This is a genomic window from Sphingobium sp. UBA5915, from assembly GCF_002431195.1.
GTDB lineage: Bacteria > Pseudomonadota > Alphaproteobacteria > Sphingomonadales > Sphingomonadaceae > Sphingobium > Sphingobium soli.
Genome location: NZ_DJDV01000100.1, coordinates 111,000 through 162,756, shown reverse-complemented (window position 1 = coordinate 162,756; position 51,757 = coordinate 111,000). Strand labels below are relative to the sequence as shown.

Annotated in this window: 50 protein-coding genes and 1 pseudogene (1 of these 51 running past the window's edge); 22 read left to right on the top strand and 29 right to left on the bottom strand. The window is 62.8% G+C overall.

Features of this window, described 5'->3' with window-relative positions:
- The 16 genes from B2V90_RS18845 to B2V90_RS18770 form a co-directional block, all read right to left on the bottom strand.
- Window positions 1–260: hypothetical protein (locus B2V90_RS18845; protein WP_293922778.1), on the bottom strand; the 260-nt coding region annotated here is incomplete at its 3' end.
- A 911-nt stretch (window positions 261–1,171) separates the two neighbouring features.
- Window positions 1,172–3,511, bottom strand: a complete 2,340-nt coding sequence (locus tag B2V90_RS18840) for a heavy metal translocating P-type ATPase (RefSeq protein ID WP_086491589.1) — start codon at window positions 3,509–3,511, stop codon at window positions 1,172–1,174.
- Between the two features lie 13 nt (window positions 3,512–3,524).
- Window positions 3,525–5,021, bottom strand: a complete 1,497-nt coding sequence (locus B2V90_RS18835; RefSeq protein WP_247715002.1) for a multicopper oxidase family protein — start codon at window positions 5,019–5,021, stop codon at window positions 3,525–3,527.
- A 103-nt stretch (window positions 5,022–5,124) separates the two neighbouring features.
- Window positions 5,125–5,511 carry a copper-binding protein gene (locus tag B2V90_RS18830; RefSeq protein WP_228222244.1) on the bottom strand — a complete coding sequence of 129 codons (387 nt, stop codon included), beginning with the start codon at window positions 5,509–5,511 and terminating at the stop codon, window positions 5,125–5,127.
- The gene (locus tag B2V90_RS18825; RefSeq protein WP_086491587.1) at window positions 5,490–8,657 is read right to left on the bottom strand and encodes an efflux RND transporter permease subunit; all 3,168 of its coding nucleotides are present in this window, start codon (window positions 8,655–8,657) and stop codon (window positions 5,490–5,492) included. Before B2V90_RS18825 ends, B2V90_RS18830 begins: the two co-directional genes overlap by 22 nt.
- A complete protein-coding gene (locus B2V90_RS18820) occupies window positions 8,654–10,150 on the bottom strand; it encodes an efflux RND transporter periplasmic adaptor subunit (RefSeq protein WP_293922773.1) in 1,497 nt (498 codons plus the stop codon). Before B2V90_RS18820 ends, B2V90_RS18825 begins: the two co-directional genes overlap by 4 nt.
- An 8-nt stretch (window positions 10,151–10,158) precedes the next feature.
- A complete protein-coding gene (locus tag B2V90_RS18815; RefSeq protein ID WP_228222245.1) occupies window positions 10,159–11,325 on the bottom strand; it encodes a TolC family protein in 1,167 nt (388 codons plus the stop codon).
- 185 nt (window positions 11,326–11,510) lie between these two features.
- Window positions 11,511–11,867 carry a hypothetical protein gene (locus tag B2V90_RS18810; protein WP_144400834.1) on the bottom strand — a complete coding sequence of 119 codons (357 nt, stop codon included), beginning with the start codon at window positions 11,865–11,867 and terminating at the stop codon, window positions 11,511–11,513.
- A 120-nt stretch (window positions 11,868–11,987) separates the two neighbouring features.
- Window positions 11,988–12,692 (bottom strand): NAD(P)-dependent oxidoreductase, encoded by a 705-nt coding sequence (locus B2V90_RS18805; RefSeq protein ID WP_039388617.1) that lies wholly within the window; start codon window positions 12,690–12,692, stop codon window positions 11,988–11,990.
- 108 nt (window positions 12,693–12,800) lie between these two features.
- Complete coding sequence (locus tag B2V90_RS18800; protein ID WP_009823998.1) at window positions 12,801–13,289, bottom strand: DUF6692 family protein; 489 nt, start codon at window positions 13,287–13,289, stop codon at window positions 12,801–12,803.
- Window positions 13,286–13,750: a DUF305 domain-containing protein gene (locus tag B2V90_RS18795; protein ID WP_008603933.1), complete on the bottom strand. Its 465-nt coding sequence runs from the start codon at window positions 13,748–13,750 to the stop codon at window positions 13,286–13,288. The genes B2V90_RS18800 and B2V90_RS18795 overlap by 4 nt, the downstream gene beginning before the upstream one ends.
- 70 nt (window positions 13,751–13,820) lie before the next feature.
- Complete coding sequence (locus B2V90_RS18790; protein ID WP_008603934.1) at window positions 13,821–14,237, bottom strand: potassium channel family protein; 417 nt, start codon at window positions 14,235–14,237, stop codon at window positions 13,821–13,823.
- Complete coding sequence (locus B2V90_RS18785) at window positions 14,234–14,965, bottom strand: glutaredoxin family protein (RefSeq protein WP_293922783.1); 732 nt, start codon at window positions 14,963–14,965, stop codon at window positions 14,234–14,236. The genes B2V90_RS18790 and B2V90_RS18785 overlap by 4 nt, the downstream gene beginning before the upstream one ends.
- A 130-nt stretch (window positions 14,966–15,095) precedes the next feature.
- Entirely contained in the window at window positions 15,096–16,448 is a 1,353-nt protein-coding gene (locus tag B2V90_RS18780; RefSeq protein WP_009823996.1) for an APC family permease, read from the bottom strand.
- Window positions 16,449–16,734: 286 nt separating this feature from the next.
- Complete coding sequence (locus tag B2V90_RS18775) at window positions 16,735–17,199, bottom strand: DUF411 domain-containing protein (RefSeq protein ID WP_008603937.1); 465 nt, start codon at window positions 17,197–17,199, stop codon at window positions 16,735–16,737.
- Window positions 17,196–17,900 (bottom strand): class I SAM-dependent methyltransferase, encoded by a 705-nt coding sequence (locus B2V90_RS18770; protein WP_038283671.1) that lies wholly within the window; start codon window positions 17,898–17,900, stop codon window positions 17,196–17,198. The genes B2V90_RS18775 and B2V90_RS18770 overlap by 4 nt, the downstream gene beginning before the upstream one ends.
- Window positions 17,901–18,033: 133 nt before the next feature.
- On the opposite strand from B2V90_RS18770, the gene B2V90_RS18765 reads away from it, so the two are divergent.
- The 8 genes from B2V90_RS18765 (at window position 18,034) to B2V90_RS18730 (ending at window position 24,713) form a co-directional block, all read left to right on the top strand.
- Window positions 18,034–18,330, top strand: a complete 297-nt coding sequence (locus B2V90_RS18765; RefSeq protein ID WP_009823994.1) for a hypothetical protein — start codon at window positions 18,034–18,036, stop codon at window positions 18,328–18,330.
- Window positions 18,331–18,333: 3 nt separating this feature from the next.
- The gene (locus B2V90_RS18760) at window positions 18,334–18,768 is read left to right on the top strand and encodes a Spy/CpxP family protein refolding chaperone (protein ID WP_009823993.1); all 435 of its coding nucleotides are present in this window, start codon (window positions 18,334–18,336) and stop codon (window positions 18,766–18,768) included.
- 6 nt (window positions 18,769–18,774) lie between these two features.
- The gene (locus tag B2V90_RS18755) at window positions 18,775–19,359 is read left to right on the top strand and encodes an RNA polymerase sigma factor (protein WP_293922757.1); all 585 of its coding nucleotides are present in this window, start codon (window positions 18,775–18,777) and stop codon (window positions 19,357–19,359) included.
- Window positions 19,360–19,390: 31 nt separating this feature from the next.
- Window positions 19,391–21,199, top strand: coding sequence for a copper resistance system multicopper oxidase (locus B2V90_RS18750; protein ID WP_293922755.1), 1,809 nt, complete (start codon window positions 19,391–19,393; stop codon window positions 21,197–21,199).
- Window positions 21,196–22,509, top strand: coding sequence for a copper resistance protein B (locus B2V90_RS18745; protein WP_066761575.1), 1,314 nt, complete (start codon window positions 21,196–21,198; stop codon window positions 22,507–22,509). Before B2V90_RS18750 ends, B2V90_RS18745 begins: the two co-directional genes overlap by 4 nt.
- A 24-nt stretch (window positions 22,510–22,533) precedes the next feature.
- A complete protein-coding gene (locus B2V90_RS18740) occupies window positions 22,534–23,052 on the top strand; it encodes a YybH family protein (RefSeq protein WP_009823989.1) in 519 nt (172 codons plus the stop codon).
- Between the two features lie 27 nt (window positions 23,053–23,079).
- On the top strand, window positions 23,080–23,811 hold the full coding sequence (locus tag B2V90_RS18735; protein WP_009823988.1) for a PepSY domain-containing protein: 732 nt from the start codon (window positions 23,080–23,082) through the stop codon (window positions 23,809–23,811).
- 230 nt (window positions 23,812–24,041) lie between these two features.
- Window positions 24,042–24,713: a DUF2231 domain-containing protein gene (locus B2V90_RS18730; RefSeq protein ID WP_009823986.1), complete on the top strand. Its 672-nt coding sequence runs from the start codon at window positions 24,042–24,044 to the stop codon at window positions 24,711–24,713.
- A 1,359-nt stretch (window positions 24,714–26,072) separates the two neighbouring features.
- Here B2V90_RS18730 and B2V90_RS18725 read toward each other — a convergent pair.
- Both B2V90_RS18725 and B2V90_RS18720 read right to left on the bottom strand, forming a co-directional pair.
- A complete protein-coding gene (locus tag B2V90_RS18725) occupies window positions 26,073–27,020 on the bottom strand; it encodes a TIR domain-containing protein (protein ID WP_009823985.1) in 948 nt (315 codons plus the stop codon).
- Window positions 27,013–27,825: a helix-turn-helix domain-containing protein gene (locus B2V90_RS18720; protein ID WP_009823984.1), complete on the bottom strand. Its 813-nt coding sequence runs from the start codon at window positions 27,823–27,825 to the stop codon at window positions 27,013–27,015. Before B2V90_RS18720 ends, B2V90_RS18725 begins: the two co-directional genes overlap by 8 nt.
- A gap of 79 nt (window positions 27,826–27,904) precedes the next feature.
- Between B2V90_RS18720 and B2V90_RS18715 the strand changes: the two genes are divergently transcribed.
- The gene (locus tag B2V90_RS18715) at window positions 27,905–28,780 is read left to right on the top strand and encodes a hypothetical protein (protein WP_009823983.1); all 876 of its coding nucleotides are present in this window, start codon (window positions 27,905–27,907) and stop codon (window positions 28,778–28,780) included.
- 1,687 nt (window positions 28,781–30,467) lie between these two features.
- Here B2V90_RS18715 and B2V90_RS18710 read toward each other — a convergent pair.
- On the bottom strand, window positions 30,468–31,934 hold the full coding sequence (locus B2V90_RS18710) for a multicopper oxidase family protein (RefSeq protein ID WP_009823982.1): 1,467 nt from the start codon (window positions 31,932–31,934) through the stop codon (window positions 30,468–30,470).
- A 621-nt stretch (window positions 31,935–32,555) separates the two neighbouring features.
- On the bottom strand, window positions 32,556–32,777 hold the full coding sequence (locus B2V90_RS18705; RefSeq protein ID WP_037479748.1) for a hypothetical protein: 222 nt from the start codon (window positions 32,775–32,777) through the stop codon (window positions 32,556–32,558).
- Between the two features lie 398 nt (window positions 32,778–33,175).
- On the opposite strand from B2V90_RS18705, the gene B2V90_RS18700 reads away from it, so the two are divergent.
- From B2V90_RS18700 to B2V90_RS18650, 11 genes and pseudogenes are all read left to right on the top strand, one after another.
- Window positions 33,176–33,592 (top strand): hypothetical protein, encoded by a 417-nt coding sequence (locus B2V90_RS18700; protein ID WP_043150657.1) that lies wholly within the window; start codon window positions 33,176–33,178, stop codon window positions 33,590–33,592.
- A gap of 153 nt (window positions 33,593–33,745) precedes the next feature.
- The gene (locus B2V90_RS18695) at window positions 33,746–34,075 is read left to right on the top strand and encodes a hypothetical protein (RefSeq protein ID WP_043150735.1); all 330 of its coding nucleotides are present in this window, start codon (window positions 33,746–33,748) and stop codon (window positions 34,073–34,075) included.
- 253 nt (window positions 34,076–34,328) lie between these two features.
- A complete protein-coding gene (locus B2V90_RS18690; RefSeq protein WP_086491661.1) occupies window positions 34,329–35,849 on the top strand; it encodes an aldehyde dehydrogenase family protein in 1,521 nt (506 codons plus the stop codon).
- A gap of 26 nt (window positions 35,850–35,875) precedes the next feature.
- A complete protein-coding gene (adhP, locus tag B2V90_RS18685; protein WP_007683342.1) occupies window positions 35,876–36,901 on the top strand; it encodes an alcohol dehydrogenase AdhP in 1,026 nt (341 codons plus the stop codon).
- A gap of 25 nt (window positions 36,902–36,926) precedes the next feature.
- On the top strand, window positions 36,927–38,633 hold the full coding sequence (locus tag B2V90_RS18680; protein ID WP_007683343.1) for a copper resistance system multicopper oxidase: 1,707 nt from the start codon (window positions 36,927–36,929) through the stop codon (window positions 38,631–38,633).
- Window positions 38,630–39,616: a copper resistance protein B gene (locus B2V90_RS18675; protein WP_009823975.1), complete on the top strand. Its 987-nt coding sequence runs from the start codon at window positions 38,630–38,632 to the stop codon at window positions 39,614–39,616. The genes B2V90_RS18680 and B2V90_RS18675 overlap by 4 nt, the downstream gene beginning before the upstream one ends.
- Complete coding sequence (locus B2V90_RS18670; protein WP_086491660.1) at window positions 39,610–40,851, top strand: MFS transporter; 1,242 nt, start codon at window positions 39,610–39,612, stop codon at window positions 40,849–40,851. Before B2V90_RS18675 ends, B2V90_RS18670 begins: the two co-directional genes overlap by 7 nt.
- Before the next feature lie 79 nt (window positions 40,852–40,930).
- On the top strand, window positions 40,931–41,368 hold the full coding sequence (locus B2V90_RS18665; RefSeq protein WP_007683347.1) for a DUF411 domain-containing protein: 438 nt from the start codon (window positions 40,931–40,933) through the stop codon (window positions 41,366–41,368).
- A gap of 384 nt (window positions 41,369–41,752) precedes the next feature.
- On the top strand, window positions 41,753–42,016 hold the full coding sequence (locus B2V90_RS18660) for a type II toxin-antitoxin system RelB/DinJ family antitoxin (protein ID WP_004212689.1): 264 nt from the start codon (window positions 41,753–41,755) through the stop codon (window positions 42,014–42,016).
- The gene (locus tag B2V90_RS18655) at window positions 42,003–42,284 is read left to right on the top strand and encodes a type II toxin-antitoxin system YafQ family toxin (RefSeq protein WP_004212690.1); all 282 of its coding nucleotides are present in this window, start codon (window positions 42,003–42,005) and stop codon (window positions 42,282–42,284) included. Before B2V90_RS18660 ends, B2V90_RS18655 begins: the two co-directional genes overlap by 14 nt.
- Window positions 42,285–42,685: 401 nt before the next feature.
- Window positions 42,686–43,000: pseudogene (locus B2V90_RS18650) on the top strand (CorA family divalent cation transporter); the annotation flags it as partial.
- Window positions 43,001–43,062: 62 nt separating this feature from the next.
- Here the strand turns inward: B2V90_RS18650 and B2V90_RS18645 are convergent.
- The 9 genes from B2V90_RS18645 to B2V90_RS18605 form a co-directional block, all read right to left on the bottom strand.
- Window positions 43,063–43,470: a response regulator gene (locus tag B2V90_RS18645; protein WP_086491659.1), complete on the bottom strand. Its 408-nt coding sequence runs from the start codon at window positions 43,468–43,470 to the stop codon at window positions 43,063–43,065.
- Between the two features lie 81 nt (window positions 43,471–43,551).
- The gene (locus B2V90_RS18640) at window positions 43,552–44,175 is read right to left on the bottom strand and encodes a response regulator transcription factor (protein ID WP_007683357.1); all 624 of its coding nucleotides are present in this window, start codon (window positions 44,173–44,175) and stop codon (window positions 43,552–43,554) included.
- Complete coding sequence (locus B2V90_RS18635; protein WP_007683359.1) at window positions 44,165–45,700, bottom strand: two-component system sensor histidine kinase NtrB; 1,536 nt, start codon at window positions 45,698–45,700, stop codon at window positions 44,165–44,167. The genes B2V90_RS18640 and B2V90_RS18635 overlap by 11 nt, the downstream gene beginning before the upstream one ends.
- A 58-nt stretch (window positions 45,701–45,758) precedes the next feature.
- On the bottom strand, window positions 45,759–46,232 hold the full coding sequence (locus tag B2V90_RS18630; RefSeq protein ID WP_007683361.1) for a DUF305 domain-containing protein: 474 nt from the start codon (window positions 46,230–46,232) through the stop codon (window positions 45,759–45,761).
- Window positions 46,233–46,322: 90 nt separating this feature from the next.
- Window positions 46,323–47,471 (bottom strand): copper resistance protein B, encoded by a 1,149-nt coding sequence (locus B2V90_RS18625; protein WP_007683363.1) that lies wholly within the window; start codon window positions 47,469–47,471, stop codon window positions 46,323–46,325.
- A complete protein-coding gene (locus B2V90_RS18620) occupies window positions 47,471–49,396 on the bottom strand; it encodes a copper resistance system multicopper oxidase (protein WP_007683365.1) in 1,926 nt (641 codons plus the stop codon). The genes B2V90_RS18625 and B2V90_RS18620 overlap by 1 nt, the downstream gene beginning before the upstream one ends.
- Window positions 49,397–49,462: 66 nt before the next feature.
- Window positions 49,463–50,029, bottom strand: a complete 567-nt coding sequence (locus tag B2V90_RS18615; RefSeq protein ID WP_007683367.1) for an RNA polymerase sigma factor — start codon at window positions 50,027–50,029, stop codon at window positions 49,463–49,465.
- The gene (locus tag B2V90_RS18610) at window positions 50,026–50,466 is read right to left on the bottom strand and encodes a periplasmic heavy metal sensor (protein WP_007683368.1); all 441 of its coding nucleotides are present in this window, start codon (window positions 50,464–50,466) and stop codon (window positions 50,026–50,028) included. Before B2V90_RS18610 ends, B2V90_RS18615 begins: the two co-directional genes overlap by 4 nt.
- Complete coding sequence (locus B2V90_RS18605; protein WP_086491658.1) at window positions 50,466–50,738, bottom strand: hypothetical protein; 273 nt, start codon at window positions 50,736–50,738, stop codon at window positions 50,466–50,468. Before B2V90_RS18605 ends, B2V90_RS18610 begins: the two co-directional genes overlap by 1 nt.
- Window positions 50,739–50,871: 133 nt before the next feature.
- Here B2V90_RS18605 and copC point away from each other — a divergent pair, with 133 nt between their 5' ends.
- Both copC and copD read left to right on the top strand, forming a co-directional pair.
- A complete protein-coding gene (gene copC / locus B2V90_RS18600) occupies window positions 50,872–51,249 on the top strand; it encodes a copper homeostasis periplasmic binding protein CopC (RefSeq protein WP_007683372.1) in 378 nt (125 codons plus the stop codon).
- Window positions 51,250–51,253: 4 nt separating this feature from the next.
- Window positions 51,254–51,757, top strand: the 5' portion of a protein-coding gene (gene copD / locus B2V90_RS18595; RefSeq protein WP_007683373.1) for a copper homeostasis membrane protein CopD. Its footprint extends 441 nt past the window's final position; 504 of the gene's 945 nt are visible here — the first part of the coding sequence; it begins with the start codon at window positions 51,254–51,256; its stop codon lies off the right edge, out of view.

The window sequence follows — 51,757 nt, the reverse complement described above, 5'->3', positions numbered from 1 at the left end:
CCGTTTGCACGCCGATTGACACCCCAGGCGAGCGAAAGCGGCACGTTCGAGGCATGGCTGAAGATGCCGCCGCCGACGATGAAATCATCGGGCGCATGGAGCTTGAACAAGAATAGTTCGCCGACTGACACCGCGCCGAAATTGCGATTGCCGCTTGGCTGCCAGAAATTGACCTCGTCGGGCCACTCTTGGCTTAGCAGCTCGAACCAGCTGCGATCGGTGATGGCGACGAAAAGGTTGACCACGAGTGGCAGCTTCACCTCTCATCGGGTCGAGAGCAAGCCCGCTAAGCAGGCGTCGTCACTGCAGCATCTTCATGCATGGGCAGCCCGTCCCGCCGACATAGCTGCCGTTACAGGGCAACACGCAGCGCCCTAATTTCTGCCGTCCATTCGCAGTGCCGACCGGCGCCAGCTTTGCGCCCCATTTCGGCCGTTCCACTCCTTCCATGGGTGATCCACAAGCGGACAGCCATTGAGATCTTGCACAACGCTATGGTGCCCGAGGCATCCGATGACCTTGCATTCACCGATCTTGTCCGACTCGCAGGACCGTAACATCTGTCCCAGCTCGTCTCGTAAAGCCATTAGATCGGAGATTTTGCGCTCCACCTCGGCTAGTTGCTGCTGAACCAGTTGATCAACTTCCTATCGCGCGGGTCCGGTTCCCATTCGCCGCGCGAACCACAAAGTCGCTGAAGGGACCACAATCCACATCAGCATGGGGACTAGGCCAATGTCGGTCCCCGGCAGCAGAGGCATGCTCTCGCTGTACGTCCATCCCCAATCGGCGCCGACCGCCAGGATTTCGACGAAAGCCGTTATTACGAGGCCGGTCGCAAGGTAGACGGCGAAGCGCCAAGCCTCAAAACGGGTCAACCACGGACATTGTCGATTGCCGATCGAGGCGACGAGATAAGCCGCAACCATTATGCCAGCGTCGCCGAACGAGGCTAGGCCACAGCGGCGAGCAGCCTCGGCGGGCGACAGACCAGCTGACTGGTAGAAGGGAAGCTGGAGCATCTCCCAGGCGAAAGCGATGAAAATTCCGAACAGGGCGATCCAGAGCGCTGGATGAGCACCGCGCCATTCGCGCGATTTCTCAGAGATTGGGTTTTGATCCTGCATCGTCTTATCCGTTACTCGCGCCATCTCCGTCCCGCCCTCACCGCTCAGGTATCGAATTTGGGAAGAGCGAGGCCGCGCAGGCGCAGGGCGTTGCCGATCACCGATACCGAAGACAGGCTCATCGCTGCGGCCGCGATCATCGGGTTCAAAAGCAACCCGGTCCATGGATAGAGGACACCTGCAGCGACCGGAATTCCGAGCGCATTATAGGCAAAGGCAAAGAACAGGTTCTGCCTGATGTTGCGCATAGTGGCCCGAGACAGGACGAGCGCCTGAACAACGCCGACGAGGTCGCCGCGCACCAATGTCACGCCCGCGCTTTCGATCGCGACATCGGTACCCGTTCCCATCGCGATGCCGACATGCGAAGCGGCAAGCGCGGGTGCGTCGTTTATGCCGTCGCCGGCCATAGCGACCCGGCGACCCTCGCTCTTCAACTGCTCGATCTTGCGATGTTTGTCCTCGGGCGAGACATTCGCTTCGACTTCGTCGATACCGACCTGGCTTGCTACCGCACGCGCGGTGGCTTCGCTGTCGCCGGTAAGCATCACGATCTTGATGCCGCGCTCATGCAGCGCGGCAATAGCGGTGCGGCTGGTTTCCTTGATCGGATCGGCGACAGCGATAAGGCCTGCCGGTGCCCCGTCCACGGCCACGAACATCACCGTCTGTCCGAGGCTTCGGCCTTCGTCCGCCGTTGACCGCCAGCCTTCTTCGAGCGCCCCTATACGCTCCATCATCTTTTCATTCCCGATCGCGACCCTGCGCTTGTCGACATTTGCCTGGATGCCTTCGCCGGTCACGGACTCGATATCGGAAGCGTCGAGGATGGCAGCGCCCCTGTTTTGAGCCCCTTCCACGATCGCGTGGGCGAGCGGATGCTCGCTTCCTCTCTCAACGGCAGCGACAAGGCTCAGCAACTCCTGCTCGTCGAAATCTGACTGCGGTTTTACGTCGACAAGATCGGGCTTGCCCCGGGTCAGTGTGCCGGTCTTGTCGACAACCAGCGTATCGATCTTTTCCAGCGTTTCGAGCGCTTCGGCGTTCTTGATCAGGATGCCGTGCTGGGCTCCCTTGCCGGTGCCGGTCATGATCGACATTGGCGTCGCCAGTCCGAGCGCGCAGGGACAGGCGATGATCAGAACGGCGACCGCGTTGACGAGCGCGTAGGCAAGGGCCGGTGCCGGTCCCCAGATGGCCCAGACGACAAAACTCACGATAGCGACAAGGACGACGATGGGCACGAACCATCCGGTGACTTGGTCGGCGAGCCGCTGGATCGGTGCCCGGCTGCGCTGCGCCTCCGCCACCATCTGCACGATCTTCGAGAGCATGGTGTCCGCGCCGACCTGCGTCGCGCGCATGGTGAAGCTGCCGGTCTGGTTGACAGTGCCTCCGATCACGGGATCGCCAGCGCTTTTCTTGACGGGAATGGGCTCGCCGCTGATCATGGACTCGTCGATGGCGCTGCTTCCATCCTCGAGCGTGCCATCGACGGGGACCTTGTCGCCCGGACGCACGCGCAGCAGGTCCCCCGACGTCAATTCATCGAGCGGTACTTCGCGCTCATCGCCGCGACCGAAGATCTTCATCGCGGTCGGGGGCGCGAGTTCGAGAAGCGCTCGCAAGGCGCTCGATGTCGATCCGCGCGCCTTGAGCTCGAGCACCTGCCCGAGCAGCACGAGGGTCGTGATAACCGCTGCGGCCTCGTAATAGACGCCGACCCGGCCCGCATGATCGCGGAAAGCCTCGGGGAAGATGTCCGGGGCGAGGGTTGCCACAAGGCTGAACAGATAAGCGATGGCAACGCCGAAGCCGATCAGGGTGAACATGTTGAGGTTCATGGTTCGGACTGATTGCAGCGCGCGGGTGAAGAAGGGCCAGCCGCCCCAAAGCACCACCGGAGTGGCCAGCAGAAGCTGCAGCCACTGCGCGAAAGCGGGTTCGATGACCTGATCGAACGGTCGCGACGGGATCATGTCGCCCATCGCATAGGCGAAGAGCGGCAGGGTGAAGAGCGCGCTCCACCAGAACCTTCGCCGCATGTCGACGAGTTCGGGATCGGGGCCCTCGTTCAAGGTGACCGTTTCGGGTTCGAGGGCCATCCCGCATATCGGGCAGGAGCCCGGCCCCGGCTGCCGGATCTCCGGATGCATCGGACAGGTGTATATCGTACCTTCCGGGACATCCTCGACAGCATCGAGGTGCGCCTTCGAAAGATACATCTCCGGATCCGCGCGGAACTTGTCGAGGCAGCGCGAGGAGCAGAAGTAATGGTCGCCACCCTCGTGTCGATCGATGAAGCGGGCGCCGTCCATCTTCACGCTCATTCCGCAAACGGGGTCGGTCGCCGTACCCTCGATTGCATTGTGCCCATCGCTCATCTGTCGTTCTCCCCTAATTGGCCGTGACCACGAATTGCCCCATCATGCCTGCGTCCTCGTGCTCGAGGATATGACAGTGATACATGTAGGGATTGTCGGGATCGGTATTCTCTTCGAACCGCAACAGCAGCCTGACCTGTTCACGTGGCTTGACGATAACGGTGTCCTTGAAGCCCGCCTCTTCCGCCTGCGGAGGCCGACCGTCCCGGTCGAGCAAGCGGAACTGCACGTTATGAATATGAAAGGGATGGGCCATCATCGATGCGTTGGCGATTTCCCATATTTCCCACTGACCCACCGGTACGCGCTGATTGATGACATCCATGTCCATGGTCTCGCCGTTGATCGCCATGCCCCGACCCATCATGCCCATATCGAGTACGAAACGGCGGCTGCGAACGGCGAGCGAGGGGTCTGGCGCGGCTAGCGCGGCCAGGGTGGGCGGGAGCATCACTGGAGTCGATGATCCGGAGGGACGCATATCGAGGATCGAAAAGGTGCGGCCCTGCCTCTCGCGACCGGTCCGGTTTCCCATCATTCCGCCGTCCATCATACCCCCGCCTTCTCCGGCCATCATGCCCATGGCGTTATCAGGACTGCTGGCATTCAGGCGCAGCGGGCGCCCTTCGGAAAGGTCGACGATCACTTGTGCGCGTTCGCCTGGGGCAAGGGTAAGACTGCGAATCTCGCGGGGTGCGGCAAGCAGGCCGCCATCGCTTGCGATGAGTTGCATCGGACGATCACCTTCGAGCGAGAAGGTGTAGAACCGCGCATTCGATCCATTGAGAAGCCGCAGGCGCAGCGGGCCGGCGGCGCCGTCGAAAACGGCATTGGCCGTTCCGTTCACATAGATGCGCTCACCTATCACCCCCATCATCCGCGAGTGCATGTTGAGCCGGTAAACGAGGCGGCCCGAGCTGTCGATCACGCGATCCTGCACGATGAGCGGTATGTCATCCACACCGTACCGGCTCGGCAGATCGAGGCGATCCTCTTCCTCGTCGCGCACGTAGATCGGGGCAGCAAGTCCGGCATAGACCTGTGGTCCGGCCCGGCGATGCAGATGCGAATGATACCAGTATAACGAAGCGCGCTGGCGTAGTTCGAAGGACGGGCTCCAGCGCTCACCGGGCCGTATGAGCTGGTGCGGCCCGCCATCCGCTGTGGCGGGAAGTTCGAAACCATGCCAGTGGACGGTCGCATCTTCGGCAAGCTTGTTGTCGATGTGAAAGCGAACCTGTTCGCCGCGGCGCATTTCGAGGGTCGGGCCGAGATAGGATGCGTCGATACCGATCGTCGGAGACGGAGTGCCGGGCACGAATTCTTTCTCGCCCGGTGTCAGGGACAGGCGAAAGACACGCTCGCCCCGTTCGATCGTTCCTGCTTGTAGCGGAGGAATAGCAAGGGGACTGCTTGCGCCTGATCGATCGAGCGACATCTTGCCTTGCGTGTCGCAACCCAGCAGCGGCAGCGCCGCGAAACCCGTCGCCGCGAGGCCGGCGCTTTTCATGAAGTCGCGGCGATCCTGAAAGTTGGGCCTGTCGATACCTGGCATATTCACCTGTTTTCGCGTGGGAGGCACCGGCGCAACCGAGCGCCTCCCACCCACCGTCCTATCGCGGCGTTACCGAGGTAACGACGCTGCCTTCGGTTCCAGTACGAAATTCAAAGGCTATCCCCTCACCGACACTGACCTGTTCGAGGATTGGTTCGTCGGCTTCGAAGGCCATGGTCATCGCGGGCCATCCGATACTTTCGACCGGACCATGCTCGATGGTCACGGTGCCCGCCTCGGAATCGATGGCTGTTACCGTTCCCTCCGCGCTGGCGCTCTGCTCGCCGCCGGTCTCTTCCGCCATCGGCATTTCGCCTGACATGGGCATGCTGTCCGAGTTCGCCATGTCGTCAGACATCATGGTCTCTGAGCTGTCGTCTGCAGCGTCGCAGGCTGCAAGCGCCAGCGGTGCCGCGAGCAGGATCATGTAGGTTGGGGTACGCATTCTTCTTCTCCTTGAGAATTGGCCGATTTTTCCGGACGGGGGCGCCGCAACAACAGATAAGCGGCGGGAAGCAGGAACATGGACAGGAGCGGCGCGGTAATCATGCCGCCGACCATCGGCGCGGCGATGCGGCTCATGACTTCCGAGCCCGCGCCGGTGCCGATCAGGATCGGAAAGAGACCGGCAAGGATGACTGCGACGGTCATCGCCTTGGGCCGCACGCGCAGGAGCGCGCCCTCCCGGATGGCCTCGTCCACTTCTTCGGCGCTCAGGTCAGCTTGTCGCCGTTCCAGTGCGGCTTTCAGGTAGATCAGCATCACGACGCCGAATTCGGCGGAGACGCCGGCGAGCGCGATGAAGCCTACCGCAGTCGCCACCGACTGGTTGTAGCCCATCAGATAGAGCAACCAGTATCCGCCCGTCAGCGCAAAGGGCAGCGTGCCCATGATCAGCAAGGCTTCGTCCCAGCGTCGGAAAATGAGATAAAGCAACAGGAAGATGATCGCGAGCGTCGCGGGAACCACGATCTTTAGTCGCTCATAGCCGCGCGTCAGATATTCGAATTGGCCCGCATAGGACAGACTGACGCCGGCAGGCAGATCGACGCCCGCGGCGACGGCCTCCTGAAGATCGGCGACCACCGAAGTAAGATCGCGGCCCCGGACATCGACATAGATGTAGCTGGTCAGACGACCCTGCTCGCTCTTGAGCATCGGCGGACCGTCGCTGACGGCGATACGGGCGACAGTGCCGAGCGTAATCTGTTGGCCGGACGGCGTCAGAACCGGCAGGGCCCTGAGTTCATCGACGCTGTCCCTGATTTCGCGGGGATAGCGCACATTGATCGGATAGCGCGCCAGCCCCTCGACGGTCCGTGCGACATTGGCGCCGCCTATTGCACCAGAGACGATCTGCTGGATGTCGGCAATGTTGAGTCCGTATCGCGCGGCCGCCATCCGGTCGATATCGACATCGACATAGCGACCGCCCGACAGCCGCTCGGCCAGCGCGGAACTCACGCCAGGCACGGTCTTGGCGATACGCTCCACATCGAGTGCAACGCGTTCCAGTTGATCGAGATCGTCGCCTGACACCTTGACCCCGATCGGGCTCTTGATTCCGGTCGCGAGCATGTCGATCCGGTTGCGGATCGGCGGCACCCAGACATTGGCGAGGCCCGGCACCTGGACGACCCGGTCGAGTTCCTCGACCAGCAGATCGGGCGTCATTCCCTCGCGCCATTCTTCGCGGGGCTTGAAGCGGATCGTCGTTTCGAACATCGTCAGGGGAGCCGGATCCGTCGCCGTATCGGCGCGCCCCGCTTTACCGAACACCGTTTCCACTTCCGGGACCGACTTGATCAGGCGATCGGTGCGCTGCAGCAGCGCCGACGCCTCGCCGGGGGAAAGGCCGGGCAATGCACTCGGCATATAAAGCAAATCGCCTTCATCGAGCGGCGGGAGGAACTCGCCGCCAAGCCGGGTGAAGGGGATCGCGGTGGTCAGAAAGATCAGCGCCGCGATCGCCAGCGTTGCCTTGGGGCGCCGCATGACCCAGTCGAGCCCCGGACGATAGATTTTCGTCAGCCAGCGGTTTAGAAAATTGGAATCTTCCGAAGGGATCTTCCCACGGATCAGCCAACCCATCATCACCGGCACCAGCGTTACCGAAAGAATGGCCGCGGCAGCCATCGCATAGGTCTTGGTGAAAGCAAGCGGTGCAAATAACCGCCCTTCCTGCGCCTGCAGGGTAAAGACCGGTAGGAACGACAGCGTAATGATCAGCAGGCTGAAGAACAGCGCCGGTCCCACTTCCTTCGATGCATCGGCGATGATCCGCCAGCGTTCCTTCACCGCGAGCACGGTATCGGGATTCTCGTGTTCCCATCGCTCGAGATGCTTGTGCGCGTTCTCGATCATCACAACGGCGGCATCTACCATCGCACCGATCGCGATGGCTATTCCACCCAGCGACATGATGTTGGCATTGACGCCCTGGAAGCGCATCACGATGAAGGCTGCGAGCACGCCCAAAGGCAGGGTGATAATGGCGACGAGTGCCGAACGCGCGTGCCAGAGGAACAGTGCGCATACGAGCGCCACGACAATAAACTCTTCGATAAGCTTCGTGGTGAGGTTCTCGATCGACGCATCGATGAGCTGGGATCGGTCGTAGGTCGTGACGATCTCGACGCCTTCGGGAAGGCTTGCCTGCAACTCATCGAGTTTGAGTTCCACGGCCTGTATTGCGCTTCGCGCATCCGCCCCCTGGCGCAGGACGATGATGCCGCCGGCAACCTCGCCTTCGCCATTGAGCTCGGCGATGCCTCGGCGCAGTTCGGGGCCGACCTGGATCGTCGCTACGTCGCCCAGCGTGACCGGAACGCCGCCGCTCACCGCGCGCAGCGGGATCGCCCTGAAATCGTCGAGGTCGCCGAGATAGCCCGAGGCACGCACCATATATTCGGCTTCGCCCATCTCGACGATCGAGCCGCCCGCTTCCTGGTTGGCGGCCTGGATTGCGCTCACGATCTCGGCGTGAGTCACGCCGAGCGATGCCATCCGGTAAGGTTCCAGCACGACCTGGTATTGCTTGACCATTCCGCCGACGCTGGCGACCTCGGCAATGCCGGGAATCGTCTTGAGCTCGTAGCGCAGGAACCAGTCCTGCAGGCTGCGCAGTCCGGCAAGGTCGTGCCCGCCGGTCCGGTCGACGAGCGCATATTCGTAGATCCACCCCACACCGGTTGCATCGGGCCCAAGCGTGCTCGTGACGCCATCGGGCAGGCGGTTCTGCACCTGGTTGAGATATTCGAGCACGCGCGAGCGTGCCCAGTAGAGGTCGGTACCGTCCTCGAAGATGATATAGACATAGCTGTCACCGAACATCGAATAGCCACGGACGGTTTTCGCCCCCGGCACCGAGAGCATGGTCGTTGCCAGGGGATAGGTGACCTGTTCCTCGACGATCCGGGGGGCCTGACCCGGATAGTTTGACCGGACCACAACCTGCACATCGGACAGATCGGGCAACGCGTCGACCGGCGTCGTGCGCACCGCCCAGAAACCGGCCAGCGTTACCGCGACGGCGGCGAGAACGATAAACAGGCGGTTGGCGATCGAGGCATCGATTATCCGAGCAATCATTGTCCGGCCCTCGTGATAGACTCGATCCGGGGGCCGGCATCCTGCTGGGTGAAGGTGAAGCGCACCCTGTCTCCCGTCTCGAGCCCGCGCATTTGCGCCGCGCTCTTCGTGCGGAAGGTCATGGTCATCGCGGGCCAATCGAGCCGGGGCACAGGACCATGCCGCAGCGTCACCGAACCATTGGCGATCGACTGGATCGTGCCGGTGGCACCGAAGGTCGCTGGTGCGTCCTCGCCGCCGGTGGAAGCGTCATCTGCCTGATCTATCGGACGGACGTCCAGTCCGGTGAGGCTTGCTTCGGAATCGAGCAGGAACTGACCCGATGTCACGACCTGGTCGCCTGCCGACAGACCGGCCAGCACTTCGGTCCTTCCACCCGCTTCGCGGCCGATCCGGACCTCGGCGGGCATGAAACCGCCCTCGTCCTGCTTCACCATCACGATGGTTCGACGTCCGGTCCTGATAACCGCTTCGGACGGTACCAGCAGCGCGCGGCGTGTGTCCGGGGTCAGCGAGACCTGTGCGAACATGCCCGGCTTGAGGCGCCCGGATGCATTGGGCAGTTGCGCACGAACGGTGATCGTACGGCTTGCATCCTGCGCGCTCGGCAGGATAGCGATGATGGGCCCGGAGAAGCGTTCCTCGGGGAATGCGGTCAGCGTCGCGCTGACAGGTTGCCCGACGCGGACAGTCGCCGCCTGCCTTTCAGGCACCGCGGCTTCGAGCCAGATCGGTGAGAAACCGGTTATCTCGGCGAGCGTCTGTCCGGCCATGACTGTCATTCCCGGACGCACGCCGAGCGATGTGATGGCACCTCCAATCGGCGCGGTAACGGTGATCGTGGACTGCGGACGTCCATTGCGCCCTACCGATGAGATCAGGCCTGGAGGCATGCCCAAAAGGCGCATGCGTTCGCGCATGGCCTGCGCAAGTTCTTCATCACCGCTGTTCAGGACGGCCAGATACTCCTGCTGCGCTCCGCCCCATTCGGGAACCAGGATATCCGCGAGCGGCGCGCCCCGTCCAACGACATCGTCGGGCGCGCGGCCGTAGGTTCTTTGTACATAGCCTCCGGCACGTGGCTGGACGATCGCGACGTCGCGTTCATTGTAGGCCAGAACGCCTGTGACGGTTATTTCCGGCTCGAGGACGCCGTACTCGGCTTCAGTGGTGCGGATGCCGAAATTCTGCACCAGGCCGGGATCTATCCTGACGCCTGCAGTGGCCTCCTCGCCCGCGCACTTGGGCACCAGCTGCATATCCATGAAGGGCGACTTGCCCGGCTCGTCGAAGTGCTGCCCCGGCACCATCGGGTCGTACCAGTAAAGGACCTCCTCGCATTCGGTCGCACTGCCGCCCGCGTCGCTTGCACCACCCTGGCCTTCGCCGAGCTGCGAGAGACCATAGCCGGCGGCAAGACTGATGAGCGCGACCGTGCCTGCCATCATCCAGGATTTCTGGCGCGGCGACAGCCTGTCCCACGGGGCTCCCATTGCGGGTCTCATCGGCCATACTCCCCATAAGTCAGTCGCAGGTTCGCGGCGGCCTCGACGGACGCCTCTTCGCGTTGCAGAATTTCCACCCGCAGCATGGCGAGCGTTTTGATGGCGTCGATGATGTCGAGCAGATCCGCGCGGCCTGCGGCAAAGCTCGCGCGTTCGAGGTCCACGCGGCTTTCGGCAAGAGGGAGCAGTTCGTCCGTCGCGCGCTGCCATTGTCGATAAGCGCTGCGCCATGCGGCGAGATCGGTCTCGAACTGGGCTTCGAGTTCACGGAGCCGGTCTGCTCTGGCCGACTGCGCCGCCGCCGCCTCGGCGTCGGCGGCGGCTACACGCGGGTTTTGGCGCCGGTCGGCGAAAATCGGGAGCGTGATCGAACCCATCACCGAGACGACATCGCCAAAGTCGGGATCGCGCCTTCCATAGCTCACATTGACGCCGAAATCCGGACGCCTTTCCGATCGGGCAAGATCACTTCGCGCTTCCGCTTGACGAACCTGCGCAAGCGCCACGACAAGTTCCGGATTGCTTTGCAAACTTGCCCGCAAACCTTCGGGATCGAGATCGGGCGAAGGCGTGGTTCCGGTCGCGATAGCGTTCGTCAGAGCGGTATAGCGCGACAGCATGGCTTGCGCGGCCTCTCGGTCGGCTTCAATCTTGGTCCGCATATCTTCGACCTCGAGCACGGCACGGCGTATTTCGAGACTTTCGGCGGGTCTGGCCGAACCGGCGGCTACAGAACTGCGCGCGAGTGGCACGAGCCCCCCGATTTCAGCAAGCGCATCGTCGGCCACGGTCAGAGCCCGTTGGGCGTAAGCCAACGAGATCCATGCCTTTCCTGCGCTGACGCACACCCTGTAACGGGTTTGAATCAACTGTGCTGCGGCAAAGTCGATGTCGGCGTCCGCCATTCCAGACCGGGCCCTGCGCTTTGCGAGATTGGGAATCTCCTGTTCGATTCCGACTTGGATCTGCGTGGGAAGCTGGCGACCCAGATCAAACGCGGCCGGCCCGCTTACCGGCAGGTTCTGGATGCCCGCGCGAAGGCGCGGGTCAGGCAGTTCATCGGCAGCGTCGGCGATCTCGCGCCGGGCGTCCAGTCGCAGCTCGCTTGTTCGAACCTGCGGCTGGTCGCTAGCCGCTGCTCGCAAAGCTTCTTCATAGCCCACCGACTGGGCATTACTTGCCGGCGCAATGGCCAGCAGGACCGGAAGCGCGGTCCAGCATACTCGTTTCATGATTGTTCATTCCGCAAAAGGAGCGCGTCAGGCACGCGTTCCGGATCACCGGCCCGCGTCGAGCGCAGGCCGTTCATCCAGAGGCAGGAGCGCGCAGGCTTAAGCCTGCACGCGGGTCATGCCGGAAATTGCGGAGGTGGCGGTTCTGGCCCCAGCCTTGGGGCGGCGAGCGAATTGGAGATCAAACCGCTGAATTGAGCAGCCTGCGCCGGTAAGTCTTCGGAAAGGGTCGCATCAGCGCCGGGAGCGAGCGGCGCAATGCACCCGAGCGCCACCAGACAATCCAGCCGAAGGTTCTTGCAAGGTGCGCTGCCGTCATCTTCCGTGGAAGTCGCGCCCGCCATCGTTTCCATCTCTGCGCAGGCCGGATCGCCTGCGTCGACGACCTGAGGAAGAGCAGAAGCATGCGCGGCCGACTGGACGAATAGCCCGCAGGCGATCAATAACAGTCCTAGGGTACGCAAGGCTCGCATCACACTCACCTAGAGCTTTGCCGCTTTTAAGACAAGGTCATGCAGCCTGCGGAGAGTCTCAAAATTATCGTGACCCCTCCCGATTGTCGCCGTACGTGTCTCGAACATGCCGCCTCCTCCTCAGTCGATTCCCAGTTCGGCTTTCAGCGCTGTCATGCTTTCGAAGCGGTCTTCTTCTGGGCGGGCTATTGCGGGCTTGGCGTTGACCCAGGTGTTCTCGCAGACGAATTCGAGCATCGCTGCCGCAAGATCCGCGTGCCGGCAGCGAAAGCAACCTTCGGCAAGGCGCTCGTCGGAAATGACGGCTTCACCGGTATAGGGTTCGTCCAGGAGCCAGCCCGGTCGCGCAGCCGTCCATTCCAGGCCTTTCGCGCGCTCCAGAAGATCTTCCATTGCGCGCATCTGTGCGAGAATTTTGTGCAAGGCTGGTCTTGCTGTGAGCTCGAACCATGCAGGAACGCTGGGCTGCGCCTCTACGAACGCTGCCGATATCACGACGATCCGGGAAATGCCGGTTGCCGACATCGCTTCCACCAGCCTGCGGGTTCCCTCCGTGTAAAGCGGAGGCGGATCGATCGCCGTCGATGGACTAAACCCTATACCGAGTGCGGAAATAACAGCACGGCAACCTTCGAGCTCGCTGCTGAAGTCGTCATTGAGTACATCGCATTGGAAGTACTCGACGTTATCGACCCGGTCCGATGGTTCGGGCAAGGTGTGCTCGAACGCTCGAACCGCGATGCCCTTGCGAACCGCATGGCGCAGTATTTCCGTACCGGTCTTTCCTCCGGCACCGAAGACCGCAATGGGTGCTGCATCGGTCACAGGCTCAGCTGCCACTGTCGTACCTCATTATGAATCTGGCCGCGCGTGCCGGGCCCGTCGTGATCATGGAGCGGGCGCCGACGCACGCTGGCGCCCGCTCGCTCGTGTTCACGCCTCGCTGTTGCCGCAGGTCGTGTACCCCCAGAACCCGAACTCGTCCTTCATCCGAGGTCCGGCGACGATGAGTTCCTGCATCTGCAGGCCCGCGTCTCCTTCGTCATCGAGAAGGCGCGTGCGGATACGAAGCTCACCATTCGCATACTCACCCGAGGCGCTTGCTGTGACAGGGATCAGCTTGCCGTTGATCTTGATCGCGCCGCCACCGCTGTTGTCGTAGACGAACGACGGAAACGCGACCTCAGTCAGGCGAAACTGACACGTGTTCTCGGCTCCCAGCGTGGCGAGGTCCGCGTCGCTCATGGTCTCGGGCAGCATGAGGCCCGGGCTGAGGTTGGCAAGAGCGCTCGCAGCACTCTCTATCGGCGCCGCAGTTGCCGGGGGATCGAGCTGTGCTTCGCGATCATTGCCGACCGCGGTATTGGTGTTGCAGGCCGCCAGAGGGAGGGCTGCAAGCGTCAGGATTGCGATCTTGTTCATTGCTGCATCTCCTCGGGCAGGCGTTCTTCGGTGCGCGGACCGTTTTCCTCGATGTCCTGGATGAGATATTTCATCTCGGCGATCTCGCGCCGCTGCGCGACGATGATGGCCTGCGCGAGTTCGCGAACCCGCGGATCCTTCAGGCTCGCCCTCTCGCTAGTCATGATCGCGATCGAGTGGTGCGGGATCATCGCGGCCATGTATTCCGTATCGTCCACCGTGGTCTGGCTGCGTACGAGCCATAGCGCGAGCGCGAAGACGACGGCTCCGACACCCAAGATGATGAAGTTCTTGGTCCGGTCCTTGTACATGCCCCACATGAAGAGAAGCATGACCACCATCATCATCGCGCCCATGACGAACATCATCCAGAAGCGCGTCTCGCTCCAGAAAACGTCGTCCATGTCGAAGCTGTTGGCATACATCAGGAAGAACATGATCACGGTCGAGGTCGATACCATTGCCATGAACCGCCAGTAGTTGCCGCCCCCTCCACCTTTTTCGTGTGCATCGTGCCTAGCTTCAGCCATATCAATTCTCCTTTTCGCTCATGGTTTGATAGACATATTGGGCGGTGCAACTGATCATCAGGAACCCGGTAAGGGCGGCGATGCCGGAAATGGCGCGCATGTGCCCGGCGGGCAGAATATCGCCGAGACCGACCGTCGAGATCGTGATCAGCGCGAAGTAGTAATAATCCATCCAGCTGTTGATGACGTCCTTCTCGAGCCCGCCAAGGCCCCAGACGGAAGCGAGATACATTCCGCCCGCGAATATGCCGGCGATGACCAGATGGCTGAGAAGAACGAGGCTGGAGCCTGCAAGCAGCCGGAAATGGCGTGGGTCCTTGCCTGGCGGAGAAACGGCTTTCGCCCCGCGCAGCATCAACATGTGGAAGTAGAGAGAGATCGCGAACAGCGCGAAACCGAGAAGCAGTGCCCAAATCATAGCGAGACCCAACCCAGGGCCTTGGCACCCATCCAAAGACCCATACCGATCATGAACAGGTTCTCGGTCAACGATACGAAGCCGAGCGGCACGTTGCTGCTTCCGCCGACGCAAGCGCATTTCAACTCGCGCTTGTCGATGTAGACCGCCTTGAACACGCTGACCGCGCCGACCGTCCCTATGAACAGCGATACCGGAACCGAGACGATCGGAAGCGCGTGCGCGACCATTAATATTCCAGCCAAACCCTCACCGAACGGATATAGAAATCCATATCGTACCCAGCGTCGCGCCAGCAGATCGTAGTTGAGGAACATGGTCGAGAAGCTGCGCACGTCCTGCAACTTCTGGATCGCGAGCAAGGCCATCGATAGGCTGACAACCCATTCGACCGCTTCCACCGTGAAAATCGTGTCGAAAACGTACCAGCTAATTGCCAGACCCAGGAGGAAAGCGACGCCGAAAATGGCAATGACGGGCTGGTAGCTGGTCTCGTCATCACCGGCTTGCGTTCTTTTCTTGCCGACATGCTCACGGACATCGTCGTAACCTCCGATGCGCTTCCCGCCGATGAAGGTTTGGGGGGTGGTTTCTACCCCATGCTGCTCTTTGAACGCATCGGTCTCCTCGCGCGTTTTCAAATGGTGGTCGTCCACCTCGAAACCTTCGCGTTTGAGCAAATCGACCGTTTTCAATCCATACGGACAAACGTGGTCCGGCATGACCATTCGGTAAACGGTGGCAGTTTTAGTCGTCACGATATGCTCCGTCTTGAATTTCTTTTGATCCGCGAACTTGGCGCCTCGATCCTCGTCGGCTTTTGGTCGCTGCCTTTGCGCTCGTGTTCTACTAACGGGGTCACCGCCTCTCTTCCGCCGGTCTTTCTGAAGCGGAGTCCATCGCTTGCGAACGCCTGGACAAATAGAACCATTCGGCGATGAAAACGGCGGCAATGCCTGCGACCGCATAGGCGACGACCGCAGGGTCGGTTTTGAGCTTGGCGAAGGCAAAAGCTGTCAGGACTACGCTGTCCGCCACGAGTGCCGACCATAGCACCCAGGCACGCGCACCGATCTCTTCCCGCAAACCGCGCAGCACGCCCCAATGCACAAGCATGTCCATTACGAGATAGAAAAATGCTCCGAGCGAAGCGATCCGCGACAGATCGAACAGGACCGCGAGCGTGCCGGCAATCACTACGGTATAGACCAGCATGTGACTGCGGATCGGTCCGCTCATGCCGAAATGGCTATGCGGGATCATCTTCATCTCGGTCAGCATCGTCAGCATTCGCGAAACGGCGAAAACACTGGCGATGACACCCGAGGTCGTGGCTGCGATCGCGATTGCGACTGTGAAATAGAAGCCAAGCTCTCCGAGCGCGGGGCGCGCAGCTGCCGCAAGAGAGTAATCGCGCGCCTCGGCTATTTCTGAAGTGCTGAGGCTGGCGCCGACCGCCACCGCGACGAGAAGGTAGACGACCACGCATACTGCGATCGAAATGATAATGGTTCTGCCGACATTCCGATGCGGATCGATGATTTCGCCGCCGCTGTTGGTGATGGTGGTGAAACCCTTGAAAGCGAGGATCGAGAAAGCGACCGAAGCGAGCAACGCGTCGAGGCCCGAAAGCGCGACCGGCTCTGCGAAGGCACCGCCTGAAAATCCGGTGGCCCAGATCGCCGCAATTGCGAACAGGGCGATGCCGCCGATCTTGATTGCCGACATAATGAGCGAAAACCCGCTGACCGATTTGTTGCCGGCAGCATTCACGAAATAGGCGAAAACGATGAGGGCCAGTGCCGCGACGGAGACCAGAATGCCGCTGCTTTCGAGCCCAAAGGGCCGCAAGGCATAGGTCGCGAAGGTCCGAGCGACCAGGCTTTCGTTGATGACCATCGACAGCGCCATCAGGAGCGATGCCGATGCTGCAACGACGCCCGGTCCGTAAGCCTTCTGAAGGATCATCGCGATGCCGCCAGAGGAGGGCCAGCGGTTCGACATCTTGATGTAGCTGTAGGCGGCAAGCGAGGTAACCAGCGCGCCGACTATGAAAGAAAGCGGAAATAACGGTCCAGCCAGTTCGGCAATCTGGCCGGTCAGTGCGAAGATACCTGCGCCAATCATGACGCCGGTCCCCATCGCGACACCGCCCAGCAACGTTATCGAGCCCGCATTCTCGCTATGTTGATCGTCGCCATCTGTCTGCAAGTCTTTCCCCTGTCTATGTCATCCCGTCCGAGAAGCATCACGACAAGCAGTACGTTGGGCAGAGGTTCACCCCTTAAAAAGATCCAGCATTTCTGACCGAGCTTTTGACTATCGCATTTCTCCTATTTCGTGCGTGCTGCAATCATACAAATTGGAAAGGTCCGGGACTGTGGGGGCAGCCAGCCCGGACCCGGCGAGAAGTTCGACAGGCTTCTGTGTCGCTTCCCGCAATTAGTCCTCATCGCCTGCAACCTTTCATGCCGACGCATGGAGTGGCTTCACCCCCTTACGGAAAGGACGCGAAGACGCTCTGTCCGGTTGGGCCAAAGGCGATGACGTCGTAAGGCTGGATCCGGTTTCCGGCCTCCATGCCGGGCGATCCCAGAGGCATTCCCGGAACCGCGAGGCCGGCAACGCCGGCGGGCCGTTCGCGCAAAAGCTTGGCGACGGCTTCTGCAGGCACGTGACCTTCGATGATGTATCCATCGACCTCCATCGTATGGCATGACCATAACTCTTGGGGTACGCCCCGCGCGGTCTTGATCGCCGCCATGTCGTTGCTGTCGACCGATGCCACCTTCGTGTTCATCCCGTCTTCGACATGGCCTGCCCAGTTGAGACAGCACCCACATCCTGGATCCCGGAACATCGTATAGGTCGCTGCCTGAGCCACGTTCGAACAGGCTGCCAGCACGAGCAAGGCCGCGCCGCTAATCGATCGCCGGAGCAGCGAAGGCTTTTTCAAATTCATTGTGCAATTCCTTTCTTGTATCCGCGCCATAGCGAGATCGTCCCGGTTGCCGTCGGGAACCGTTGGAGCAGGCATGGCTCGGTGAAGATTTCGGCGAACAGTTTTTCGACTTCGCCGTCGGCGCTGGGCTGCGTGTCGCTTATGCCGTCAAGAGACTGGACGGTCGCCCGGAAGAGGCTCCGCATGAGTGGGCTATCCTGCTTCATATAATCGGAGATCAACACGGTTCCGCCTGGCACGAGCAAGCTTTCGATGGTTTCCAGGATTGTCTGCTTCTTGCGCAAGGGGACCTGGTGCAGGACGAGGCTGCTGACGATCTTGTTCGGCTGCCACCCTGCGGGTAGCTTGAGGCTTTCGAGAAAGCCATTGTGCCATTTCACGAGATCGGCTCCCGCGCCAAACTTGCGCCGCGCAAGCGCGAGCGCATCCGGGTCGGGTTCGACACCGATCAGACCCGCTTCCGGACAATCCGTCATCAAGGCCTTGAGAAGAGTGCCGGTTCCGCTGCCAACATCGATCACCCGGTCGCCGGGGACAAGGTGCAGCTCTTCGACAATCCTTTGGCGCCAGAGATGTTCGCGGGTGAACAGACCGATCGCCCGGTCGTAAAGGGGCGTCAGAAAGCTCTTGCCAAGAAGAGGCGTAAATTCGCCGTGATCTTCAGGTGCGGTGATATTGCTCACGAGTTGGTTTCCATTCATCCCGGGTTCGACCCGATTCTGACAGACCCGTCTCGATTACGTATGGTGGTGGACATTCCCTCAAAAAAAGAAGTTTAAGGGATTGTGCAGGCGAGCGCGTATAGGACACGTGCAACCCACAGGAGTTTTTCGGATGCGTGACAATCACTCTCTTGATGCGGTGCTCGGAACCCTTTCCGCCACCGGCACCAGCGAGGTCCCCGCGGACTTCATGGATGGCGTTTGGCAGCGCGCCGGACAGCTTGGCGAAATCGCCGACCGACGCCGCCGGACGGCTCTGTTCGTCGGTCTGTTCGTCGTCGGGCTTGGAGCTGGCGCCGGAACGAGCGGTTGGCCCGGCGGCTATGGCACGTCTTCCGCGTCATTTGGCGAGAGTCTTATCCTCGGCGAACAGCTGTCCCCATCGGCGCTCCTCCATGTGGAGCAATAGGGTTTGAAGACGACGCATATCGTTCTCGCGGTGCTTCTCGCAGCACTTGCAGGATGCCTCGGCGCGATTGCCGCGGACCGCTGGGCCAATCACGAGGCTGGCTCCGGCCTCCACGATTTCGTGCACGACGAACTCACCCTGACGGCCGACCAGGAGCAGCGTCTCGATGCGCTCGAGGCTCGTTTCGCTGTCGAAAGGGCACGGCTCGAAGGATCGGCGCGTGCAGCCAATGCCCGGCTCGCCCAGGCGATGGAAACCGAGCATGAGTACGGTCCCGAGGTCTCGGCCGCGATCGACGAGGTGCATGCACGCATGGGCGATCTGCAGAAAGCAACGGTGCGCCATGTCTTCGACATGCGCGAAATTCTCGAACCCGAGCAGCAACGCCAGTTCGACCGCAAGGTCTCCGACGCCTTGACCCGCGACCCTCGCGACTGAAGCGCCATGTCGGGGGCGGGCGACAATCCGGATGAGGCCCTTGTTTCGCAGGCGAGGGCTGGAAACAAGCGGGCTTTCAGCCAACTCGTCGAGCATGAAACTGGTCGGCTTCTCGCGCTCGGGACACGCATGCTTTCCTCTCCTTCTCAGGCCGAGGACGTTGTTCAGGACAGCCTCGCTTCGGTGTGGCTGACGCGCCATCGGCTTGATCCGGACAAGCCGATCGGACCCTATCTGACAACCGTCGTCCTCAACCGCTGCCGGGACCGTTTGCGCAGGCGCAAGGTCGCGGGCTTTTTCGGACTGTCGGGTGATGACGAACTCCATTCCATCGCCGACGATTTGCCGGGTCCTGAAGCGTTGGCCGTTTCCAGGGAAGAGCTCAATCTCGTTCAGGCCGAGATCGCGCGAATGCCTGTAAGGCTGCGCGAAGCGCTTGTGCTCGTGACCATCGAGGGGCGTAGCCAGGCCGAGGCGGCCGATCTTCTCGGAACGACCGAAAAGGCGATCGAAACCCGCGTATATCGCGCGCGCAACAGGCTGAAGGAGCGCTTCGAAAAACTTTGGGGGGTTGGCTGGGCGCGCGCGTAAGTAACGGTAAACGCCAAGTCAGGAGCCCTTTATGATCGCCGTCAATCGACGCAAGTTTCTCGGAGCCGGAGCAGGAGGAATGGGTCTGCTCGGCCTTGCCGGGGCGATGCCTGCCTGGGCACGGGGCGCGGACATCCTCGCAGGTAACGCCCGCAAGGGGCTGGACGAGATATCCGGCCCCAGTATCGACCTCACCGTTGCCCGATCGGCCTTCGCGACCGGCAACAGGCGCGGCGGCGCGATCGCCGTCAATGGCACGATCCCCGGTCCGCTGTTGCGATTGCAGGAAGGCACGACCGTCCGGCTCAATGTCCATAACCAGCTCGAGGAAGATACCTCGATCCACTGGCACGGTCTGCTCGTGCCGTTTCAGCTCGATGGAGTGCCTGGCGTGAGCTTTCCCGGCGTCAAACCGGGAGAGACCTTCACCGCCGAATTTCCGGTTCGCCAGTCGGGTACCTACTGGTGGCACTCGCATAGCGGCCTGCAGGAACAGGCCGGGCATTACGGCGCGATCGTGGTCGACCCCGCCGGACCCGATCCGGTCCAGGCCGACCGCGAATATATCGTGGTGCTGAGCGAATTCAGCGAAATGTCGCCCCACACGATTTTCGACAAGCTCAAGAAGGGCGAAGGCTACTTCAACTACAACCAGAACACCTGGACCGACGATTACCCGCTTTCGGGCGAGGATCGCCGGATGTGGGCGAAAATGCGCATGATGCCGACGGACATCCTCGACGTGTCGAGCGCGGCTTATACCTATCTTCTGAACGGCCATGGCCCGCTCGACAATCTGGAATACCTCTTCCGCCCGGGCGAACGCGTGCGGCTGCGCTTCATCAATGCCGGCGCCATGACCTTCTTCAATATTCGCATTCCCGGCCTGCCGATGACCATCGTTCAGGCGGACGGGCAGAACGTCGAGCCGGTGGAGGTCGACGAGTTCCAGATCGGTGTGGCCGAGACATACGACGTCGTCGTGACGCCGGGCGCGCAACAAGCCTACACGCTGGTCGCGGAGTCGATGGACCGCTCGGGCATGGGTATTGCCACACTCGCGAGCGCACCCGGCGCTCGCGCCGCCATTCCGCCGCTGCGCGATCCGCCGCTTCTGACCATGGCCGACATGGGCATGAGCGGCATGGACCACGGCTCGTCTGGCGATGCCGGCATGTCGGGCATGGACCACGGAAGTGGCGGCGACATGGCGGGGATGGATCATGGTTCGTCCGGCCAATCCGAGATGGCAGGCATGGCCGGCATGTCGGGGATGCAGATGCGCGACACGTCGCTTCTGCCGCCCGATGTGAAGGTCGGGCCCGGTCTCGACATGGTCTCGATGAACCCGGTCGACCGCATGGGCGATCCCGGCATCGGTCTCGCCGATGTGCCGCATCGTACGCTCGACTATCGCAAGCTGCGCGCTCTGACTCCACACCGCGAGGGCCGCACGCCGTCCCGGCGAATGGAAATTCATCTGACCGGCAATATGGAGCGCTACATGTGGTCGTTCGACGGCAAGAAGTTCTCCGCCGTCTCAGACGAGCCGATCCGTTTCGCCTATAACGAGCGCGTGCGCGTGAAGCTCGTCAACGACACGATGATGGCGCACCCCATTCACTTGCACGGTCATTTCTTCGAGCTGGTCAATGGCGCGCCGGCCGATCGTCAACCGCTCAAGCACACGGTAATCCTGCAGCCGGGTGGCAGCGCGCAGTTCGACCTGACGGCGGACGAGCCGGGCGACTGGGCCTTCCACTGTCACCTTCTCTACCACATGCATGCCGGGATGTTTCAGATCGTCACGGTCGCCAATCCCGACGGGAGCGAAGCATGAAAATTCGTATTGTCAGCCTGCTCGCATCGGTCGCAGCCGGCTCAGTTCTCGCCTCCCCCGCGGCGGCGCAGCATGCCGGTCATTCGCCGGCGGAGCCGCAGCAAAGCGCCGAGGCGCAGGCTGACGCGAAGACGAAGTGCGAGGAAGAAGCCGAGCGCCATCGCGCGATGGGGCATCCGGTTGCAGATGGAGCATGCGAACCGGCTGCTCAACCTGAAGCCGCCATGGACCGCTCGCAGATGGATCACTCAACCATGGATCATGGTGCGATGACCGCTCAGGATGGCCATTCTGGCATGACAATGCCTGTGGACGCTGCCCGTCCACAGGCATCGCCCGAAAGTCATGAAGGAATGGATCACGGCTCGATGCCGCAGGGCAAGCCCGCCGAAGGCGCGATGGATCATTCGCAGATGAATCACGGCGAGATGGGTCAGGCGGAGGCCAGTTCGTCGATGGACCATGGGCAGATGGATCACAGCCAGATGAACCATGGGGAGACGCCTTCGCAGGACAGGCAGGGCATGGACCATTCGGCGATGCAGATGGGCTCGGACGATGATATCCCGCTGCTGCCGCCTCCTCCAGAAGCAGGGAGCGGCCCAGCGCGCGCGGCGGTCGCCATCTGGGGCGAGGAAGCCATGAACGAAGCGCGCCGCGAGCTTGTCCGCGAGACCGACGGAGGAATGCGCTTCTGGTTTCAGGGCGACCGGCTCGAGTACCGCGCCCGCGAGGGGAAGGATGGATATCTGTGGGACATCCAGGGATATTATGGCGGCGACATCGACAAATTCTGGTTCAAGTCCGAGGGTGAGGGCAGCTTCGGCGAACCCATAGAAGGCGCCGAGGTCCAGGCGCTCTGGAGCCGCGCCATTGCGCCCTTCTTCGATTTCCAGGCGGGTGTTCGCCAGGACCTGACCGGTCCGGAACGCACGCACGCGGTTATCGGTATCCAAGGGATCGCGCCTTACCAGTTCGAGGTCGATGCCGCGGCCTTCGTCTCCACCAAGGGCGATGTGACGGCGCGTTTTGAGGGCGAACTTGATCAGCGCATCACGCAGCGGCTGATCCTTCAACCGCGTGCCGAAATCGCACTTTCCGCTCAGGATATTCCCGAACTCGGCATTGGCGCTGGCCTCGACCGGATCGAGGCAGGTCTGCGTCTTCGCTACGAGTTCGCACGCGAATTCGCGCCCTATGTCGGCGTTTCCCAGGAATGGCGCATCGGCGACAGCGCGGATTTTGCGCGGGCCGCCGGAGAGGATCCGAGCGTCACCAATTATGTCGTCGGTGTGCGATTCTGGTTCTGAAATCTCAAAAAGGATAGAACTTCCATGACCAAGACTTTGACACGCATCGCGGCGACTGCGCTTGTTGCCACGCTGATACCGCTGCCAGCCTTCGCGCAGCAGATGGACCACTCTTCCCATGCGAACCATCAGATGCACGCGATGGACGCTTCGGCGGACGATGTCGCGGGCGCTGAAGAAACCCTCAAGGCCTATCGCACCGCTCTTGAAGCGCGCGACGCGCAGGCAATGCGCGCGCTCTTCGCCGAGGACTCGGCGATCTTCGAGAATGGCAAGGCCGAAGGAAGCTTTGCCAATTACATGGAGCACCATTTGGGCCCCGAGCTCGACGCGATTGTGAGCTTCACCTTTACCGACCCCACGCTGACCGTCACCCGGATGGGGCACATGGCCCATGCCTATGAGACGTATGGCTATCGCATCGAACTTAGCGATGGCCGGGTGATCGAGCGCGACGGCGTGGCGACATCGGTGCTTGCTCACGATGCGGACGGGTGGAGAATCGTCCAGTACCATTCCTCGTCGCGCGCGCCGCGCAACTGATTACGGCTTTCGAAGAGGTAGCACCGGTTGGCAACGCCGTCGCTGAAGCTGCGCCTGCATGTGCTCGGCAGCAAGATCCACAAATGGCTGGCGATTTTCGTCGGTGTCCAGGTTCTCTTGTGGATGGGAACCGGCGCCCTCATGTCGTTTCTCGACCTGGAAGAAGTTCGCTCCGAACATGTCGTTTCGCGTGAACAAGAGGCGCTGCCCGCCGATGCCCCGCTCCCGGCCTGGGTCGCAAACGACGGTACTCTTGCAGCGGTAACGACACGTTCGCTCGACGGCGATGCCGTGACCGAGGTCCGCAAGGTTGACGGTAGCGTGAGCCTCCACGATCCGGTGACTGGGCGTAAACTCTCCCCCATCTCGGCGGCAACGGCAAAATCCATCGCCTTGCGCGCATGGACCGGGCCGCGCACGACCATCGAGGCCGCACGGATCGTCGATGACCCCATCGGAACCGAGTTTCGCGGCCCTTTTCCGGCCTGGCAGGTCACCTATGCTGACGAGGCTTCGACGCGCATCTACATCGATGCCGCCAGCGGCACGCTCGGGGCGGCGCGCAGCGATACATGGCGCCTGTTCGATTTCATCTGGGGCCTCCACATCATGGACTGGACCGAGCGCGACCGCATCAACAGTTGGTGGCTGCTGCTGTTCGGCATTGGCGGCACGATCATAGCCCTGTCGGGTTTCGTCCTGCTGGCGAACCGGATGCCGAGGCTGCGCCGCCGCGCAAAGAAGAGCAAGCTCGCCTGAGCCCATGGGGCTTATTCGCGTGGGCGAACGCTTTACCCTCGTTCGCCAGGCCGAACGCGGCCAGGAGCCGAATGCGTTCGACGATCGCGATGATGCCGCCAGCAAGCGTGACCACCCGGGCGCACTTCAGTCGCGCTGAACTATCAAATTAATGCGAGGGGCACGCGGCTGCCGTGCGTATCAGGCACATAGGTCGCACTTTAACTGCAGGGTCGGGAGACATACGAGACATGAAAGCCCCCTCATTTCTGGCGCTGCTCGCCGCAAGCCTGCTCTTCGTCGGACCCGTTCAGGCTCATGGCGACGAAAAGCACGGCGAAGAGGCGAGCGCCGCGCCTGCTGCCACCAATGGCGATGTGCACGACCAGGCGGCCATGGCGCAGATGGGCGAGACTGCGGATGCTGGCGAGTCCTCCGGCGCGCACGATGAAGCGGGCGCAGCCCATGACGAGGCCGGTGGCCATGCGGATGAGAGCGAAACCGGCGTCATGGCCGTACTGAAAAAGCTGCATCCGGCAACGATCCACTTCCCGATCGCCTTGTTTTTCATGGCTGCGGCCACCGAATTGTTCGTGATGCGCCGGAAAGGAGCGGGCCTGGAAAGTGCGGTGCGCGTACTCGTCTACGGCGGAGCAATCGGCGCAGTCGTCGCAGTTCTGTTCGGATGGATTCACACCGGTCTGTGGTTCGGCGGCGATACTGTCATGCAAGTCCATCGATGGACCGGTATGCTGATCGCGGTTCTCGGTATTGCGATGGCATACCTCGCGAGCAGGCCGAGCCAGAGCCGCGCATGGTTGCGCGCGTCGATCTTCTCCATGGCGGCACTCGTTCTCATCCAGGGGTTCCTTGGCGGCGAGCTCGCGCACGGACCGGACCATCTTGGCGTTTCGTGGCTCTGAAGGAGTTGAATAACATGCGAATTCTGAAATCGAACACCGCGATAGCATTTCTCGCGACCGCGCCATTGACGTTCGCTCTCGCCGCTTGTGACCAAGCGCAGGAGAGCACACCGGCTGCTGAGGTTTCGCCTATGGGCGGAACTGCGGTGATGCCTGGCACGGCACCCGAGGCGGGTCTTGCAGACCCGGCAACCTCTCCCTCCGAAAATGAGGCAGCGGCCGCACGTCAGGACGCTCTTTCGACAATTGGCGCCGCCACGCCTGCGTCACGGCGCGCTGTCCCGCCCGCATCACGCGCAACTGCCACACCCGCAGCGCCAGCAACGCGCACGCAACCCGCGAGCGAGGCGACCCCGCCCGCCGATCCCCATGCGGGCCATGACATGTCCTCGATGGCCGATCACGACATGGACAGCATGTGATCGGGCGCGTTCCCCGGTGACACGGCTATTCAGGAGATACCCTGGGCAGGAAACCGCAACGAACATCGCAAGATCAGGAAAGGACGGCCCCGCCTCCCCCCGAAGCCCTGCGGGTCGCAGGTGCCCCCAAGGGGCCGTCCAGGAACCCCGCGTGAAGCCCAACCCGACTCGCGGGGTTCCGCTTGCCCGGCTTTGCTGTCCCGGTGCCAGGCGCTTGCCGGCATGGCATTGTGCTATGTGAGCAGCGCGCAGAAAATCGCCTCGATGATTATGAAAGCAACCGCATCTGTCGGAATCGGGAAAAGCCGGAGCGTTGTCGGCTTGGGAGGACGAAGGTAAGCGGTTCACTTAGCGTCTATGGATTGAGCCCGAAGTAGAACGGCCGCATTCGTCCAATCGACGAGCAGAGTATTTCATTCGATCTCAGACGCAAAACCAGCGCGGAAATAGACGGATATCCGCCAAAAAGGGCTGCTAGTCGCTGCCAATCGCAGATCCGTAGGCGGAGACCTAAACTGCTAGCGATTGGTGATTGATCGCTTTTTGCCGTGGATTGAGAGTTTGGCCGAACGGCTTGTCTGCTTGAGAACAACACTAATAGCCGACTGACCGCTAGCGGCCCAGTGCCGGTCGTTACTGCGACTCTGTCGCTCCGGTCGGGCAAGCGACCGATATCGGGCCGTGAGTTGCCAGGCAGCTTATATATTGCAGAGAGTACCAAAGCCGACGTTCGAACCAGCGGTACTGTCGATGTAAACGCGAGGCTCTACTAGCCGGCAGAATGGGGCGGTAGCGGAAAAGCAGGTTTTGGCAAACGGACGCGACGGGCGAGAGGGTGCAGCGGCAATGTTTCAACCACGCTGTAGAGCCACGGCAGGCGCGGAAGGCTTAGTGCCCGAATTCTCGATCGGCAATGTCACAGCAATGACACGCGGGGCTAAGGAGCCTGCCACCAAGTCGGCGAGACCGGCACATTGGCGGCGTGCAGCTCGGTGACAAGCTTGCGCTGCCATCCTTCCTGATCATCGAAGGGCACGTAAACGATGCCATCATAGTCGGAAGGCCGTTCGACGTTCGGCGGAACGAGCGCGCAAACGCGATCGGCGCCGAGCTGGCCGATGAAGAAGCCCATCTCGAAAATCACGTTCTGGCGCGGGCGCGGCGCGGGATCGGCGGGCGCCACGCCGGCCGGCAGAAGCCCCGGACGCAACTGGCCCAGATCATCGGGCGTCATCAGGATGACAGCGTAGGCGGCGCCATCGGCCTCCTCCTGGAACTTGGTGAGGATCGACCGACCCTGATTGGGGCGCTCGCTCAGGATGATCACGCCGAGGCCGACACGGGTTTCTAGGAACCGCGCGACCGCATGTTTGGCGGCCTCGTCACGGCCATGGACGAGAAAGACCTTGGCTGGCACGACATCAACGGCGGGCGCGGCTTCCGGCTCGGCCGGCGCTGCGACCGCCTCCGGCGCGGCGTCCGGGATCAGCCCCTTTTGGCGCAGGATCGCGTAGAGATCGCCTGCCTTGACCGCCCAATGGGTGCGGCTGAACTCGAAATCAGCGAGCTGCAGATCCCATTTGGTCGCCGCGATCTGCTCGAGCGAGAGCGCCGGCACGTCCTCGTCGAACTCAAAGATCACACGAAATTCCGAGCCGCGCTGCTGGATGCGCTTGATCGTGCCGAGGCGCGGCGTGCCTTCGGTGTGCTGCTCGTACATGAAAAGGGTGGGAAGCTTGGCGAGCTCCTCCAGCGCGTCTGGGGTCAGCGCCTTTAGGGCATCGCGAATGACGTCCTCGGTATATTCGAGCATCCGGGTGCGATCCCAGACATAGACGCCTTCTTCCCAGGCATTGTCGCCAGCGGTGACCATCACATTATACATTGGCGCCCGAACCTTCCCCGTCCGACGGCGGATCGGAGCCGATCCCGCTCCAATCTTCTGCCCAATCGCCATCCTCGCGCGAGCCGGCCGGATAGACTAGCGCGTAACCCTTGGGCGTCTCCCATTGTCCCAGGCTGTCGAGCACATAGGCGCGATCGAGCGTCCGCCCGACCCCGACGCGCAGCACCGCGATGGTCTCGTCCCATTGCGCGAACAGGATGGCGATGCCGGCGCCGCCGTCATCGTCGACCTCATGTGCCGTGATCGCGAGCGCCGCCCCGCTCACGACGAAGCCGCGCTCGGACAGCGCCGTCAGCTTCGCACGCCCCTCGAGCTCGCTGCGAGTGATGGCGAGCGGTGTTGCCGGGGCGCCATCGCCGACCAGCCCGGCGCAGAAATCGTGGAACGCCTCCAGCATCTCGGCCTGATCCAGGGTGTCGAGCTCGTCGAACCCGAAATCGAGACGCGAGCAGCCCGTCATCAAGCCGACCAGCGCGCGGCCGCCATTGATCGTCGCGAGCGGCAGATAGGGGCGGTCATCATTTGGCGCGGCGGTCAACGCCTCGGCGGTAATGTCGAACGCGGCGGCGATCGAGGCGATGGTGTAGGCGCTGACCTTTTCGCCGCGTTCGATCCGCTGCACCGACGCGACGCTGCGCCCCGCCAGGGCGGCGAGGTCTTCCTGTGTCAGCGCGCGGGCGGCGCGCAGCGCTTTGATTCGGTCGGCGGTGGCCTGCATCAGCGGCGAAGCAATCATAGTGGCGTCTCCGTGTCGATGCGTTTTCATCGCGCGGTCGCCGCCCATCAGGCCACGTCAGAAATCCTTCAGCGCCTCCGCAATCGCGGGCACAGTAGGGCCAGCGAAGACTCGAGAGTAACGACCCATGGCCAAAGTGACGTTCGGCAACCGCCAGGCCGGCATCTTGTGTAATCTCCCTACCGAGCGGCGACTCGACCTGATCGCTGAAGGATTGCCGGTGATCCTCGCCAGCGCCGAGAGCTTCTGGACGGCGGCCGCCAGCCTGACGCAGGCGCCCCGCGAAGCCCGCGTGCTTGAAGGGTTCGCCGAGGAGGAAGCCGCCAAGATCCTGATCCTGATGGATCTGGTGCGCTGCCCGCCCAAGCTAGTCGCGAGCCTCAGCGGCAAGATCGTGCGGACCTTCTACGATCACCTCGGCCGATTGATCTATGGTGACGCGCAGAGTTGGCGTCCGGTCGATGTGGCGCAGCTGCGCGACTATGTCGATAACACGCGACAGGGCCATTATCTCGAAGGCTATGCCGGCGAATATATCGTGCCGAACTGGAGCCGCTATAGCCGCGAGGCGGCGATGTACGCCGATATCGAAGTGCTCGATAATGGCAGCGCGCACTGGAGCGAGCCGCTGCAATTCGGTTCGGTCAGGAGGCCAAGCGAGCCAGCCGCGCTGATGCTCGGCAAGGCGATGGCGGCGGTGGGGATGTTCACCCGCGCGGGGCTGCAGGCGGTCGCCGAGGTCTGGGGCGAAGTCGAGTTCGTCGACACGCAGGGCTATACCGAACAGGAAAAGCTGACGCAGGCGATGTTCGAACGGCTCGATGCGGCGCAGGTCGTAACGGAGGCGGCCAGCGCCGATCACGTCAGGTTGCTGCGGCATTATTGGCAGCTTCCGATGTACCACCTCGACTTCAAGGAGGCGGCGGTGCCGCTTGAGACGCTGCAGGCGGATCGCGAGGCGCAGCTTTGGGCCGAAGCCGGCTATGGGCCGGAATACGGCTGATTGTCGGCCGCCTCCCAGCGCTAAACCTGGCGAGAATACGCGGCACGGCGACTTTCTCGACCTCCAGATGGCTTCGTCAGCAGCGAAATGACGCCTCGTAAGACGCCATGACATCAAGGTCCAAGAAGCGCGAGGCGGCGTCTTTTCATCCGACGCCGTGCCTCAGCCGCTTACAGCAGAGTATAAGTGATCGCCTGAGCCTGGTCATAAAGGCGTCACGGAGATGGCCACCACGATCTCGACCAATGGCTCCTGTTGGGGTTACAGGGCGTCTCACGAGCGACCGGAAAGGGCGCCTTGCTGCCATCTCTGCGTTGGATGAACGAACGACCGCTCCAGCCAGGTGGCCGCCCGGAAGCGGACTTACCGGACAGTCCGACAGCGCCGCCATTCCACCCGCATCGAATTGGCGTCCGCTTTCAGGCTGCCGGCAGCGAGGGTTTCAACGACCGAGATGGGCGCAAGCCGCCTTAAAAAGGATTGATCATCCCAGTGTAGCGTGCTTCAACAGCCTCGTTGCGTGACCAACTGGTACAGCAGCATGGTACAGCAGTGGTTTCTGTGGGAAGAAAAATCCTCGGATTTCCGCCGTTTTCTGAGTTCCAAGACCCCTCCACGACTCGAACCTGCTCTGACCCTATCTGGGGGGAACGACCCGCGAAATTGTGATATATACGAATGGCGATCGGTCGGTTGACTGGGGCGCAAGAGCATCAGAACCGAAAACCGGTCGCTTGCGATTAGTACATCGGGCGGGCCTATATGCCTCCGCCTCGGCACCCGGCTTGAGCGTCCAAACCAACATGTCGGGATAGAATGAAGGTCACCTGGTCACCTTTTCCTCGTCCGGAAGCGAACTCGTCACCCCCGTTACCGCTCATGTGGTTGCTCGCTTGCACTGCGCATGAGACGATCACCGTCATCCCAAGTTCTGCGCCGGCTGCCTTGTCCTGGGCGATCTGCGATCAGATGCCATCGCAGGCGTCTCTTCTGTCTAGCGACAAATACGCATTACCACCGGCAGATGGTCGGCATAGTCTGCCCAGGGCAACCAACGAAGCTCGCAGCGGAGTGAGTGTGGATCGGAAGGGAACAGTATGACGATCGCGCTTAACGGGTTATATCGATGCCGGCTGCTCACTTTCACACGGTGGTCGTGTTCCATCTGGGCGATTTTCGCCGCGCTCACTGTGCCAACGCTACCTTCGCCGGCCAGGGTCGTTCCCGCAAGGGAAGATACCTCGACCACCAAGCTCGCGGGTGTCTGGTCATTTGATGGCCGATCCGGCTGTAAGTCGGGGATGGCCTGGGTTCTTAATCGCAACGGATCTTACAGCGAAATCCGATTGCCTGACCAGACGCCGCTTGGCGGAGGAAAGTGGTATGAACGCGGCGATACCATCTATTACTCATTGCCGCGAGTACTGACAGCGGCCGCGGGACGGCCCGACAAGCGTATGGTCATTATAGAGCGCGGCCCGCGGCGCCTGGTGGCCGTGACGAACCGCAGGGTTCGTCATGTGATGCACAAGTGTCCGGGATGATCGAATGCCTTCGATCGAGATGTGCGAAACGTTCTGGCCCAAGCCCGAAAAGGGAACAAAAACGAGAGTGGAGTTCGAAGTCACACGTCGAGCATTGCCCCCTTATTGGCATATGCAGGATTTCGCTTCTTGAGTTGTTCCCACTACGTCACGGAAAACTGACCCATCATGCCTTCGTCCTCGTGCTCCAGGATATGGCAATGGAACAGGAAGGGCGCTTTTGAAGCAGGCTGGTCGAAGCGGATTAATAACTCGACCGGTTCGTCCACGACGATGGTGTCACGTGGCCCCTGATCAAGAAGATCTGGTTCCTCGCCATCGCGACGTAGCACGTCGAAGTGCACTCCATGAATGTGGAAGGGATGGGCCATTTTCTGCCCGGAGACTTTCCATATCTCGACGGCGCCAAGCTCGACTTCCTCATCGATGCGATCAATATCGAATCGCCTGTGGTTGATCGTTAGCGGCTCTTCGTCGCTATCCATCATACCTCCCAGCCTCATGTTGAGCACCAGACGTCGCCGTGCGACGACCGTCGCCGGATCTGGCACCGCGCGGGACGCCAGGAGGAGCGGAAGCGTGGTGCTACCTCGCTTACTCGATGCCAAGCGCGGTGAAAATGTGAGGACAGTTTCATCCCCTGCGTTGTTTTCGCTAGCCTCGTGCCGATGCATCATGCCCATGCCATGCATCCTGAGGGTGCTTTGGTCCGGAGCCGATACCAACGAGACCGGTTTGCCATCGCTGAAGTCCACCAAGATCTCAGCCCGCTGACCGGAGGCCAGAGTGAGGGACTGCAATTCAACGGACTTTTCCAAAAGGCCGCCCTCGGTGCCGATCCAATAAAAGGCTCGTCCGTCGCTGAACGAAAGATCGTAAGTCCGGGCATTCGAACCATTTACGAGCCGCAGCCGCACTAAGCTTCTGGGAACGTCTGCTCGCGGGTTGTACGCGCCGTTTACGAGAATAACGTTGCCCCGCCTCCCGTCCAGCGCCACCATCATGCCCGCCGGTAACACCAGACGGCCATCCACGAACTGCCGATCCTGGATCAAGATTGGTAGATCGTCGACGCCGTAATCCGAAGGCAAACCGAGACCTTGCTCTTCCTCGTCGGTGACGAAGAGCAATCCCGCTAGGCCTGCATAGACCTGCTCCGCCGTTCGGCCGTGTGCATGCGAATGATAAAAGAGAGTGGCCGCCGGCTGACGGATCGGCAGCGTCGGACGCCAAGTCTCGCCTGGACTAATGGTCTGGTGGGGGCTGCCGTCCAGCTCTCCCGGTACGAGCAGCCCGTGCCAGTGAACCGTGGTATCAGCAGACAGATTGTTGCTGACAGTCACCGTCACGTCGTCCCCGCGATGTACCCGCAGAGTCGGGCCGAGATAGCTTCCGTTGTATCCCATGGTGGCGCTCCGCCGCCCTGGGAAGAAAGTGGTTTCCCCTTCCTGCGCCCTCAGTCCAATTCTCTGCCCATGGTCGCGTGCATCTAACAGGCGAGGAATGGGCAGCGTGCCTGCTTGGTCCGGCGTCGCAAATCTGCGCGTGCATGCCGCCCCCAGCAGGAGGCCTCCGCCCGCCAAGACAGTTCGCCGGCTCAGAAAAGTCATTTCGAAGCCCCTCCTGAGCAATCGTGAAACTGACGCAAACGCGCTTTTCTCGATCCGATGAGATCCACCGAGGCGAAGCGCCGCTCTTCCCTTAAAGGGCGCGCGGGAGGGCAATATCCGTAATACCCGAACCGATCGCTTTTGTGCCCGCCCCCTCTGGGAAGACAAAATTGCCCTTCTAAGCTGGTTGCGGCCCTCGCCAGTTGATCAATAATCAGCCAGGCGAGCGTTCAATCACTGCGGCACCGATCCGAGCGAGCGTCTATTCCGACAATTTAGCCTGGGCCAGTCCGAGTGGCTGGTTCGGCGGTGGGCCTTGCCACGATCGCGCCGAAGCAAAAGCGGCGTGCGATTTACGTTTCGCTGTTCGCCACTGCAGCAGGCGGCGTCGCTTTCCAGTGCTCGGGCTAGGCGGAGGCTTTGATGGCCGCCGTCGTCGGTCATCCGCGCCCAGCTTTTGCTAGTAGCCGAACTAAAGCTGACATTGCAGGCTGACCGCCAGCTTCGCAAATTACGTATACTGCCACCTCCAGGCCGATACCATCTCAACGGCAAGCTCCCTGGGGAGCGAGAATCGACCGGGCATGTGTCCGGTCGCACTGAAACTCAGACTTGAAGGAATCATATTTGCGCAAGAAAGCAGCGATTATCGCTTCGCTCGCAGCCTTTGGCGTCCTTGCCGTCGGCGCCGGGCCAGTTCTCGCCGATGGGATGCCGCCGGGCATGCCCGACCTTGAACAGACGCTCAAGGCGAAGCCGGCGCCGGCTCGGTCCGACACGGCCCAGATGCAAGGCATGCGACACCGCGAAGTGCGGATGCCCGGTGAGATGATGCAGGACCATCGGATCGCTACGCGGGAGATGGGGACCCAGGACGGAGCCTCCCGCATGTTGCATAGGTCGCGGGGCGGTTGCTGACCCTGCAATTAAGCCAGCTCCGACCACGAGGCGGGGTGGCCAACGACCGTGGCCTGGTTCAACCGCAGCTTTGGCCCGCCGTTCTCCCACGGCGGGCCAATTGGTTTTTGCACTTCGCTGCCGGCCGCCATCAAGCGGGATCATGAATTGGCTTGACCTTGGACCATGGTCCACCCCGCACGATCCCGCGCATGCTTGTCGCGATCAAAAGCGGATTCGTAAGTTACGTATACAGACTGCGTCTCGCTAGCAGCATTGAAGCTTTGGAATTGCCGGGATCGGAACGTCGATCGGGCAACAGGACGAACACTCGGAGACCCTCAATGCGACAGACGACATTTCGCGCGGCGACCATCAGCCTCTTCGTGACGCTAACCTTCGCCGCCGGCACCGCTCTCGCCCAGTCGACGCCCGCGCCCGCGCAGACTGCGCCGGCCCATGCCCACCAGCAGGGCATGGATCATGGCGGGCAGCAGATGCACGATCAGATGATGAAGGATCATCAGGCCGGCGCGCAGAAGCAGCAGGGGAAACCGGCCCAGCAGGATCAACAGGGCATGTCGGGGATGGCCGGCATGTCCGGCGGGTCGCCTGCATCGAACGGCTCGGGCATGGCCGGTAAGGCGAAGAGTGGCTGCTGCAAGATGCCGATGAAGAAGGCCAAGCCGGCCGCGAAGAAGAAGACCGCCAAACCCATGGCCGACAAGCCCATGGCCGACAAGCCGATGAGCGACATGTGACGTTTCCAGCCCCGATAAAACACCCCCCCCCCGGGGCTGAGGGCCCGCCGCCGCCCCCGCGGCGGGCCAGTTCTTTGACGATGCCCAGCGTCGCCCCGTGCTCCCGGCCTTCAAAGCCGGGTCCGAGCGTCTGACGTGACAGAGGAAACAGTGATGCGAAAACATCTTGGCGTCGGTGCTGCCGTTGGCTTTCTGCTCTTTGGCAGCACGCCGCTCCTCGCACAGGGTATCGGCCATCGCTTGTTCATGCGCGGCAAGATCGTCCGTATGGATGCGGGCGGCACAGTGGCCTGCCTGGGCAAAGCCGATGGCGCACACATCGGGCAGATACTCGACGTCTATCACGCAACGCCGCGCCACCGCCGCCTTGTCGGTCATGTCGAAGTCGACCAGATTTTCGACGACCATTACGCTCATTTCCGCGTGAGGGACGGGACGCTTCAGAAAGGCGATTGGGTGAGCCTAAAGCGCGTCCGGGCGTAACGCCAGAATTGGAATGCCAAGCGCCGCCCTCGCCAAAAGAAGAAGCGGCCGAGTAACGCCTGTCTCGGCATAATTCCGATCAGGCGTGCGCGAATAGGTTCGGGAGTCGATGAATACTAATCGGCTCCGTCGGCGTGTTTGACCCTCAAAGCCCGCGACAGCGACACCAGACTACCTTCTGCGGAACTTACTTATAGGCCGCCCGGGCAAAGAGATTACTCCGTCAGGCTATCGATAGAGATGGAGTCAGGTTATGTTCGAGAAGGCGATCGGGACCATCAATGCGGCGGCCTCCTTCCGACACCGCTATGATAATTTCATCGGAGGCCGCTGGAGCGCTCCTGCGGGCGGCGAGTATTTCGCGGACACGAGCCCGATCAATGGCGCCCAGATCGCCGAGTTCGCGCTGTCGACGCCGGAAGATGTCGAGCGCGCGCTCGATGCGGCGCACGCCGCCAGGGATCAATGGGCAAGGATCGCGCCCGCCGAGCGCGCCAGGATTCTCAATCGCGTCGCCGACCGGCTCGAGGATAATCTGGAGCTGCTGGCGCTTGCCGAGACGATCGACAACGGCAAGCCGATCCGCGAGACCCGCGCTGCCGACGTGCCGCTTGCGATCGACCATTTCCGCTACTTCGCCGGCTGCATCCGGGCGGAGGAAGGCGGCATCTCGACGATCGATGCGGACACCATCGCCTATCATTTCCGCGAGCCGCTCGGCGTCGTCGGCCAGATCATCCCGTGGAACTTCCCGCTGCTGATGGCGGCGTGGAAGATCGCCCCGGCGCTGGCGGCGGGCAACTGCACCGTCATCAAGCCCGCATCCCAGACGCCGCTCACCTTGCTGATGTTCGCCGAGCTCACCGCCGACATCCTGCCGCCCGGCGTGCTCAATGTCGTCACCGGCCCGGGACGGACCGTCGGCCAGGCGGTCGCCGCCAATCCGCGCATCGCCAAGGTCTCGTTCACCGGCGAGACCGTCACCGGCAAGCAGATCATGCACGCGGCTGCCGACCATCTGATCCCCCAGACGATGGAGCTTGGCGGCAAGTCGCCCAACATCTTCATGGCGGACGTGCTCGACGAGGACGATGCCTTCTTCGACAAGGCGCTCGAAGGCTTTACTTTGTTCGCGTTCAACAAGGGCGAGGTCTGCACCTGCCCGTCGCGCGCGCTGATCCATGAGTCGATCTTCGACCGCTTCATCGAGCGCGCCGTGGCGCGCATCGCCGCGATCCGCCAGGGCGATCCGCTCGACCCCTCGGTCCAGGTCGGCGCGCAGGCGTCGGAGGACCAGCTCCACAAGATCCTGGGCTATATCGATATCGGCAAGGCCGAGGGCGCGCAGTGTCTGGTCGGTGGCGCCAGGGCGCTCCCGGGCGGTGCGCTGGACCAGGGCTATTTCGTGCAGCCGACCGTGTTCGTGGGTCAGAACCACATGCGCATCTTCCAGGAGGAGATCTTCGGTCCCGTCCTGTCGGTCACCACGTTCAAGACGGTCGAGGAGGCGATCGCACTTGCCAACGACACCGCCTACGGTCTTGGCGCGGGCGTCTGGACCCGGAGCGGCAACACCGCCTACCGTCTGGGCCGCGCGATCGAGGCCGGGCGGGTCTGGACCAACTGCTATCACCAGTACCCCGCCCATGCCGCCTTCGGCGGATACAAGGCGTCGGGCTTCGGGCGTGAAAATCACCGGATGATGCTCGACCATTATCAGCAGACCAAGAACCTGCTCGTCTCCTATGACGAGCACGCGCTCGGCCTGTTCTGACCCCTCGCTCAAAAGGAGAAACGGACATGGCGAAAACCATGAAGGCGGCGGTCGTCCGCGAATTCGGCAAGCCCCTGGTCATCGAGGACGCGCCGATCCCGACGGTCGGCCCCGGGCAGATCCTGGTCAAGATTGCGGCAACCGGCGTGTGCCATACCGACCTGCACGCGGCAGAAGGGGACTGGCCGGTCAAACCCAACCCGCCCTTCATTCCTGGCCATGAAGGCGTCGGGCATGTCGCCGCCGTCGGTGCGGGCGTCACCCATGTGAAGGAAGGCGACCGGGTCGGCGTGCCCTGGCTCTACACCGCCTGCGGGCATTGCGTGCATTGCCTGGGTGGCTGGGAGACGCTTTGCCACGAACAGCAGAACACCGGCTATTCGGTCAATGGCAGCTTTGCCGAATATGTCCTCGCCGATCCCAACTATGTTGGTCACCTTCCCGACAATGTCGACTTCCTCGACATTGCGCCGATCCTCTGCGCGGGCGTCACCGTCTACAAGGGATTGAAGGCCACCGAGGCCCGACCCGGCGAGTGGGTGGTCGTCTCAGGGATCGGCGGGCTCGGCCACATGGCGGTGCAATATGCCCGTGCCATGGGTCTCAATGTGGCCGCGGTCGACATCGACGATAGCAAGCTCGACCTCGCTACACGCCTTGGCGCCACACTGACGGTCAACGCGCACAGCGAGGACCCTTCGGCAGCGCTCAAGAAGGCGATAGGCGGCGCGCACGGAGCGCTCGTCACCGCCGTTTCGCCCAAGGCGTTCCAGCAGGCGCTCGGCATGGTCCGGCGCGGCGGCACGGTCGCGCTCAATGGTCTGCCGCCGGGCGACTTCCCGCTGTCGATCTTCGACACCGTGCTGAACGGCATTACCGTGCGAGGCTCGATCGTCGGCACGCGGCTCGATCTGCTCGAGGCACTGGCGTTCGCCGGCGACGGCAAGGTCAAGGCCACGGTCCATGCAGACAAGCTGGAGAACATCAACGACGTCTTCTCCCGCATGCACCATGGCGACATCGAGGGCCGGATCGTCCTCGACCTCGCCTGAACCCGACTTCGCGAAAGTACAGTTCATGTCTCCCTTACATATCCGGCCGATCGCACGGCGCCGTTTCGTCCAGGGGCTGGCGATCGGCGGCGCGGTTGCCGGCTTCGCCCCGGCGCTTCTCGCGCGATCCGCCCCAGTCTCGCCCGCCGAGCTTAGCGGGACCGAGTTCGACCTCGAGATCGCCGAGCTGCCAGTCAACTTCACCGGCAAACGCCGTATCGCGACCGCCGTGAACGGCAGCGTGCCCGCGCCGGTCCTGCGCCTGCGCGAAGGCGACACGGTCACGCTCCGTGTGCGCAACGGCCTCAAGGAGATGTCGAGCATCCATTGGCACGGCATCATCGTGCCGGCGGAGATGGACGGCGTGCCCGGCATCAGCTTTGCCGGCATCGCGCCGGGCGAGACCTTCACCTATCGCTTCGAGGTCCGCCAGAGCGGAACCTACTGGTATCACGCTCACACGCTCGCCGAGCAGACGGGACTCTATGGAGCGATCATCGTGGAGCCGAAACAGGCGCCGGCGGCGCGGGCGCCCGATCGCGACTATTGCATCGTGCTCAGCGACTGGTCGGACGAGCCGCCGCTGCAGATCTTCCTCAATCTCAAGAAGCAGAGCAGCTACTATAATTTTGCGCAGCCGACAGCCGGCGACTTCCTCAAGGATGTCGGCGCCATGGGCCTTGGGAAGGCGCTCGAGCGGCGGCGGATGTGGAACAGCTCGCGGATGAACCCGACCGACTACAGCGATGTCTCTGCCGCGACCTACACCTATCTGATGAACGGCGCGCCGCCCGCCGGCAACTGGACCGGTATCGCCGCGCCCGGCGAACGCGTGCGCCTGCGCTTCGTCGGCGCGGGGACGGCGACGTTCTTCGACGTGCGGATCCCGGGGGTCGAGCTGACGGTCGTATCGGCCGACGGGCAGCCGGTCGAGCCGGTCACGGTCGAGGAATTCCGGATCGGCCCGGGCGAGACCTATGACGTCGAGTTCACCATGCCCGAGGGCGGCGCCCGCACCATCTTCGCGCAGGCGATCGATCGGAGCGGCTATGCCCGCGGCACGATCGCACCGGCTCCGGGCATGGCGGCAGCCGTGCCGCCGCTCGATGCCCGGACCTGGCTCGAGCCGGTCGACATGATGGGCGCGATGGCGACGATGGGCGCAATGGGAGGCGACGCGCATGCCGGGCACGGCATGACCGAGATGCCGGCCAGGGCACAGCACGCCCGCACCGAATATGGCGCCAATACCGACATGCGCGTCGACTATCCCCGCACCAATCTGGACGATCCCGGCGCCGGGCTGCGCGGGCGCGGCTGGCGCGTGCTGACGCTGGCCGATCTGCGCACGCCGGGCGGCGATCCCGACCCGCGCGAGCCCGAGCGCGACATCGAGCTGCATCTGACGGGCAATATGGAACGGTTCATCTGGTCGCTCGACGGCATCAAGCTCAACGATTCCCGGCCGCTGCATTTCAAGCCGAACGAGCGGCTGCGCGTCACCTTCGTCAACGACACGATGATGGCGCATCCGATGCATCTGCACGGCATGTGGAGCGATGTCGAAGGCCCGGACGGCGCCTTCCAGGTCCGCAAGCATACGGTCGTGGTCCAGCCCGCCCAGCGGGTGAGCTTCCGCGTCACCGCCGACGCCATGGGCCGATGGGCCTTCCACTGCCATCTGCTCTATCACATGGCGGCCGGCATGTTCCGGGAGGTGGTGGTCGCATGATCCGGATTATCCCCTCGCGCGGCATTGCTCTTGGCGTTGCCCTCTTCCTGGCGCCGGCGATCACGGCTCCCGCCCTCGCGCAGGATGCCTTGCCCCCGTCGCCCGCCGCCACCCCTGCCCAAACGGCCACTCCCGATCCAAACTCACCTTCCGCGCAAGGCTCTCAGGAGCATGCGGGCATGGACATGCCGGGCATGGATATGACCGACACGAAGGCGTCCGGTAACGGCGCCACGATGGACATGGGCTCGATGCAGGGTGGCAAGGCCCCGCCGGACGCGCGCAACTCGGACGATTATGCCGACGGCTATCGCAACTCGACGCTGCCGGGCTATGAGATGGCCGACAAGCTCTCGATCCCCAAGATACTTGTGGATGAGCTCGAGTTCACCAGCGGCAACGAGGGTCAGGGCGTGGGCTGGACCGTGCTCGTCACCAAGGGTCAGGACAATGACAAGCTCTGGCTGCGCAGCCAGGGGCTCAAGAACTCCCGCGACCAACGTCTCGATCCGGAGAGCAGCGTCGAGGCGCTGTGGTGGCACAGCAAGAACCCGTTCTGGGGCACGCTGCTCGGGGTCAGGCAGGATCTCGGCAAGGGTGCGACCACCTGGCTCGCCGCCGGCGTCGAGGGACTGGCGCCCTATTGGTTCGACGTCCAGCTCACCGGCTATGTAGGAACCGATGGGCGTCTCGCGGCGCGCGCCAAGGCCTCCTATGAGGTCCTGTTCACCAATCGGTTGATCCTTACGCCGCAGGTGGAAACCAATATCTATTCGAAGCGGTCGAGCGATCGGCAGCTCGGCAGCGGCTTCAGCAATGTCGAGCTGAGCGGACGGTTGCGCTACGAGGTGTCGCGCAAGTTCGCGCCCTATATCGGCTTCGTCTGGGAGCGCGCATTTGACGGCACGGCCGATTTCCGTCGCCTGCGCAGGGAAGGGCCTTCCGAACACAGGCTGGTGATCGGCTTGCGCGCCTGGTGGTGATCCGCGGATGGCCACTCGAGGGATCGACCGCGAACGCGCCGCGTGACAAGGCTGGATCGCAAGCCAACGGTCGCTGGCCGGCCTCCTTTTTCGTCTTGTTGCTCGCGGCGGCTGCGGCGTCGGCGGGACAGACGGCCATTCTCGCCTTCCTTCCGGCACTGGTCGACCCGGCTCGTGGCGCGCTATCGTCAAGCGCTCATGATTTTCACGTCGCGAGCCTGACTGCGGTCCATCCCCTGGCAGCCTTGCTGGCGGCGCCGCTCTGGGGCTGGATCGCGGACCGGGTCGACTATCGGGCGATGTTGCGCGCAGCGCTGGTCATCCTCGCGCTGGTGAACGCGCCGATCGGCCTCGTCGGGTTGCCTGAGCTTTATGCATTGCGTCTGGTGGCGGGGATGGCGTCGGCCGCCATCATACCGTTGGGCTTGCTCTGCGCGAGCTTTGCCGCAAGCGGGCGCGCGGACCAGGCGCGCCGCTTCACCTGGCTGACCGCCTTCGTGTTTCTGGGCGATCTCGCCGGTCCGCTGGTGGCGGAGGTCTCGGCCGCGATCCTGCCCCGCGCTCCCCTCATGATCCTCGCTCTCGGCATCGGTGCCGTCGGGGCGGCGCTTTGCGCCGTGCGTCTGCCGCGCTGGTGTGCACCTTGCATCGATGGCGGAGACCTGCCCGCGCCTACGCTCGGCGCGACGTTGATCCTGCTTTTTATCACGATCGTCGCGGGCGGCGGGCTGGCGGCGATGCATGTCAATCTCCTGGTGACGCGGAGCGCCATTTCGCTGAGCCGCGAAGAGATCGCCTGGATGCTCAGTCTCTGCGGATTGGGAATGCTGGCGGCACAGATCTTCCATGCAAAGCTGGATTGGCTGGTCACTGTGCCGAGGCGGCTTGCCGGATTGACGCTGGGCCTGCTGGCTGTGGCACTTTTCATGTTTCCTGTCGCCGCGAGTATGGCCGAGCTCAGTGGGATCATCGTTGCTGCCGGCTGGAGCTCGGCAACCCTTCGATTGGTCACCAGCTTCTGGATCAGCGGCGGCGGGGCCCCTTCAGGCGTGAAGCTCGGTTTCCAGCATTCCGCCGCCAGCATCGGGCAGGCGCTCGCGCCGCTGGCGATAGCCATCGTCGCTCCCGGGGCGCAGCCGCTCGTTCTGTGGGGGATTGGTGGTCTATCGCTAGCGCTGCTTGTGTCCCTGCCGCTAGCCTGGAGGCCGCCCGCCATCGTAAAATCATCTGCGTGATGAGGGGAGGGGCGCATTGATGCGTATAGAAAAGAAGGGGCCTCTGCCCCATGCTTATCGTTCTTCCGGGAGTCATTTCATGAAGACCCGCCTATTCGTCGCCTTGCTGTTCCTCGCCATGCCCGGCGTAGCGCTTGCGGCCAGTGATATCGTCGTCCACCGGGATCCGGGATGTGGATGTTGCGAGAAGTGGGCGCAGGCCGTGCGCGCGAAGCTGGGACGCAAGGTCGTCATGCGTGACGATGCGTCGCGCAGCGAGCTTCAGCGCAAGGCCGGCATGCCCCGGACGCTGGCATCTTGCCACAGCGCGATCGTCGATGGCTATATGATCGAGGGCCATGTCCCGATATCCGACGTCAAGCGCTTGCTGGCGACCCGTCCTGCGGGCGTCAAAGGCATTGCGGTTGCGGGGATGCCGATCGGTTCGGAGGGCATGGAAGTGGCAGGCGCTGCCCGCCAACCCTATACGGTGGTGGCCTTCGGCAGCGCCGGTCAGCGAATTTTCGCCCGCCATTGATATCGCGCGGTTTGCAGCATCCTGCAGAATTGCCCGGTGGTAGAGGACCCCGCTGTCGAGTGTAGAACCTTGTGTCAAGCGAGCTGATGGCGTCCCTACCCCTACCTACACTGAAAAAGCAACGATTTGTCTTGTAAGTTGTTCGCGGTCGTCTCCCTGATTTGCCTGAATTTGGCCCAAAATGTGGGAACGATTGTGGGACCGTTTGCCCACCGAAAGTGTGAGAACGGCCCCAACATTCCCGATCAGGGCCCCGAACCGATGGCACTCACAGCATTGAAGGTGAAAAACGCGAAGCCCGGTCGCCATGTCGATAGCCGGGGCTTTGCCTGATTGCACTTTGCGTTCGCTTGCATTACATCGTCATGCAGAAAGGAAATCGACATGGCCGCAAACGCTCTTGTGCAGACCCGGATCGACGGAGCGGTGAAGGAGGAAGCCGCGACCGTGCTGGCTGCTATGGGGCTGACCGTCTCCGATGCCGTGCGCCTGATGCTGACCCGCGTTGCCCGCGACAAGGCCTTGCCGTTTGAACCGCTGGTGCCCAATGCCGAGACGATCGAGGCCATGAAGGAAGCGCGCGAGGGAAAGGGCAAGCGGTTCGCCACGGTGGTCGACCTGATGGCCGACCTCAATGCGGACGATTGAACGCTTCGGGCGGTTCAAGCGCGACTACAAGCGGGAGAAGAAGGGGCAGCACGCCAAGACGCTGGACGCTGACCTGATCCCGATCATCGAGGCGCTGGCATCCGACGAGCCGCTTGAACCGCGCCACCGCGACCATGCGCTGACCGGCGACTGGCGCGACCATCGCGATTGCCACATAAAGCCCGACCTCGTGCTGATTTACCGCAAGCCCGATGACGACACCTTGCAGCTTGTGCGCTTGGGATCGCACGCGGAATTGGGTTGGTGACGCCCGCGCATGGCGAGCTTATACGTTTGTCGGGTATGTCAGCCAGAGGCACGATTACGGGTTAGGTGTGATCAGCGAGCATCCGATGCCAACAAGCTTTTGCAGAAGACATCAATCGCAGAGATGCATTCGGCAGGCGCTGCTTGAAACAAAAATGAGGGCCATAAATCACTTTCACCCTCAAATTCTGACAAATTTGCCGTTAGTTCACGACTGGTGAGCGAGAAATGAGCCGATCGCGTTGGGCTTGAAGAGCCGACCGCTCGCTCCACCGTCGTGACCCCTACGTTGATGACCGGCGGATGCTGGCCCGGTAGACGATGCTGCCGAGAGCGACGACGACGCCCATGATGGCAAAAGATTCCATGCTCGAATGGCTCAAAAGCCAGATCGTGAGAAGGAAACCCTATTTCCGTGATTTGCTCGATCACATGCTCAGGGTTGAGAGCGCCATCACCGGCATCCGCGACATCCTGATCTCGGTGTTCGAGGCGAGTCACCTGCTCGAACAGCAGCGCCAGGGTGCGATCACGCGTCAGCTTGCCGCCTGGGCCGCGATCCTCGCGGTGCCTACCGCGATTGCCGGAATCTACGGCATGAATTTCGAGAATATGCCCGAACTGAAGACGCAATGGGGATATTTCGTCATCCTCGGCGTCATCGCTGCGGTCTGCATTGGGCTCTACATCCGGTTCAAACGTAGCCACTGGCTTTGACGGCGCAGATCGGCTTTCCACATCGCGCCGGGCTGAGGCTGCCGGGGGCCGGCCGCCATAACTCAATGCTTTCGCAGAACCTCGGCGCGGTGCCGGTCCAACGCATCGAGCAAAGCCCTGCCGATCAAAGGCTTTGCGAGAACGTGATCGAAGCCCGCCTCGGCGGCCCGCCAGGCCAGCAGCGTGTCGTGAAAGCCTGAGATCATGATGGCGCGTCCCGACCATCCGATCTCGCGAAGGTGACGCAGCATCGCGAATCCGTCGATGTCGGGCATGCGATAGTCGAGGATGACGCAGTCTGCCTCCTTCGCGCGGGGGTCGGCCAACAGCGCGTGGCCGGTCGTATATCCCCACACGGCATAGCCGCGCGATCTCAGCAGCAGCTGGAGGCCACGCCGCACGCCGGGATCGTCGTCGGAGACGAGGATGGTGTATTTGCCATCATGCTGAGTGGAACGGACCGATGGCATTGCGAGAAGCGGACACCCGTGTGACGATTGCACCATCGATCGCATATCGCGCCTCGTCCCGTCGCTACGTAGAGGTCGCAGTCACTTCGGCTTGCGGCCCATGCCCGCGGCAAAGGCGATCCGCAGGGCTTCGGACAAATTGCGGACCTCGAGCTTGGCCATCAGGCTCGCGCGATGGACCTCGACCGTTCGCGATGAACAGCCCAGGTCATAGGCGATCGTCTTATTGGGCAGGCCGTTCGCCAGCCCTTCCAGCACTTCACGCTCCCGGGGCGTCAGTGCAGCGACCCGCACGCCGGCTTCAGAGGTTTCCAGAGTGCGAAAGTCGACATCGTCGAGACGCGCGAACGCGCGGCTGACGGCGCCGAGCAGGGCCGCTTTCTCGAAGGGCTTCTCGAGAAAGTCGACCGCGCCGCCTTTCATGGCCTGCACCGCAACCGACACGTCGCCATGGCCGGTCAGGACGATGACCGGCATGTTGACCCCGCGTGCTGCCATGGCGGCCTGAACCTCGAGACCGTCCATCTCGGGCATGCGCACGTCAAGGATGACGCAGCCGACGGCCGCCGACTTCGCCTCCTTGAGAAACTCCACGCCCGAGGCATAGGTCACGACGTCGTAGCCCGCGGTCTTGAGCGCAAAGCTCGCCGCCTTGCGGATGCTCTCCTCGTCGTCGACCAGATGGATGACGCGTCTATCCCCCATGTTCCTCCTCCGCCCGCGCATGGATCAAGGTAAAATGAAAGCGGGTGCCGCCGCGGTCGGGGCGCTCCATCCAGATACGGCCGCCATGCGCTTCGATGATGGTCCGGCAGATCGAGAGGCCGAGGCCCATGCCGTCGGCCTTTGTCGAGTTGAACGCCGTGAAGAGCTGCTCGCGGATTCCGTCCGCGATGCCGGGACCGGTATCCTCCACGGTCACCTCGATCAGCCCGTCAGGGCGCAACCTGGTCGCCACCTTGAGGTCGCGAACCGGACACTCCGCCATCGCCTCGATGGCATTGCGCATCAGGTTGACCAGCACCTGCTGGATCTGCACCCTGTCGACGAGGACCAGCGTCGCGGCGGGATCGACCGCAAAGAAGCTGCGGATGCCGCGCTCGCGTGCACCGACCAGCGCGAGCTGGCTCGCCTCGGCGATGACCTGCGGCAGCTCGTGGAGGCTCTTGTCGACCTCGCCGCGGGCGACGAAATCGCGCAGGCGCCGGACGATATGGCCGGCCCGCAGCGTTTCCTGTGCCGCATCATCCATCACCGACCGTAGCGACACGAAGGGTTCGTCGTCCCGCTCGTCGAGCATGTCGCGGATCGTCTCGAGATAGAGCGCGACCGCGGCAAGCGGCTGGTTGAGCTCATGCGCGAGCGTCGAGGCCATCGTGCCCATCGCGCTCAGCCGAGAGACATGGACCAGCTCTGCCTGCAGTTCCTTGAGCCTGAGCTCATCCTGCTCCTTGGCGGTGAGATCCCGGATAAAGCCGGTGAACAACCGCTGCCCGTCTTCACCGGCCTCGCCGACCGACAGCTGCATCGGGAAGGTTGAGCCGTCGCGGCGCTGGCCGACCACGACGCGACCGAGGCCGATGATCCGGCGCTCGCCGGTCTGCAGATAATGCGCGAGATATTCGTCGTGACGGTCGCGATCGGGCTGGGGCATAAGGCAGGAGACGTTGCGGCCGACGAGCTCGGCTTCGCTGTAGCCGAACAGGCGTTGTGCCGCTGCGCTGAACGACGTGATGGCGCCGGTCTCGTCGATGATGATCATCGCATCCGGCACCGTCGCCAGAATCGATTGCAGATGCTGCTCGCGGGTCTCGATCGATGCGCGGACCGCCGCCTCGTCGGTGACATCGCGGCTGATGCAGGCGAAGCCGCGATGTGTGTCGCCTTCGAACAGTGCGGTGATCGTCAGGCGCGCCAGATATTCCGCGCCGTTCTCGCAGACCCGCCACGCTTCGCGCTCCAGCGTGCCCTCGTGAAGGGCGGCCGCCAGGTCTGCGCCTGGACGCCCCGCCGCAATCTCGTCGGGCGGGTAGAACAGGTCGTGGGGCTGTCCCAGGACGCGATCGAGCGGCCAGCATTCGGCACGCTCGCCTTCTTCATTATAGCTCAGCACCATCCCGGAAGGATCGAGCAGCGTCAGGACGTGGCCGCCAGCCTGTCGCAGGAACAGCGGCGCAAGCCGCGCCACCTCCCTGGCAATCTCGTCGGGCCCGCGCCTCGTGTAGACCATCGGCCGGCTCACACGCCCGGCCGGGCGCACGTATCCGGGCGTAGCCGGACCGTGCCACTCAGCGCCGCGCGAGTATGGCCTTCATTTCGTCGATTTCCTGCCGCTGCGAGCGCTTGATCGATTCGCAAAGCCGGATGACTTCGGGATCGCTCAGCTTTGCTTCCTGGCACATCAGGATCGCGCCGGAGTGGTGTGGGATCATCGAGCGCAGAAAGGCCGTGTCGCCGATCGTGGTCTGCGTGCGGATGAACGCGAAGCTGCCCAAGAAGGCGACCAGCGACGCGGCGATCAGCGCGATGTTGGCGGCCTTCGACGGGAACATGTGCCGCATGGCGAGGATCATGAGCACCACCATCGGTGAGACCATCATCAGCGTCATGTAGAGCATGTTGAGGTTGTTGTAGAAGCTGTCGAGCCCGTCGATCATGACGAACATCACCAGATACATGATGACGCCGCTGATGACGGTCTGGAAGGCCAGGCTCCAATAGGCGCCCATCTTCCGTGTGCTCATGTGGGACGAATGATCCATGGCGTATCTCCTTCGTTCGGCGCAGGCCGACCTGGGTCTCAGTGTAACGCCCCGCTCTCCTGTTCGCCCCCGCCATCAGCCGTCCCGATGCTAGAACCAGAAGCGGATGCCGGCGACGAAGCTGGTGGCATGGACGTCCTCGCCGGCAAGCCTCGACAGCCGCGCCGTGTCGCCGGCTTTGCGCAGATAAGAGACGCCGATATAGGGTGCGAACTGGCGGCTGAACTCATAGCGCAGGCGCGCGCCGAGCTCTATGTTGACCAGCCCCGAACCGATGTCGTTCTCCGGAATATCCTGCGCGGCGAAATTGACCTCGGCGCGCGGCTGCAAGATCAGGCGCTGGGTAATGCGCTGGTCGTAATAGCCCTCGACCCGGCCCAGAACATCGCCCTTGGTCGAGAGGAACAGCGCGCCTTCGACTTCGAACATGCCGGGAGCCAGGCCCTCGACGCCGACCGTCGCGTAAGTGCGGTCGGGCCCGCGGCCGAAGTCCTGGCGGATACCGCCCTGAAGATTGAAATAGGGGTCGATGGCCCGGCTATAGAGCACCTGCACCTCCGCGCTGTCGATGCCGCGGCCGAACTCGCCTTCGCCCTCGCTCTTGAGCCAGAGCCGGTTGATATCGCCGCCGTAAAAGCCTTCGCCATCCCAGCGATAGCCATCGCGACCGCTATGCGCTTGATACTCGAACAGGTTGAGCAGCACCTGCCCGAAATTGTTGCCGCCGCTGTCCTTCATCATGATGTCGCGTGAGCGCGCCATCTCGGCGCCGGGAAAATCACGATCGGCGAAGTGGTCGCTGGGGGGAGGCGGCGGGGGCGCATTGCCGGCCGGAAGCGCCGTGCCGGTCATTTGCATGCCGGGCATGGCGGTCTGGCCATGCTGCGAATGGTCCATCCCGGGCATGTCCGGCATCGCGCCGTCCTGATGCTGGGAGTGGTCCATGCCCGGCATGTCCGGCATCGCGGGAGACGCGGGTTGCGGCTGACCGGCCGCATCTCCCTGCGGCGCAGGACTGGCCTGGTGCTGCGAATGGTCCATCGCCGAGGTGGCGTCTGGCGCTGGTGTCTGAGCGCGCGGCCTGGCGGCGGCCTTGTCCTTCTTCTTCTCCTGCGCCGGCGGCACCTCGCCCGGCGGCGCCATGCCGGGCATGCCGTGCATTGAATGATCCTGGGCAAAGGCGGGCGCGGCAGCGAAAAGGGCGATCGCGCTCACCAGCGGCGTGAGGATGCGGGTCATTACGCGTCTCCCTTCGGACGGACGCTCACGACCCGCATCATCCCGGCATGCATGTGGTAGAGGAGATGACAGTGGAAGGCCCAGTCGCCGACCGCGTCGGCGGTGAAGTCCCAGGTCACCTTGCCGCCGGGCTGGACGATTACCGTATGCTTGCGTGGCGCATGATCGCCATGCCCCGTCACCAGCTCGAAAAAATGCCCGTGAATATGGATCGGATGCCCCATCATCGTGTCGTTGATGAGATTGACGCGCACCCGCTCGCCTTCGATGAAGGGGATCGGCTCGTGATGGTCCGACATTTTTTCGCCGTCGAACGACCACATGAACCGCTCCATGTTGCCGGTGAGGTGAATGTCGATGCTGCGGCTCGGCGCGCGCACGTCCGGATTGCGATCGAGCGCCATCAGGTCCCTGTAGACAAGCACCTTGTGGCCGACGTCGGCGAGGCCCTGGCCGGGCTCGCCGGTGCGGTCGACGGGCATCGGCGAGATGGTCTGGACGCTCGGGTCGCGCTTCACCTGCGGCGCGTTCGAGAAGTCTCGCATCTTCATCGACCCCATCGCGTGCCCGCCATGGTCCATGCCCGCCATCTGGCCATCGGCGCCCATCGCGCCGTGGTCCATCCCGCTCATCGCGGAATGATCCATCCCCGAATGATCCATGCCTGCCATGGCGCTATTGTCCATGGTCGCCATCGCTGCCGCCGCGCCGGTCGCGAGGCGCGCGGACGCGTTCTTCTCGGCCGTCGGATCGACGCCCCGCATAGCGCCGCCCGACATGTCCATGCCTTCCATGCCCGGCATCGAGGACATGTCCATGCCCATGTCCTTCATGTCGGCGAGCGGCCGTTTGCGTAAGGGGGGAACCTCGCCGGCCATGCCGGCGCGCGGCGCGAGCGTGGCACGCGCCATGCCCGAGCGGTCGATCGCCTCGCCGACAAGGGTGTAGGCCTTGTCATCGCCTGGGCTGACAACGACGTCGTAGGTCTCGGCAACACCAACCTGGAACTCGTCGACGGTGACCGGCACCACATTCTGCCCGTCGGCCTGGACGATGGTCAGCGGCAGGCCGGGGATGCGGACGTTGAAGGTGGTCATCGCCGACGCATTGATGACCCGCAGCCGCACCCGTTCGCCCGGGGTGAAGAGCGCGGTCCAGTTGTCCATCGGACCATGGCCGTTGACGAGATAGGTGTAGGTGGATCCGGTCACATCGGAGATGTCGGCCGGGTCCATCCGCATCTGGCCCCAGTCGAGCCGGTCCTTGAGCGGCTGATCCTTGCCCGACAGGAGCCCGGCCAGGGTCTGGCGCTGGAAATTGAAATGGCCGGGGTTGACCTTGAGGCGCCGGAAGATCGCCTGCGGCGAGAGCGCGCTGTGATCGGCGAGCACGATGACATGCTCGCGGTCATAGGCGACCGGATCGGCACCGGCGGGATCGATGATGATCGGGCCGTAATGGCCTTCCTGTTCCTGCAGGCCTGAATGGCTGTGGTACCAGTAGGTGCCGCTTTGCACGACGGAGAACTGGTAGAGGTAGTTCGAGCCCGGCTTGATGCCCGGAAAAGACACGCCCGGCACACCGTCCATATTGGCCGGCAGGATCAGCCCGTGCCAGTGGATCGAGCTGTCCTCCTCCAGCTGATTGATGACGTTGAGCCGCACGCGCTGGCCCTCGCGCAGCCGGATCAGCGGGGCGGGGACCGTGCCGTTGAGGCCGATTGCCCGGAACTTGCGCCCGTCGATGGTCATCGACTGCCGGGCGATGGTGAGCGTAATGTCTTCGCCCGACACGGTCGGCAGCGTCGGTCGCATCCCCGGCGAGATCGTCTGCGCCCAGGCCGGCAGCCAGGCTGACAATGCTGCGCCGCCGCCGGCGAGGGCCGCGCCGCGGAGGAACTGGCGGCGGTCGAGAGCAGAAATCATTGGGTTGTCTCAGCTTTAAGAAAGAGGGCGTACCTATTGGGAATACGCAGCATGGCCTCATCCCCCTCAAACTTTCTTTAATATTTCCGAAAGGCGTGCCCTAGCTCGATAGAGGCGCGTTTCGACCGCCTTCTGGCTGATCCCGAGAATTTCGGCGGTTTCAGCTTCCGATTTCTCGTCGATCGTACGCAAAATAAGCGTGTCCTTGAGGGAAGACGGCAGGGCAGCAATCGCTTTCATTGCTTGCGCGAGCTGCTGTTCGGCCCCGATCGCCTGATCGGGCAGCGGTGCGTCGTCGGCGACGCCGTCCGCCTCGCCGAGCGGTAGGGCTAGGGCAAAGAAATTTCGAACCGCTCGCCGACGCCGCCAGTCATGGCATTTGTTGATGACAATCCGGGACATCCAGACCTGGAAGGGTCGGGTTACGTCATAGCGGTTGAGTGCGGCAAAGGCCGCGACGAAGCTCGCCTGGGTGACATCCAATGCCTCATCCATAGATCCGACATGGCTGCGCACGAGCCGGTGAACCCAACCTTGATGCCGGCGGACCAGCTCGCCATAGGCCGCTTGCCGGCCTCCAAGCGCCAGAGCCGCGAGCTCCCCGTCCGAGCAGTCGGGGAGGCACGCGGTCATTCGGATTTGGCCGTCAGCGCTTTCACCACGGCGTCGTCGAATTTGTCCGTCTGATCCGGGCGCAGCACGGCCCGCATCGCGAAGATATGCTCAAGTGTTTCTTTCTGCAGCGCGCCCATGGCCTGGTGCGAGCGATCCACCGCAGTTGCGACTTGCGGGCCATAGCCATGCTCCGCTTCGATCGCTTCCGCGAGACGCGCATTGTCGGCGCGCAATTCGGCCTCCAGCGCTTGACGCCGGATCGCGTAGTTCTTCTCGATTGTCTCGAGTCGGCTGTGTTGCGCTGAATTCAGCTTCAGATCGCGATGGAGCAGCTCGTGCAGCTCATTTTCGACCGGGCGCACTGGAACCACATAGACGCGGCCAATGACAACGCCAGCGATCGCCGCGGCGAAGGTCACCAGGACGAGGAGCAGGAGCCGGCGGCGGTCGCGCATCACTGCGAGCTCAGCAGCGTCGAGGGCGCAAGCGCGAGCCGAGCATCGAAGGGCGATAGCGGTTTGGCATCAACAGACCGTGTCGAAACTGCCGAGCCGGCAATTCCGATGAACAGCGCGGTTGCGGCCGCGATGCCGAACGTCATAGCGCCAAGGCTTGGTATGGCCCGGATGCGCGCTATTTCCGCCATGACCCGGCTTTCCAGGCCGCCGAGCCTGGGATCGAGAGGCGCATCGCGCAACCGCGAGAGCAGGTGGTCAAGTTCATCCATGGTGCTTCTCCGTCTTCATCCATCAATACGCACGATGGTCCAGGAACCCTTGCTGTAGATTGAAAAGAATAATTGCGAGGGGTGGGGGCTCGGGCTGCGTATTGTCTCATGGGATCTACAGGAGAATGTTCCAATGCGTTTCTTTTCGCCTCTCGCAGTTATCGCCGCCGTCGGCCTGAGTGTTTCTGCTCCGGCCTACGCGCATCCCAAGCTTGTGTCCTCGACGCCCGCCGCGAACGCCAGCGTCTCGGCGCCGTCGCGTATAACGCTCACCTTCAGTGAAGGTCTGATGCCGAAGCTGTCGGGCGCCGAGATCGTGATGACCGGCATGCCCGGCATGCCCAACCACCGCATGGCGGTAACCGGCTTCAAGACGTCCGTCGAAGGCGACAAGACGCTCGTGCTGACGCTCGCCAAGCCGCTCATGGCGGGCAGCTATCAGGTCGCCTGGCACGTCGTCTCGACCGACACGCACCGCATCCAGGGCAATCTCGCCTTTACCGTCAAGTGACGCCATGAACGACGTGGCACTCGTCGCCGTCCGCTGGGCGCTCTACGTCGATCTCGGCCTGTTGTTCGGCCTGCCGCTGTTCGCGCTCTATGCGCCCGGCGGCGGCCGGATGGTACAGCGGCATCTGCCGATGGTAGCAATGGTGGCCGGTCTCGCCTGTCTCGCCCTCCTGCTGTCGGCGCTGGGGTTCGCGTTGCAGGCAGCGGCCATGACCGGGCTGCCGCTCACCCAGCCTGATCTTTCCATGGTCGCAGAGCTGTTCAACGGCACGTCCATGGGAACGGCGCTGAAGGCGCGCCTCGTCGCGCTCCTCGTTCTTCTGCTCTCCATCCCCTTCTATCGCCGGCAATCCCGTCCTGCCTTCATCGCCTCCACTCTGGCAGGCGCGGTCGCACTCGCGACCCTCGCCTGGAGCGGGCATGGCGCGGCCGGCGAAGGCGAGGCGGGCTGGCTGCAACTGGGGGCCGATCTCATCCATCTGCTCGCCGCGGGCGCCTGGGTCGGCGCG

What these genes read in the sequence shown, in the direction of transcription:
- B2V90_RS18840 (WP_086491589.1), bottom strand. Translation starts at nt 3,511, where the DNA reads ATGAGCGATGGGCACAATGCAATCGAGGGTACGGCGACCGACCCCGTT.
- B2V90_RS18835 (WP_247715002.1), bottom strand. Translation starts at nt 5,021, where the DNA reads ATGAAAAGCGCCGGCCTCGCGGCGACGGGTTTCGCGGCGCTGCCGCTG.
- B2V90_RS18830 (WP_228222244.1), bottom strand. Translation starts at nt 5,511, where the DNA reads ATGCGTACCCCAACCTACATGATCCTGCTCGCGGCACCGCTGGCGCTT.
- B2V90_RS18825 (WP_086491587.1), bottom strand. Translation starts at nt 8,657, where the DNA reads ATGATTGCTCGGATAATCGATGCCTCGATCGCCAACCGCCTGTTTATC.
- B2V90_RS18820 (WP_293922773.1), bottom strand. Translation starts at nt 10,150, where the DNA reads ATGGGAGCCCCGTGGGACAGGCTGTCGCCGCGCCAGAAATCCTGGATG.
- B2V90_RS18810 (WP_144400834.1), bottom strand. Translation starts at nt 11,867, where the DNA reads ATGCGAGCCTTGCGTACCCTAGGACTGTTATTGATCGCCTGCGGGCTA.
- B2V90_RS18800 (WP_009823998.1), bottom strand. Translation starts at nt 13,289, where the DNA reads ATGAACAAGATCGCAATCCTGACGCTTGCAGCCCTCCCTCTGGCGGCC.
- B2V90_RS18795 (WP_008603933.1), bottom strand. Translation starts at nt 13,750, where the DNA reads ATGGTATCGACCTCGACCGTGATCATGTTCTTCCTGATGTATGCCAAC.
- B2V90_RS18790 (WP_008603934.1), bottom strand. Translation starts at nt 14,237, where the DNA reads ATGATTTGGGCACTGCTTCTCGGTTTCGCGCTGTTCGCGATCTCTCTC.
- B2V90_RS18785 (WP_293922783.1), bottom strand. Translation starts at nt 14,965, where the DNA reads ATGGTCATGCCGGACCACGTTTGTCCGTATGGATTGAAAACGGTCGAT.
- B2V90_RS18775 (WP_008603937.1), bottom strand. Translation starts at nt 17,199, where the DNA reads ATGAATTTGAAAAAGCCTTCGCTGCTCCGGCGATCGATTAGCGGCGCG.
- B2V90_RS18770 (WP_038283671.1), bottom strand. Translation starts at nt 17,900, where the DNA reads ATGAATGGAAACCAACTCGTGAGCAATATCACCGCACCTGAAGATCAC.
- B2V90_RS18765 (WP_009823994.1), top strand. Translation starts at nt 18,034, where the DNA reads ATGCGTGACAATCACTCTCTTGATGCGGTGCTCGGAACCCTTTCCGCC.
- B2V90_RS18755 (WP_293922757.1), top strand. Translation starts at nt 18,775, where the DNA reads ATGTCGGGGGCGGGCGACAATCCGGATGAGGCCCTTGTTTCGCAGGCG.
- B2V90_RS18750 (WP_293922755.1), top strand. Translation starts at nt 19,391, where the DNA reads ATGATCGCCGTCAATCGACGCAAGTTTCTCGGAGCCGGAGCAGGAGGA.
- B2V90_RS18745 (WP_066761575.1), top strand. Translation starts at nt 21,196, where the DNA reads ATGAAAATTCGTATTGTCAGCCTGCTCGCATCGGTCGCAGCCGGCTCA.
- B2V90_RS18740 (WP_009823989.1), top strand. Translation starts at nt 22,534, where the DNA reads ATGACCAAGACTTTGACACGCATCGCGGCGACTGCGCTTGTTGCCACG.
- B2V90_RS18730 (WP_009823986.1), top strand. Translation starts at nt 24,042, where the DNA reads ATGAAAGCCCCCTCATTTCTGGCGCTGCTCGCCGCAAGCCTGCTCTTC.
- B2V90_RS18725 (WP_009823985.1), bottom strand. Translation starts at nt 27,020, where the DNA reads ATGTATAATGTGATGGTCACCGCTGGCGACAATGCCTGGGAAGAAGGC.
- B2V90_RS18720 (WP_009823984.1), bottom strand. Translation starts at nt 27,825, where the DNA reads ATGGGCGGCGACCGCGCGATGAAAACGCATCGACACGGAGACGCCACT.
- B2V90_RS18715 (WP_009823983.1), top strand. Translation starts at nt 27,905, where the DNA reads ATGGCCAAAGTGACGTTCGGCAACCGCCAGGCCGGCATCTTGTGTAAT.
- B2V90_RS18710 (WP_009823982.1), bottom strand. Translation starts at nt 31,934, where the DNA reads ATGACTTTTCTGAGCCGGCGAACTGTCTTGGCGGGCGGAGGCCTCCTG.
- B2V90_RS18705 (WP_037479748.1), bottom strand. Translation starts at nt 32,777, where the DNA reads ATGGTCCTGCATCATCTCACCGGGCATCCGCACTTCGCGGTGTCGCAT.
- B2V90_RS18700 (WP_043150657.1), top strand. Translation starts at nt 33,176, where the DNA reads ATGCGACAGACGACATTTCGCGCGGCGACCATCAGCCTCTTCGTGACG.
- B2V90_RS18695 (WP_043150735.1), top strand. Translation starts at nt 33,746, where the DNA reads ATGCGAAAACATCTTGGCGTCGGTGCTGCCGTTGGCTTTCTGCTCTTT.
- B2V90_RS18690 (WP_086491661.1), top strand. Translation starts at nt 34,329, where the DNA reads ATGTTCGAGAAGGCGATCGGGACCATCAATGCGGCGGCCTCCTTCCGA.
- adhP (WP_007683342.1), top strand. Translation starts at nt 35,876, where the DNA reads ATGGCGAAAACCATGAAGGCGGCGGTCGTCCGCGAATTCGGCAAGCCC.
- B2V90_RS18680 (WP_007683343.1), top strand. Translation starts at nt 36,927, where the DNA reads ATGTCTCCCTTACATATCCGGCCGATCGCACGGCGCCGTTTCGTCCAG.
- B2V90_RS18675 (WP_009823975.1), top strand. Translation starts at nt 38,630, where the DNA reads ATGATCCGGATTATCCCCTCGCGCGGCATTGCTCTTGGCGTTGCCCTC.
- B2V90_RS18665 (WP_007683347.1), top strand. Translation starts at nt 40,931, where the DNA reads ATGAAGACCCGCCTATTCGTCGCCTTGCTGTTCCTCGCCATGCCCGGC.
- B2V90_RS18660 (WP_004212689.1), top strand. Translation starts at nt 41,753, where the DNA reads ATGGCCGCAAACGCTCTTGTGCAGACCCGGATCGACGGAGCGGTGAAG.
- B2V90_RS18655 (WP_004212690.1), top strand. Translation starts at nt 42,003, where the DNA reads ATGCGGACGATTGAACGCTTCGGGCGGTTCAAGCGCGACTACAAGCGG.
- B2V90_RS18645 (WP_086491659.1), bottom strand. Translation starts at nt 43,470, where the DNA reads ATGCCATCGGTCCGTTCCACTCAGCATGATGGCAAATACACCATCCTC.
- B2V90_RS18640 (WP_007683357.1), bottom strand. Translation starts at nt 44,175, where the DNA reads ATGGGGGATAGACGCGTCATCCATCTGGTCGACGACGAGGAGAGCATC.
- B2V90_RS18635 (WP_007683359.1), bottom strand. Translation starts at nt 45,700, where the DNA reads ATGGTCTACACGAGGCGCGGGCCCGACGAGATTGCCAGGGAGGTGGCG.
- B2V90_RS18630 (WP_007683361.1), bottom strand. Translation starts at nt 46,232, where the DNA reads ATGGATCATTCGTCCCACATGAGCACACGGAAGATGGGCGCCTATTGG.
- B2V90_RS18625 (WP_007683363.1), bottom strand. Translation starts at nt 47,471, where the DNA reads ATGACCCGCATCCTCACGCCGCTGGTGAGCGCGATCGCCCTTTTCGCT.
- B2V90_RS18620 (WP_007683365.1), bottom strand. Translation starts at nt 49,396, where the DNA reads ATGATTTCTGCTCTCGACCGCCGCCAGTTCCTCCGCGGCGCGGCCCTC.
- B2V90_RS18615 (WP_007683367.1), bottom strand. Translation starts at nt 50,029, where the DNA reads ATGACCGCGTGCCTCCCCGACTGCTCGGACGGGGAGCTCGCGGCTCTG.
- B2V90_RS18610 (WP_007683368.1), bottom strand. Translation starts at nt 50,466, where the DNA reads ATGCGCGACCGCCGCCGGCTCCTGCTCCTCGTCCTGGTGACCTTCGCC.
- B2V90_RS18605 (WP_086491658.1), bottom strand. Translation starts at nt 50,738, where the DNA reads ATGGATGAACTTGACCACCTGCTCTCGCGGTTGCGCGATGCGCCTCTC.
- copC (WP_007683372.1), top strand. Translation starts at nt 50,872, where the DNA reads ATGCGTTTCTTTTCGCCTCTCGCAGTTATCGCCGCCGTCGGCCTGAGT.